This is a genomic window from Enterobacter sp. 18A13, from assembly GCF_007035975.1.
Taxonomy (GTDB): Bacteria; Pseudomonadota; Gammaproteobacteria; order Enterobacterales; family Enterobacteriaceae; genus Enterobacter; species Enterobacter vonholyi.
In genome coordinates this window covers 3,602,612-3,658,433 of the sequence record NZ_AP019634.1, presented here as the reverse complement: position 1 = coordinate 3,658,433, position 55,822 = coordinate 3,602,612, and the positions used below count along the sequence as shown (strand labels likewise).

The window sequence follows — 55,822 nt, the reverse complement described above, 5'->3', positions numbered from 1 at the left end:
AAGCGGAATTCCCGGAAGTGCAGGCGGTGAATGCGATGTATACCCACGGTCTGCTGGCGATTATCTCCACCAAAAAACGCTACGGCGGTTTTGCCCGCGCGGTCGGCTTGCGCGCCATGACCACGCCGCACGGCCTGGGCTACGTGAAGATGGTGATCATGGTGGATGAGGATGTCGACCCGTTCAACCTCCCGCAGGTGATGTGGGCGCTGTCATCGAAGGTCAACCCGGCAGGCGATCTGGTGCAGTTGCCGAACATGTCGGTGCTGGAACTCGATCCTGGATCCAGTCCGGCGGGCATTACCGACAAACTGATTATCGATGCGACCACGCCTGTCGCGCCGGACACCCGTGGCCACTATAGCCAGCCGGTACAGGATCTGCCTGAAACCAAAGCCTGGGCTGAAAAACTGACCGCGATGCTGGCTTCACGTCAATAAGGAGGAAAAGATGATTTGTCCACGTTGTGCCGATGAGCATATTGAAGTGATGGCGACGTCGCCGGTGAAAGGGGTCTGGACCGTTTACCAGTGCCAGCATTGTCTGTATACCTGGCGAGATACCGAACCGTTGCGTCGTACCAGCCGCGAGCATTACCCTGAAGCGTTCCGCATGACGCAGAAGGATATTGACGAGGCGCCGCAGGTGCCAACGATCCCGCCGCTGCTGTAAAGACAGCCCGGTGGCGCTGCGCCACCGGGCAAAGACCGCAGAAAACTAAACCAGACTCTTCAGGCGATAAATCCACTCCAGCGCCTGACGCGGCGTCAGTGAATCCGGATCGAGGTTTTCCAGCGCTTCCACAGCAGGCGATGTCTCTTCCGCCGGTACCAGCAGCGACATCTGCGTACCATCAATCTGCGTCGCCGCCGCATTCGGTGACAGGCTTTCCAGCTCACGCAGTTTCTGACGCGCGCGCTTGATCACCTCTTTCGGTACACCGGCCAGCGCCGCAACGGCCAGACCATAGCTCTTGCTTGCCGCGCCATCCTGCACCGTGTGCATAAAGGCGATGGTGTCGCCGTGCTCCAGCGCATCAAGGTGGACGTTAGCCACGCCTTCCATTTTCTCCGGCAGCTGCGTCAGCTCGAAGTAGTGGGTGGCGAACAGCGTCATGGCCTTGATTTTATTCGCGAGGCTTTCCGCACAGGCCCAGGCCAGCGACAGACCATCGTAGGTTGACGTTCCGCGTCCGACTTCGTCCATCAGCACCAGGCTGTGCTCCGTCGCGTTATGCAGAATGTTTGCCGTTTCAGTCATTTCGACCATGAAGGTTGAGCGACCGCTCGCCAGATCGTCCGCAGCTCCAACACGGGTAAAGATACGGTCGATGGGGCCGATCTCCACGTTTTGCGCCGGAACGTAGCTGCCGATGTAGGCAAGCAGGGCAATCAGCGCCGTCTGACGCATATAAGTACTCTTACCGCCCATGTTCGGACCGGTAATGATCAGCATTCTTCGCTGCGGCGACAGGCTCAGCGGGTTGGCGATGAACGGTTCGTTCAGCACCCGCTCCACCACCGGGTGACGGCCTTCAGTGATGCGAATGCCGGGCTTGTCGGTAAAGGTCGGGCAGGTGTAGTTCAGCGTTTCCGCGCGCTCTGCCAGATTCACCAGCACGTCCAGTTCCGCCAGCGCGCTGGCGCTCAGCTGCAGGTCGGCCAGGTGCGGCATCAGCATATCAAACAGCTCTTCATACAGCTGTTTTTCCAGCGCCAGGGCTTTCCCTTTCGAGGTGAGGACTTTGTCCTCGTACTCTTTCAGCTCGGGAATGATGTAGCGTTCAGCGTTTTTCAACGTCTGGCGGCGCACGTAGTGAATCGGTGCCAGGTGGCTCTGCCCGCGGCTGATTTGAATGTAGTAACCGTGAACCGCGTTATAACCCACCTTCAGGGTGTCCAGCCCAAGACGCTCGCGCTCGCGGATCTCCAGCTTATCGAGGTAGTCCGTCGCGCCGTCGGCCAGCGCGCGCCATTCGTCCAGCTCCTCGTTGTAGCCCGGAGCAATCACGCCGCCATCACGCACCAGAACCGGAGGCGCATCGATAATGGCGCGCTCCAGCAGCTCGCGGAGTTCGGTAAATTCGCCTATGGTTTCGCGGAGTTTCTGTACCGGCGCGCTGTCAACGTCGCTCAGCTGCGCACGAAGTTCCGGCAGCTGCTGGAAAGCATGACGCATCCGCGCAAGATCGCGCGGTCGCGCCGTGCGCAGCGCCAGACGGGCCAGGATACGTTCCAGATCTCCCACCTGGCGCAGGACAGGCTGCAGCTCGGTATAGCGATCCTGCAGCGCGGCAATCGTCTGCTGACGACAAACCAGCGTAGCGGTATCGCGAATCGGCATATGCAGCCAGCGTTTCAGCATACGGCTGCCCATTGGCGTTACCGTATTGTCGAGGACCGACGCCAGCGTATTTTCTACGCCGCCCGCGAGGTTCTGCGTGATCTCCAGGTTACGGCGAGTGGCGGCATCCATGATGATGCTGTCCTGCTGGCGCTCCATGGTGATAGAGCGGATATGCGGCAGGGCGGTGCGCTGGGTATCTTTTACGTACTGCAGGAGGCAACCTGCCGCACACAGCCCGCGCGGGGCATTTTCAACGCCAAAGCCAATCAGATCGCGGGTGCCAAACTGCAGATTCAGCTGCTGGCGCGCGGTACCAATTTCGAATTCCCACAGCGGACGGCGGCGCAACCCGCGACGACCTTCAATCAGCGCCATTTCGGCGAAATCTTCGGCGTAGAGCAATTCTGCCGGGTTGGTGCGCTGCAGTTCGGCAGCCATCGTTTCACGATCGGCCGGTTCACTCAGACGAAAACGTCCGGAACTAATATCCAGCGTCGCGTAGCCAAAGCCTTTACCGTCCTGCCACAGCGCGGCCAGCAGGTTGTCCTGGCGTTCCTGAAGCAGGGCTTCATCACTGATGGTGCCGGGCGTGACGATGCGCACGACCTTGCGTTCCACCGGACCTTTTGAGGTCGCGGGGTCGCCGATCTGTTCGCAGATGGCGACAGACTCACCCTGATTCACCAGTTTCGCCAGGTAGTTTTCTACCGCGTGGTGCGGAATACCGGCCATTGGGATGGGTTCACCAGCCGATGCGCCCCGTTTGGTCAGCGAGATGTCGAGCAGCTGCGATGCGCGCTTAGCATCGTCATAAAACAGCTCGTAAAAATCGCCCATACGGTAAAACAGCAGGATTTCCGGATGCTGTGCCTTCAGCTTCAGATACTGCTGCATCATCGGCGTATGTGCGTCGAAATTGTCGAGTGTGCTCATGGAGTTATGATGTCCATTTCTTTGAATATAAACCGTTTTGAGCGGCTCAGAGGCCGTTTGTTCCTTCTATTGTCGCATGAAAAAAAGGTACGGCGCAGAAAAATGTCGTCGCTTTACGAGGCATCTTCCGACATTAACTCAATGACTATTTTTCCATGCTCTACGCCCACTCGAACCCTGGAGTGGGTGGTAAACCCAGCCTGTTCAAGCCAGTCTCCTTTTAAGCTCAGCGCCGCATGCACGCTGTAACGCTTCGGTATCTTGGTATTGCGGTCTTCATGGCGCTTTCTGAAATATCCCACTGTTAAATGGCGATAGGGTTTGTTGATAGCGAGTTCTTGCATAGGGTCTCCTGACAACACGGATAAAAGTCATCACTAATTACTGTATAAAATACCAGTTATTGCCGGGCGGTGCAGGGATAAAACTGGAATCAGGCTTCAGAAAACCGCATGCAACAACTGAAATCCCGCATTGAAAGGTGTATTATTTTTGCACTTTATTGTTTGGTAAGTCGCTATGTCCGGTAAACGAATATCTCGCGAAAAAGAGACCATCGCGAAAATGATCGCGCTGTATCAGAAGCAGTGTCCTCAGGCCTCTGTGGAAGACGGGCACTACCAGGCGCTGAATGCCTATGCCGATAAGCGCCTGGATAAGTGCGCTTTTGGTGAGGAAAAGCCTGCCTGTAAGCAGTGTCCGGTCCACTGCTATCAGCCTGCAAAACGCGAAGAGATGAAGCAGATTATGCGCTGGGTAGGCCCGCGTATGTTATGGCGTCACCCCATTCTGACCGTCCGCCATCTGGTTGATGACCGTCGTCCCGTGCCGGAGCTGCCGGAAAAGTATCGTCCGAAAAAGTGACCGGTTCAGCTTTTGAGCGGGCGGCAAATAACGTTCAGGGCCAGCGCGCTACAGAGTGGGAAAAGGGCCAGCAGCAGCCAGGGATACATCGCCTGCGTTGAGGGTACCAGCGCGCGATCCAGCAGGCTACCAAACAACAAGTTTCCTGCCAGTACCGCAATGCCGCCAGCGGTGGCGAGTGCGCCATAGTGCGCCCCCAGCGTGGACTCCTCGGCAAACCTCGGGATCAGATCCTTTGCCGAGGGTACCAGCAGCATCTGCCCCAGCGTCAGCAGCGTCACGAAACAGACTGACGGCAGCAGGCGCAGCCAGCCCTCTGGCGGTGCCGTCGACGCAAATATTGCCACGCTCGCAAAGGCGGCGGAGAGCAGCAAAAAGCCCACCGGCAGGATCCTCACCGCACCCACGCGTCGGGCGAAACGCGCCAGCGGCAGCTGTAAGGTGATGATCAGAACGGAGGCCAGCATAAAGAGTGGGCCGAGATCTTTCTCGTTACCGCCAGAGCGCTGGATCTCTACCGGCAGCGCCAGATAGAGCTGGTTATAGCTTAAAAGCCACGAGCTGTAGGCAATAATAAAGGCGACAAAGCGGGGCTGGCGGAACGTCGTCCACCAGGGAACGAGCTTTAGCGTCTGCGCGGCGTGGCGTGACGCGGGCAGGCAAAAGTAGAGAACCACCAGCGCAACGAGAAAGACCCCCGCCCCCGCTAGCGCCACCTGACGAAAACCCAGGCCGGTTAGCAGGGCGCCGGCGACCGGGCCCAGTACGGCACCGAGTTCCCCGCAAACCGCAAAGAGCGCGAACCACTCCGCCCGGCTTCGTTTACCTTTCGCCTCGCTGTGCGTGCCCGCTTTCGCCAGCAATGCTTCAATAGACGGAGAAAACAGCGCGCCGCCCACGCCTGTCAGACACGCGCCCAGAATAATCGGCCACAGCGATTCCCCGAAGGCCAGCAGCAGATAACCTGAAACACGGACAATACAGCCGCTCAGGATAACGATTTTCGCGCCAAACCGGTCCGAGAGGGCACCACCGACGATAAACATCCCCTGTTGCGAGAACGTGCGCAGGCCCAGGATCAGCCCGATCAGCCCGCCGGAGAGCAGCATGTCGTCGCGCAGGAATATCGCCAGGAAGGGAACAACGGCGTAAAAGCCAATGTTAAAAACAAACTGGCTACCCAGTAAGACGGGCGGCCAGAGCGTGGCGGCAGGGCGAAGGGGCATCGTTGGTCACTCGCCCCTAAACGATAAAATGAATGTGCTTTTTGCCATGGAACGGTGAGATCTCGATTTTGGTTTTGACCCGGAAGACGTCCCAGAGCAATGACTCGGATAAGATATCCTGCGGTGTCCCCGTCGCCACAATTTGCCCTTTCTGCATGACTATCAGCGAGTCGCAGAACATCGAGGCGTGGTTGAGATCGTGTATAGCGACAATGCTGGTGACCGGTAATTCGCTGATCAACTGCATCAGCTGCATCTGATGATGAATGTCCAGGTGGTTGGTCGGTTCATCCAGCAGGATTTCCGTCGGGGCCTGGGCCAGCGCGCGGGCAATGTGGACGCGCTGGCGCTCGCCGCCGGAGAGGCTCAGCCAGCCCTGGTCGCTTTTATCCAGCATATCCACGCGCTGCAGAGCGGCGGTGACGGTCTCGTCATCGTGCGTGCTCCAGTTGGAAAAGGCGGAGTGGTGCGGAATCCGCCCGAGTTTCACCACGTCGCGCACGCGCATGTTGGCGTCCGTCATACCGTGCTGCTCGACGAAGGCCACCCGTCGCGCCAGCTGCTTTTTGGCGATGCTGCAGATGTCCTGACCGTCCAGGGTAACGCGGCCAGCATCCGGGCGACGCAGACCCGCGAGGATACGTAAAAGAGACGATTTACCGCAGCCGTTAGGGCCAAGCAGCCCTACCGTTTCGCCCCGTGACACCTTCAGCGAGACGTCATTAACGATGACTTTTTTGCCGACCTTCCAGGTAATATTTTCCGCGCAGATGCTCATCACTTATTCCTTGAACGGTAGATAATCACGGCAAAGAAGGGGACGCCAACCAGCGCGGTGACCACGCCGACGGGCAGGCTTTGCGGCGCAATCAGCATGCGTGAGGCAATGTCTGCCAGCACCATCAGGATCGCGCCTGCCAGCGCGCTGGCAATCAGCAGCGTGCGGTGCAGCGGCCCGAACAGGAAGCGCATGACGTGCGGCACCACCAGCCCGACAAAGCCGATTGACCCCGCCATGCTGACGATGGTCGCGGTGATAAGTGCGGTAGTGGTAAAGAGCGCCAGGCGCACCCAGGGAACAGCAATGCCAAGCGACGCCGCGGCGTCGTCACCGAACGTAAAGGCATCCAGCGCACGGGAATAGTAGAGGCAAATGGCTAATCCAATCAGCACCACGACCAGTGCCAGCTGGAATTCGGGCCAGCGTACGCCGCTGAAGCTGCCCAGCAGCCAGAACATCACGTCGCGCGCCTGCTGGGCGCTGGCGGAGGTGCTGATGGTATAGGCGGTAATGGCATTGAAAAGCTGCGAGGCGGCAACGCCTGCCAGAATAGTACGTTCATTCCCGCCGCGCGCGCCGTTCGTCAGAAATGCGACAAACGCAAACGCGGCGAACGCCCCGGCAAAGGCCCCGGCAGAGAGCGACACCGCACCGGTGCCGATCCCCAATACGACAACAGAAACCGCCCCGGTCGACGCGCCCGCGGACACGCCGAGCACGTAGGGTTCCGCCAGCGCGTTCTTCAGCAGGCTCTGCAATACGGCACCACAGATGGCCAGCCCCGCGCCGCAGCAGGCCGCAACCAGCGCGCGGCTCAGGCGAAAGTCCCAGATCACGCTCTCATAGATACGAGTGAGCGGAATATCGGTGAGCCCCATTTTATTGCTGATAGCGTAAAACACGTTATCCAGCGGGATGGACAGTTCGCCGACGCTGACGCTCAGCGCGATAACCAGAAATAGCAGGACGAAGGCGAGCAAACACGAGGTCGTCAGAACCAGGCTCTGCCGGGCCTGAAGAACGGCGGTGGTCATCAGTTCAGCCCCAGCTTTCTGAGCTGTTCGCCGACCTGCTCAGCCCCGTAAATCGTGCGAATCGTCGGGTTCATGGCCTGACCGTCCATCACCACGATATGACCTTTTTTCACCGCGTCCAGCTGGCTGACGGCCGGATCGCTTTTCAGGAATTTGATTTTCTCTTCCGCGTTATCCAGCGCCCAGCGGTTGCGGTCGAGGCTGGACACCACAATGACATCCGGATTGGCGGCAATAATGCTTTCCCAACCCACGGTTGGCCATTCGGTCTCGGAGGTGATGGCGTTATGCCCGCCCATCAGGCTCGCAATAAACCCGGAGGGGCTATTTTTACCGCCGACGTAGGCGTCCGCAGAGGGGGAGGAGCTGGAGAACCAGAAGACAAACGAGAGGTCTTTTTTGCTCTTGCCGAATTCCTTACGCAGGTCGGCCTCTCGTTTTTTGAAATCGGCAATCACGGCCTGACCGCGGTCTTCAACGTTAAAGATTTTGGCGAAGTCCTCAATCTCCTGATAGAGATACGTCATATCCCACAGCTTCTGGCGGCTGCCGTACATATCGCCGGTGGCTTTTTTGGTCGCGCACATGCCCGGCGACACGTAGCTGTTCACGCCCAGAGTCATCAGATCGTCGCGTTTTGCGACCTTGCTTTCCGGCCCCAGCAGCAGTGGCGTCTGGGCGGGGACAAAGTCGGGATTTTGCGCAAGCACGGATTCAAGGGTAGGGATTTCGACCGTCAGGGTTTTGATTTTTGCGTTCTGTTCAGCGAGCTGCGGCAACACTTTCGTCGGCCAGAAGGCGCTGGCCTTCACCTTATCTTCCAGCCCCAGCAGGAGCAATATTTCGACGGTGTTCTGGCCCAGGGCCACGACGCGTTCCGGCGCTTTGGTGAATGTCTCTTTATAGCCACAGTTTTCAATCGTCAGAGGATATGTGGTTGCCAGAGCAGAACTGACCGACGCAACCGCCAGGCCTAACGCGCAGATGACCTTCTTCATGAAACGCTACCCTTCATTAAAATTATTTTTGATGCAAATGAAACTCATTATTAAGGCGGAATTTTATACAGAGGAAACGATTTTGTGTCAATGAGGGACAATCGCGCAGGGTAACAAAAGGCGGTGTCAGAAAAACACCGCCGGAATAAGGCCTTAAATGAGGCTCTCTTTATCAATACCGAGACGCTTCATGCGCGACAGCAGGGTGGTGCGTTTTAACCCCAGGCGCTGGGCGGCACCTTTCGGCCCGGCGACCACGCCGTTGGTCTCTTTGAGTACGCGCATAATGAGCTGATATTCATCTTCTCCCTCTTTCGCCGTCTCGGCGGCGGGCACGCTCACGTCAGGCAGCGTCACTTCAGGCAGGGAGAGCTGCAGGACATTTCCGCGCGTCAGCAGCACCGCGCGTTCAATGACGTTTTCCAGCTCGCGCACGTTGCCGGGCCATTCCATGGATGAAAGGGTACGCAACGTCTCGGCAGGAATGCTGTCGATGTTTCGCCCCATCCGGCGCGCGATCTTCGCGGTAAAGGCTTTGACCAGCAGGGGGATATCTTCCGGGCGCTCGCGCAGCGGCGGCAGGAAGATCGGGAAGACGTTCAGGCGATAGTAGAGATCGCTGCGGAACTCTCGGTCGGCGACCATTTTTTTCAGGTCGCGGTTAGTCGCGGCAATCAGCCGCACGTCGGTCTGGATAAGCTTGTTGCTGCCCAAGCGCTCAAACTCCTGCTCCTGCAGGACGCGCAGCAGTTTCGGCTGTAGCTCCAGCGGCATATCGCCCACTTCGTCAAGGAACAGCGAGCTTTTGTCTGCCAGCTCAAAACGGCCCAGCCGCTGGCTGCTGGCCCCGGTGAAGGCACCCCGTTCGTGGCCGAACAGATCGCTTTCCAGCAGCCCTGCGGGCATCGCGGCGCAGTTCATCTTCACCATCCGACGGCTGTTGCGGTTGCTCAGGTTGTGGATGGCGCGGGCAATCAGCTCTTTACCCGTACCGGTTTCGCCCAGGATCAGCACCGTGCTGTCGCTCTGCGCCACCATCTCAACCTGCTTGAGCACGCTGTACATGGCGTCGCTGCGCCCGATGATTTCACCAAACTCGCTGTCCACGTTGTTGAGCTGTTCGGTCAGGGCCAGGTTTTCATCCACCAGCCGCTCCTTCAGACGGTGGATCTCCTGATAGGCAAGCGCGTTATCGAGCGCGATGGAGATACGCTCGGCGATCTGACGCAGCAGCTTCAGGTTGGCGGTGGTGAACACGCCTTCCTCGCACTGTGCCAGCTTCAGCACGCCCAGCATGGTGTTGCCGGACATCAGGGGCAGCAGGCACAGGGTCTGGATTTTGTTGCCCCAGGTGTTGAACAGCATCCGCTCGTACGGCGCGACCGGATCCTGCTCGTTGAGGTTGATCAGGAGGATCTCTTTGCTTTTGAAGACCCGTTCAGAAAGAGTGCCCGCTTCATCCACTTCGCTCTGCTCGTGCGCCGGGTTGGCTTCATCAAGATAATGCGTGGAGTAGATGTTCAGCTTGCCCTTGCGATGTCCGCGAAGCGCAATGCTGATGGCATCGATTTTGAAATAGTGGTGGATCTCTTTCGAGACTTCGCTGACCAGCTCATCCATGTCCAGGCGGGAGAGTACGGCGTTGGTGATGGCGACCAGAATGCGGAAGTTGTCGCGTTCGCGGCTGAGCAGGTCGTAATCCACGTTATTCGTCACTCGGCTTTGGATCTGCTCCGCGACGACGGCCACTATCTGGGTAAAGGTGTGCAGGCGCTCGTATTCCGCCTCGCTCCAGGGCTGGTCGGTCGTGCGGATAAACTCGCATCCACCAAAAATCTGGCCCTCTGCAGCCAGCGGCAGCATGCAGTAATGCCCGAACGGCTGATAGAGGTTGCTCTCCGCGAGCCGCGGCCACGCCTGTTGAAATTCCGCAAAGTTGCAGTGCAGCACTTCAGGTCTGGAGAGAATGCGGCGCACCGGGCCATGCGCGAGATACGTTTCGTCTTCGTATTCAAACGTTTTGCCATTATCACGCGTTGAGAAGTAGCTCGCGCGCTGCGTTCCGCTATGCCAGAGCACAATCGCGGCGCTGTCCGCCAGCGCCGATTGCCTGACCAGCCGCGTCAGGGCATCGCTCAGCGCGCCGAGATCGGGTTGCTGTAAAAGTGTGCGCGTAATGTCAAACAGACCCTGCTGTCCAAGATCGCTCATCGGTGTATACGGCATAGTGCTTTCCAGTAGAAACGAGCAAAAAAATCCATGCTGGCCGCTTGTGGCGCGGCCTAGCAAATACGGGGTAAGGGTTCAGCGTGCGGCAGATCCAGCGTGCGCTTCACGCCATAAAGTCCGGTCAGGCGCACCCCTTTGCGCTCAACCACTTCACCAATCATCGCCGCCTCTTTTCCTGACGGATGAGCCTGCAGCTGTTCAAGAACGGCTTGTGCCGCGGCCCGTTCAACGCCAATCACCAGCTTGCCTTCGTTTGCAAAGTTGAGCGGGTCCAGCCCCAGCAGTTCGCAAAGCCCGCGAACGGCGGGCTTAACGGGCAGGCTGCGCTCGGTAAGTTCAATCCCGTACCCGCAGCTTGCCGCAAACTCGTGAACCACGGCATTCACGCCGCCTCGCGTGGCATCCCGCAGGGCCTTCACGCCGGGAATACCGCGCAGCGTCTGAATCAGCGGGGTGAGTACCGCGCAGTCGCTGCGCAGTTCGCCGTCCAGCCCCAGGCCTTCGCGCAGGTTCAGGATGGTCGCCCCGTGGCAGCCCAGCGTGCCGGTAACGATCAGCACGTCGCCCACGCTGAGGCGCTGCGCACCCCAGTGAATATCTGCGGGGATCGCGCCCATTCCGGCGGTGTTGATAAACAGCTTGTCGGCCGCGCCGCGCTGCACCACTTTGGTGTCGCCGGTGACGATAGCTATCCCCGCCTCGCGCGCGGTCTGCGCCATGCTGTTGACCACGGCCGCGAGCGTCTCCATCGGTAATCCCTCTTCAAGGATAAACCCGCAGGAGAGGTAGCGCGGAATGGCGCCGCTGACGGCGACGTCGTTCGCCGTGCCGCAGACGGCGAGCTTGCCGATATCGCCGCCCGGGAAGAACAGCGGATCAATGACGTAGCTGTCGGTGGAGAAGGCCAGCCTGTCGCCCTGGGCGGTGAGGGCGGCGAGGTCAATGCGCGCCTGGTCTTCCTGTTCGGCGAGCCAGGGGTTGTTAAAAGCTTCCATAAACAGCCGGTTAATCAGCTGCTGCATCGCCTGTCCGCCGCTACCGTGCGCCATTTCAACCGTATTCATGCTTCGCTCTCCTGGTTGCGATACTGATACCACGCGGCACATGCCCCTTCGGAGGAGACCATCAGCGCGCCAAACGCCGTTTGCGGGTTACAGGTATTGCCAAATAACGGACACTGATGCGGTTTGCATTTGCCGGTGAGCACCTCGCCGCAGCGGGCACGGGGATCGTCGCAAACCTGCTGCGGCTGCGGGCGGAAATGCGCTTCGGCGTCGAACGCGCGATAGGCTGGCGTCAGGCGCACGCCGGATTCAGCAATCAGCCCCAGGCCGCGCCATTCGCTGTCGCCCTCAACGCTAAACACGTCGGCTATCGCCTGCTGCGCTCGTTCATTTCCCGCATCCGGCACCACGCGGCGGTACTGATTTTCCACGGTACTCAGGGACGCTATTTTCTGCTCAACCAGCATGGTGACACCTTGCAGTAGATCAAGTGGTTCGAAACCAGCGACCACTAACGGACGATTGTACTGTTCAGCGATAAAACCGTAGGCGTCTGTGCCAATCACCATGCTGACGTGGCCCGGTGCCAGAAAGGCGTCAATGCCGTTGCCTGGCTCTTCCAGCAGGCTGCGCAGGGTGGGGATGAGCGTAATGTGTTGGCAGAAGAAGAAAAAGTTATCGACGCCGCGCGCTTTCGCCTGCTGCAGCGTGATGGCGGTGGCGGGCATGGTGGTTTCAAACCCCAGGCCAAAAAACACCACCTTGCGCGCGGGGTTATCCGCTGCCAGCGTCAGGGCATCCATCGGCGAATAGACGATCCGGATGTCTGCGCCGCGCGCTTTCGCCTGCAGCAGCGAACCATTTTTCCCCGGCACGCGCATCGCGTCGCCAAAGGTGCAGAAAATGACGTCGGGCTGGCTGGCAATTTCAATACAGCTGTCGATGCGCCCCATCGGCAGCACGCAGACCGGACAGCCGGGGCCGTGGATAAACTCAATGTTTTCCGGCAACAGCTGGCCGAGGCCAAATTTGAAGATGGCGTGCGTGTGCCCGCCGCACACCTCCATGATCCGCAGCGGCCTTTCTTTCGTGTAGTCCAGCCGCGCTGCGCGCGTTTTCAGGTGGCCGATAAGCTGCAGCACCTGCTCCGGCGCGCGGTATTCATCAACGTAACGCATGATTATCGCTCCTCGCCGTACAGCAGCGCGCCCACGTCAGGCTCCACGTCGAACATATTTTGCAGGGCGTCGAGCGTGTCGCGGGCTTCCGCTTCGTTAATCACGCTCATGGCAAACCCCACGTGGACCAGCACCCACTGGCCGAGACGCGAGGCGCCGCTCTCATCGGTGCTGCCCACCAGCGTCAGGTCGACGTCGCGCAGGATGCCGCAGACCTCGACTTTGGCCTGATTACCGTCGATGGCGTGAATTTGTCCCGGTACGCCTATGCACATCGTTCGCTCTCCAGCCAGTCTAGCCAGCCGTCCATGCCGTCGCCGCGCGTGGCGGAGACCAGCAGGATCTCAATCTCCGGGTTCACCTCGCGGGCATACGCCACGCACTTATCCACGTCGAAATTCAGGTACGGCAGCAGGTCGACTTTGTTCAGCAGCATGATGGACGCGGCGGCAAACATGTGCGGGTACTTCAGCGGCTTGTCTTCGCCTTCGGTCACTGAAAGCACCGCCACCTTGTGTCGTTCGCCGAGGTCGAAGCTCGCCGGGCAGACGAGGTTGCCGACGTTTTCAATAAACAGGATGCCGTTATCCACCAGCGGCAGGCGCGGGGCGGCGTCGGCAATCATCTGCGCATCGAGGTGGCAGCCTTTACCGGTGTTGACCTGAATCGCCGGGGTGCCGGTTTCGCGAATGCGCGCCGCGTCGTTAACGGTTTGCTGGTCGCCTTCGATCACCGCGCAGGAGACAAGCCCGTTCAGGCGCTTGAGCGTTTCGGTCAGTAGCGTGGTTTTGCCGGATCCGGGGCTGGAGACAAGGTTCAGCGCCAGCTGTTTGCGGGTGGCAAAGCGGGCGCGGTTGCGGGTGGCGATCTGGTTATTCTTGTCCAGCACGTTGATTTCCACCTCCAGCATCTGGCGCTGGCTCATGCCCGGCGCGTGGGTGCCCGCTTCGCCGTGGCCGTAATGCAGGTCGCCCGCATCGGAGCGTTGCGGCGCAAAGGTAATGCCGGTCAGGGCTGCCGCAGGGCGCGGTGCGGGGGAAAAGGGCGCGGAGCGAAACGCGGAGTGGGGGCGGTGTTCATCCCCTTCTATATACAGGTTGCCTTCGGCGCAACCGCAGGTACTACACATACTTTACTCCTTCTCGATTTCGAGGCGTTGGATCTGCATGCCGTCATCCGCCACGATGCGCAGACCGGTGCTCTGACACTGCGGGCAGCGCTGTACCTTTGATGACACCAGGGTGACGTACTGCTGGCACTGCTCGCACCAGCACTCCGCCTGCTGTTCTTCAATATGGAGTTCGCAGCCTTCCGCCAGCGTGCCGCGGCAGACCAGCTCAAAACAGAAGGTCAGGGCGCTGGTCTCGACGCAGGAAAATGCTCCGACCTTCAGCCAGACGCCGGTGACGCGTTTCGCGTGGTTTTGCACTGCCTGCTGTTCGATAAGTTCCAGAGCCCGCTGGCAGAGGGTGATTTCGTGCATGACGCCTCCTCAATGAATTGCCCCGGTAATGCAATAACGGTGCCAGCTTGATTTTTGTTAAGGCGTGACGATGTCAACGCTGTCGAAATGACACGTCGACACCGCGGTGTTGACAGCAATTTTTAAGGTAAATGTATTGAAAATCATAAAGATAAAAACTGGCATGGAATTTGCTTAACAGCCGCTATCTCCATTAAACGGATACCTTTTATGACTATTTGGGAAATCAGCGAAAAAGCGGATTACATCGCGCAGCGTCATCAGCAGCTGCAGGACCAGTGGCACCTTTACTGCAACTCTCTGGTCCAGGGCATTACCTTGTCGAAAGCGCGTCTTCACCACGCGATGAGCTGCGCGGCGCAGGGCGACATGCGCTTCGTTCTGTTCGGCCATTTCACCATCAACGTTACCCTGGCGGACAACTTCAACAGCCACACCATTGAGTACTACCTCGAGACAAAAGACGGCGAAAAACAGTGTATTGCGAAGGCGCAGCTGATGGCCGACGGCATGGTGGACGGCCACGTAAGCAACCGCGATCGCCAGCAGGTGCTGGAACACTATCTGGAAAAAATCGCGCCGGTCTATAACGGCCTGTACGCCGCCGTTGAGCACGATCTTCCGGTCAACCTGAAGCAACTGATGGACGGAAATACCTCAGCGAACGTGGCCTGACCCATGCGTGTCGAGAAGTGTCGACAAGACAGCTTTTCGACAAAAATGACTATCACCAGAGGATAACCGGTGAACCGTTTTGTAATTGCTGACTCGACGGTCTGCATTGGCTGTCGAACCTGTGAGGCGGCGTGTTCGGAAACGCATCGCCTGCATGGGCTGCAGTCCATGCCGCGCCTGCACGTCATGCGTAATGAAAAAGAGTCTGCCCCGCAGCTCTGCCATCACTGTGAGGATGCCCCGTGCGCGGGTGTCTGCCCTGTGAATGCCATCACCCGCGTGGATGGCGCTGTCCAGCTGAACGAAAGCCTGTGCGTAAGCTGCAAGCTGTGCGGCATTGCCTGCCCGTTCGGCGCGATTGAATTTTCCGGCAGCCGACCGCTGCATATCCCGGCGAATGCCAACTCGCCAAAAGCCCCGCCCGCGCCGCCGGCGCCTGCGCGCGTAAGCTCGCTTTTGGACTGGGTGCCCGGCATCCGTGCCGTTGCGGTGAAATGCGACCTGTGCAGCTTCGATGATCAGGGCCCGGCCTGCGTGCGGACCTGCCCGACGAAAGCGCTGATTCTGGTTAACATTCGCGACATCGCCCGTACCAGCAAGCGCAAACGCGAGCTGACCATCAACAGTGATTTTGGCGACCTTTCTCTGCTACAGGCGCTTAACGAGGGGGCGAAATGAATGCGGTGATGATGATTACCGGCGCGGTAGCCTGTTTTGCGGCCGCCGCCGTTCTGGCGCCGATCTTCTCATTCCATAAAACCCTGAGCGGCGCGATCGCCGGGCTCGGCGGGGCGGTCGCTAGCCTGATGACGCTGGCGGCAGGCGGCGTTGTTCTGTTCGGCGGCCAGTCGGCAGAGACCGTGATGCCGCTGATTCGCCACACCGTTGAGATCACGCCGCTGAACGCCATCTGGCTGGTGACGTTTGGCCTGTGCGGGGTGTTTATCAGCCTGTTCAATATCGACTGGCACCGCCACCCGCACGCTAAAGCCAACGGCCTGCTGGTTAACCTGTTGATGGCGACGGCGGTCTGCACCGTGACCGCCAGCAACCTCGGCGCGCTGGTGGTGATGGCGGAGATCATGGCGCTGTGCGGCGTGTTCCTGACGGGCTGTAGCGCCTCCGGCAAGCTGTGGTTTGCGCTGGGACGCCTCGGAACGCTGCTGCTGGCGCTGGCCTGCTGGCTGGTGTGGCAGCGCTTCGGCACGCTGGATTTCGCTGTGCTCAACGGGCATCCGCTGGGCAATGACGTCTGGCTGCTGGGCGTGCTCGGCTTTGGCCTGCTCGCCGGCATCATTCCGCTGCACGGCTGGGTGCCGCAGGCGCATGCGAATGCCTCCGCGCCCGCCGCCGCGCTGTTTTCTGTGGTGGTGATGAAGGTCGGTCTGTTCGGGATCCTGGCGATTACGCTGACCGGCGGCCAGCCGCCGCTGTGGTGGGGCGTTGTGCTGCTGGTCGCCGGCATGATTACGGCGTTCGTCGGTGGCCTGTACGCGCTGATGGAGCACAATATCCAGCGTCTTCTGGCGTACCACACGCTGGAGAATATCGGCATCATCCTGCTTGGCATGGGCGCGGGCGTGACCGGGCTGGCGCTCAACCAGCCGGCGCTGATTGCGGCCGGTTTTATCGGCGGTCTTTATCACCTCGTCAACCACAGCCTGTTTAAAAGCACCCTGTTCCTTGGAGCGGGAAGCGTCTGGTTCCGCACCGGCCATCGGGATATCGAAAAGCTCGGTGGGATTGGCAAAAAGATGCCGGTGATTTCACTGGCGATGCTGGTCGGGCTGATGGCGATGGCCGCACTGCCGCCGCTGAACGGCTTTGCCGGGGAGTGGGTGATCTATCAGTCCTTCTTCGCCCTCGGTCAGAGCAATGCGTTTATCGCTCGTCTGCTGGGGCCGCTGCTGGCGGTCGGGCTGGCGATTACCGGGGCGCTGGCGGTGATGTGCATGGCGAAAGTCTACGGCGTGACCTTCCTCGGTGCGCCGCGCACCCGCGAAGCGGAAAACGCCTGCTGCGCACCGTTGTTGATGGGCGTGAGCGTGGTCGCGCTGGCGCTGTGCTGCATTGCGGGCGGCGTCGCTGCGCCGTGGCTGCTACCGCTGCTGGGCAACGCCATTCCGTTGCCGCTGACCGTGGCGAATACCACCGTCTCTCAGCCAATGATTGCGCTGCTGCTGATTGGCGCACCGCTGCTACCGCTCATCCTGATGATGTTCTTCAAACGCGACCGGCTCGCCTCCCGCTCGCGCGGTGCGGCGTGGGCCTGTGGCTACGAACACGAACAGTCGATGGTCATTACCGCCCACGGCTTCGCCATGCCGGTAAAAGAAAACTTTGCCGCCGTGCTGAAGCTGCGCCACTGGCTGAACCCGGTCGGCTGGGTACCCGGCTGGCAGAGCGCTGCCGCACCCGCGCTGTTCCGCCGTCTGGCGGTCATCGAACTGGCGGTGCTGGTGGTCATTGTGATTTCACGAGGAGCCTGACATGAATCTGTTACTGGCAATTCTTCAGGCGCTGGTGTTGTTCGCCGTGGCGCCGCTGCTGTCGGGCATCACGCGCGTGGCGCGCGCCCGGATGCACAACCGTCGCGGCCCTGGTGTGCTCCAGGAGTATCGCGATCTCTTCAAGCTGTTTTCTCGCCAGAGCGTGGTGCCGAATGCCGCAGGCTGGGTCTTCCGTCTGACGCCGTTTGTGATGGTGGGCGTGATGCTGACCATCGCCACCGCGCTGCCGGTGGTGACGGTGGGATCGCCGCTGCCGGCGCTCGGCGATCTGATCACGCTTATCTACCTCTTCGCTATCGCCCGCTTCTTCTTTGCCATTGCGGGCCTGGACACCGGGAGCCCGTTTACCGGCATCGGTGCCAGCCGCGAGGCGATGCTCGGCGTGCTGGTTGAGCCGATCCTGCTGCTGGGGCTGTGGGTTGCCGCGCAGGTTGCGGGCTCCACCCACATCAGCTTTATCACCCACGCCGTCTACCACTGGCCGGTTGCCCGCTCCATTCCGCTGGTGCTGGCGCTGTGCGCCTGCGCGTTCGCCACCTTTATCGAGATGGGCAAACTGCCGTTCGATCTGGCTGAAGCCGAGCAGGAACTTCAGGAAGGGCCGCTCACCGAGTACAGCGGCTACGGTTTTGCGGTGCTGAAGTGGGGCATTAGCCTCAAACAGCTGGTGGTGCTGCAGATGTTTGTCGGCGTCTTCTTCCCGTGGGGGCAGATGACACACTTCTCCGCGGGCGGTCTGCTGCTGGCCGTCGTGGTTGCCGCCCTCAAGCTGCTGGTCGGCGTGCTGGTGATTGCCCTGTTCGAAAACAGCATGGCGCGCCTGCGTTTTGTGGAAACGTCCCGCATCACCTGGGCCGGGTTTGGTTTTGCATTTTTAGCGTTCGTCTCCTTGCTGGTGGCGTGATTAAAGAGAGTATTTATGTCTGAAGAAAAGAAAGGTCAGCAGTATCTCGCCGCATTGCATCAGGCTTTCCCCGGCGTGGTGCTGGAGGAGTCCTGGCAAACCAAAGACCAGATAACCGTCACCATTAAGGTGAACTATCTGCCGGAAGTGGTGGAGTTTCTCTACTACCAGCAGGGCGGCTGGCTGTCGGTGCTGTTCGGTAACGACGAGCGCCAGCTGTGCGGCAACTACGCGGTGTACTACGTGATGTCTATGGAGCAGGGCGAGAAGTGCTGGATCACCGTGCGCGTCGAGGTCGACCCGAATAAGCCAGAATACCCGTCCGTCACGCCGCACGTGCCCGCGGCCGTCTGGGGCGAGCGCGAAGTGCGCGACATGTACGGTCTGGTGCCGGTCGGCCTGCCGGACGAGCGCCGCCTGGTGCTGCCTGACGACTGGCCGGACGAACTCTATCCGCTGCGTAAAGACAGCATGGACTACCGCCAGCGTCCGGCCCCAACCACCGACAGCGAAACTTACGAGTTCATCAACGAGCTGGGCAGCAAGAAGAACAACGTGGTGCCGATCGGCCCGCTGCACGTCACCTCCGACGAACCGGGGCACTTCCGCCTGTTCGTCGACGGCGAAAACATTATCGACGCCGACTACCGTCTGTTCTACGTCCACCGCGGGATGGAAAAGCTGGCGGAAACCCGCATGGGCTACAATGAAGTCACGTTTCTTTCCGACCGCGTTTGCGGCATCTGCGGCTTCGCCCACAGCACCGCCTACACCACCTCGGTGGAGAACGGCATGGGGATCGTGGTGCCGGAGCGCGCGCAGATGATCCGCGCCATTCTGCTGGAGGTGGAGCGTCTGCACTCGCACCTGCTGAACCTCGGACTGGCCTGCCACTTCGTTGGCTTTGACTCCGGGTTTATGCAGTTCTTCCGCGTGCGCGAAGCGTCGATGAAGATGGCGGAGATCCTCACCGGGGCGCGCAAAACTTACGGTCTGAACCTGATCGGCGGGATCCGTCGCGACCTGCTGAAAAACGATATGATCCAGACCCGCCAGCTGGCGCAGCAGATGCGCCGCGACGTGCAGGAGCTGGTGGATATGCTGCTCAGCACGCCAAACATCGAGCAGCGCACCGTCGGCATCGGCCGTCTTGACCCGGAAATTGCCCGCGACTTCAGCAACGTCGGCCCGATGGTGCGCGCCAGCGGCCACGCCCGCGACACCCGTACCGATCACCCGTTCGTTGGCTACGGCCTGCTGCCGATGACCGTGCACAGCGAGCAGGGCTGCGACGTCATCTCTCGCCTCAAGGTGCGCATCAACGAGGTGTTCACGGCGCTGAACATGATCGACTACGGCCTTGATAACCTGCCTGGCGGCCCGCTGATGGTGGAGGGCTTCACCTACGTTCCGAACCGCTTTGCCCTCGGCTTTGCCGAAGCGCCGCGCGGGGACGACATTCACTGGAGCATGACCGGCGACAACCAGAAGCTTTACCGCTGGCGCTGCCGCGCGGCCACCTACGCCAACTGGCCAACCCTGCGCTACATGCTGCGCGGCAACACGGTTTCCGATGCGCCGCTGATCATCGGCAGCCTCGACCCATGCTACTCCTGCACCGACCGCATGACCGTCGTCGACGTGCGCAAGAAGAAAAGCCAGGTGGTGCCGTACAAAGAGCTTGAGCGCTACAGCATCGAGCGTAAGAACTCGCCGCTGAAATAAGGATTAGTCATGTTTACCTTTATCAAAAAAGCGATCAAAACCGGCACGCAAACCAGCAGCTATCCGCTGGAGCCGATGCCGGTGGATAAAAACTTTCGCGGCAAGCCGGAGCACAATCCGCAGCAGTGCATCGGCTGCGCGGCCTGCGTCAACTCCTGTCCGTCGAATGCCCTGACGGTGGAAACGGATCTCAAAACCGGCGAGCTGGCCTGGCAGTTTAACCTCGGGCGCTGTATCTTCTGCGGCCGCTGCGAGGAGGTCTGCCCGACGGTCGCCATTCGCCTGTCGCAGGAGTACGAGCTGGCGGTGTGGAAGAAAGAGGATTTTCTGCAGCAGTCGCGCTTTGAGCTGTGCAACTGCCGCGTCTGCAGGCGTCCGTTCGCCGTGCAGAAAGAGATCGACTACGCCATCGCGCTGCTGCAGCACAATGGCGACGCCCGCGCGGAGCATCACCGCGAAAGCTTTGAAACCTGCCCGGCGTGCAAGCGTCAGAAGTGCCTGCTGCCGTCCGACCGCATTGATATCACCCGCCACATGAGAGAGGCCAGCTGATGGAAAACCTACTGGGCCCGCGCGACGCTAACGGCATTCCGGTGCCGATGACGGTGGACGAATCCATCGCCAGCATGAAGGCGTCGCTGCTGAAAAAAATCAAACGCTCGGCCTACGTCTACCGCGTGGACTGCGGCGGCTGCAACGGCTGCGAGATCGAGATCTTCGCTACGCTGTCGCCGCTGTTTGACGCCGAGCGCTTCGGCATCAAGGTGGTACCGTCCCCGCGTCATGCGGACATCCTGCTGTTCACCGGGGCCGTCACCCGCGCCATGCGCTCGCCCGCGCTGCGCGCCTGGCAGTCCGCGCCGGACCCGAAAATCTGCATCTCGTACGGCGCCTGCGGCAACAGCGGCGGCATCTTCCACGACCTCTACTGTGTCTGGGGCGGCACCGACAAAATCGTGCCGGTGGACGTCTACATTCCGGGCTGTCCACCGACGCCCGCCGCTACGCTTTACGGCTTTGCCATGGCGCTCGGCCTGCTGGAGCAGAAAATCCACGCCCGCGAGCCGGGCGAGCTGGACAACCAGCCTGCCGCCATTCTGCACCCGGACATGGTGCAACCGCTGCGGGTGAAGGTCGACCGCACGGCGCGCAGGCTGGCGGGCTATCGCTACGGGCGTCAGATTGCCGATGACTATCTGCGCCTGCTGAGCCAGGGCGACCATCAGGTGGCGCGCTGGCTGGAGGCGGAAAACGATCCGCGCCTCAATGAGATCGTGGCGAACCTGAACAGCATCGTCGATGAGGCGCGAATCCGATGAGTGAAACGGTGGTGTTCAGTCAGCTGAGCCGTAAGTTTATTGATGAGAACGATGCCACGCCGGATGCGGCGCAGCAGGTGGTCTATTACAGCCTGGCGATTGGGCATCACCTCGGGGTGATTGACTGCCTGGAGGCCGCGCTGAGCTGCCCGTGGCCGGAATATCTGGCGTGGATCGCCACGCTGGAGGAGGGCAGCACGGCGCGGCGCAAGATGGAAGGCGTGCCGAAGTACGGCGAGATCGTGATCGATGTGAACCACATTGCCATGCTCGCCAACGCCTTTGACGCGGCGCTCGGCAGGCAAACCCCCGAGCAGCAGGCGTGGAGCAAAACGCTGCTCGGCATGCTGCATGATATTCATCAGGAGAGCGCCATCTACCTGATGGTGAGGAGATTACGTGACTGACGTTTTACTGTGTGTCGGCAACAGCATGATGGGCGACGACGGCGCGGGTCCGCTGCTGGCGGAGATGTGCGCCGCCAACCCGCAGGGCAGTTGGGTGGTCATTGACGGCGGCAGCGCGCCGGAAAACGACGTGGTCGCCATTCGCGAACTGCGTCCGGACAGGCTGTTAATCGTCGATGCCACCGATATGGGGCTCAACCCCGGCGAGATCCGCCTGATTGACCCGGACGACATCGCCGAGATGTTTATGATGACCACCCACAATATGCCGCTGAACTACCTTGTGGATCAGATCAAAGGTGACGTGGGCGAGGTGCTGTTTTTAGGGATCCAGCCGGACATTGTCGGGTTTTATTACCCGATGACGCCGCCAGTGAAGGCGGCGGTGGAGGAGGTGTATTCGCGGCTGGCGGGGTGGGTTGGGGATGGAGGGTTTTCTCCGCTCTGAGCAGTGCCGGGTGGCGGCTACGCCTTACCCGGCCTACAAAACCGTAGGCCCGGTAAGCGCAGCGCTACCGGGCAACTGGCTACGCCAGATCCGCCCCGTTACTCGCAATCACCTTCTTATACCATCCGAACGATTTCTTACGTTTCCGCTCCAGCGTGCCGTTCCCGGCGTCGTCGCGGTCGACGTACACAAACCCGTAGCGCTTGCTCATCTCGCCTGTTGAGGCCGAAACCAGGTCAATGCAGCCCCAGGTGGTGTAGCCCATCAGCGGCACGCCGTCCTCAATCGCATCGCCCATCGCGCGAATATGCTCGCGCAGATAGCTGATGCGGTAGTCGTCGTTAATCTCGCCGTTTTCATCAACGACATCTTTCGCCCCGAGGCCGTTTTCTACCAGGAACAGCGGCTTCTGGTAGCGGTCGTACATCATGTTCATGGTGATGCGCAGACCGAGCGGGTCGATGCCCCAGCCCCATTCGCTCACCTGAATGTGCGGGTTGCGCAGGGATTTGACGATGTTCGCCGCATTGGTATTGTTCGCGTTCATGTCCGCCGACGCGCAGCGCGAGGCGTAATAGCTGAACGAGACAAAGTCGACGGTGTTTTTAAGCAGTTCGTCGTCGCCGGGATCTTTCACAATCACCACGCCTTTCTCGCGGAACACGCGGGCGGAGTAAGCCGGATAGCTGCCGCGCGCCTGTACGTCGATAAAGAACAGATTCTCGCGGTCTTTCTCCAGCGCCATCCACACGTCTTCCGGCTTGCAGGAGTACGGATAGAAATTCCCGCCCGCCAGCATGCAGCCGACCTGGTTTTCCGGGTTCACCTCGTGGGCAATTTTGGTCGCCAGCGCGCTCGCCACCAGCTCGTGGTGCGCGGCCTGGTATTTCACCTGGTCTTCGTTTTCGCCTTCCTCAAACACCAGTCCCGCCCCGGAGAACGGGCTGTGCAGCATGATGTTGATTTCGTTGAAGGTCAGCCAGTATTTCACCAGCCCGTTAAATTCCTCAAAGCAGGTGCGGGCGTAGCGGGCGAAGAAATCCACCATCTTGCGGTTGCGCCAGGAGCCGTACTCCGTCACCAGGTGCATCGGCACGTCGAAGTGGCAGAGCGTCACCAGCGGCTCGATGTTGTATTTTTTGCACTCTTCGAATACCGCGCGGTAAAAGGCAATACCCTCTTTATTCGGCAGCGGTTCGTCGCCGTTCGGATAGAGGCGGCTCCAGGCGATCGAGGTGCGGAACACCGTAAAGCCCATCTCCGCCATCAGGGCGATGTCCTCTTTATAGCGATGGTAAAAATCAATCGCCTCGTGGCTCGGGTAGAATTCGTCGTCACGCAGCGAAAAACGCTTTTCCTTACCGAGCTTCACCGCCAGGCGGTTCGCGCCGTGGGGGATCATATCGACCGTCGTCAGCCCTTTGCCGCCCTCACGGTAAGCGCCTTCACTCTGGTTGGCGGCAAGCGCGCCGCCCCATAAAAATCCTTGTGGAAAAACAGACATTCTTACCTCGCTTTCAATTTATGCTTTTGCTGCGTTGTTCTGTACCGGTGCGGTCTGCAGGGCGCGCGCTTTTTCGGCGTCGTCTTCGACAGGAATATCCTCAAAGCCCAGTATCAGGGTCAGAACAAACGACAGCGCCACTGCCAGACCCATCACGCCAAACACCCAGACGATGGTCATCGGGTTGGCCGGATCGAAGAACTGCACGCTGGTAAACAGCCCCGGAGCCGCCATCGAGTGGCTGGCAAGACCCGCGATACCGGCCACCGCGCCGCAGATAAAGCCGCTGATCAGGCTCGCAATCAGCGGACGTTTCAGACGCACCGCCACGCCGTACAGCGCCGGTTCAGAAATCCCCGCCATAATGGCGGAGGCTGCCGCCGCCAGCGCCGTCTGGCGCAGCTCCGGGTTTTTGGTTTTCCACGCCACTGCCAGCGAAGAGCCGCCGAGCGACAGGTTGGCGCCAATTTCCGACGGCATCACCATCCCTTCTTTGCCCGTCTCGGCAATGGTCTGAATGATGGTCGGCGTAAACACGCGGTGCATGCCGGTCATGACCAGCAGCGGCCACAGCGCGCCCATGATGGCGACGGAGAGCCAGCCCAGGTAGCCGTGAATGGTGTAGACCAGCGCGGAGATGGCGCTACCGATCCAGATCCCCAGCGGGCCAATCAGCACGATGGCGAGCGGGGCGGCAATCAGCACGATCAGCATCGGCTTGAGGAAGTTTTTCGTCACCGCCGGGGTAATACGATCCACCCAGCGTTCGATGTATGACAGGCACCAGGTCATCACCAGCGCCGGGATGACGGTGTAGGTGTATTTCACCGCCGTCACCGGGATAAAGGCGAACTCAACGTGCTCACCCTGCGCGGCTTTTGCCATCAGCTCGATAAAGCTCGGGTGCACCAGCACGCCCGCAATGGCGATGGCCAGCGACATGTTGGTTTTGAATTTCACCGCCGCCGAGGCTGCCACCATCAGCGGCAGGAAGAAGAATGCGCCGTCGCCGATGACGGTCAGAATAGTCAGCGTCGGCGCGCCTTTTGGCAGCACGCCGGTCATCTCAAGGATCATCGCCAGCAGCTTGACCATCGAGCCGCCGATGATCGCCGGGATCAGCGGGGACATGGTGCCGATCAGCGCGTCGAGGATCCCGGCGCCAATGCGGCGCAGCGTCAGCTTCTGCGGTCCTTCCGGCACCGCGGGCTGCAGTTCCGTGGGCAGCAGGCTTACCACTTCGCGGTACGCCTGTGACACCGTGTTGCCAATAATCACCTGGCACTGGTTGTCGTTGCGCACTACGCCAAGGACGCCGCTGATGCTTTTCAGGCGTGCGGCATCGGTGAGGGTTTCATCTTTCAGAACGAAACGCAGTCGCGTCATGCAGTGGGTGACGGCGACGATGTTCTCTTTACCGCCCAGCGTGCTGATGACGTCGTTCGCCAGCGCAGCGTAATTTTTGGCCATCGGATGTGATCCTGTTATTGTTGTGAGAAATGTAGGAAACCGGTTCCACATAATCATCATGAGTTTCTATGAATGAAACAAGATCGCTTTTTGACCATTTTTTCGTTTCGTGATGCAGATCGCAATGGGGTATCAAAAGCGTGATTTCACCGCTGCGACAATTTTTTTGCAGTGCAGTACACTGCGCTCCATCAGATTCAGACGGAATAACAACATGACCACGATGCTGGAAGTGGCGAAGCGGGCAGGCGTTTCGAAAGCCACGGTATCCCGGGTGCTGTCGGGCAATGGCTACGTTAGCCAGGAAACCAAAGATCGGGTGTTTCAGGCCATTGAAGAGAGCGGCTATCGCCCGAATTTGCTGGCGCGAAACCTGGCTACCAAACGTACCCAGACGCTGGGCCTGGTGGTGACGAACACCCTTTATCACGGCGTCTACTTTAGCGAACTGCTGTTTCACGCCGCGCGCATGACGGAAGAAAAGGGGCGGCAGCTGATCCTCGCAGACGGCAAGCACAGCGCGGATGAAGAGCGCGAGGCGATCCAGTACCTGCTCGATATGCGCTGCGACGCGGTGATCATCTATCCGCGTTTTCTGAGCGTGGATGAAATGGATGAGATCGTCGAGAAGTGCGAGCAGCCCATAATGGTGCTCAACCGTCGCCTGCGGAAAAACAGCAGCCACAGCGTCTGGTCAGATCATAAAGCCTCCAGCCAGGACGCGGTGTCGCAGCTGATTGCGAAAGGGCACCGGGAAATCGCGTTTATCACCGGCTCGCTGGATTCTCCCACCGGGGTTGAGCGTCTCTCCGGCTACAAGGACGCGCTGGCGCAGCACGGTATTCCGCTGCGCGAGGGTCTGATTGCGCAGGGGAAGTGGAACCCCGCCAGCGGCGCGGCGGCGGTTGCCGAACTGCTTGCTCGCGGTGAACGCTTTACGGCGCTGGTGGCGAGTAATGACGACATGGCGATCGGCGCCATGAAGCAGCTGCACGACAGCGGCGTGACCGCACCGGACGCGGTGTCGGTGATCGGTTTCGACGACGTGGCCATCGCGCCCTACATCGTGCCGTCGCTTTCCAGCGTGCGTATTCCGGTGACGGAGATGATTAAAGAAACCATCAGCCGCCTGATCTTCATGCTCGACGGCGGCGAGTTTAAGTATCAACAAACCTTCTCCGGCGAGCTTGTCCTGCGTGACTCTGTAATTGACGGCCCACACCGCTGATGTCGACAGCCGTCATCGTCATAAGTGACGATGACGGCACCGCTTTAATTTTTAAAATCAAATAAAATCAATAAGTTAATTATTGGCACGGTTTATGAATATCTCCGCGCATAACTGTAATGCTGGAGAAGCAGATGAACCGTTTTATTATGGCCGATGCCAGTAAGTGTATTGGTTGCCGTACCTGTGAAGTGGCGTGCGTGGTTTCCCATCAGGCGGAGCAGGACTGCGCGTCGCTTACCCCTGACACCTTCCTGCCGCGCATCCACGTCATCAAAGGCGTGAATATTTCCACCGCCGCCATCTGTCGCCAGTGCGAAGACGCACCGTGCGCGAACGTCTGCCCGAACGGGGCGATTAAACGCGAGAAAGGCTTTGTGCACGTGATGCAGGAGCGCTGCATTGGCTGCAAAACCTGCGTGGTCGCCTGCCCGTATGGCGCGATGGAGGTGGTGGTCCGTCCGGTGGTGCGCAACAGCGGTATGGGGCTGAGCGTGCGGGCGGAGAAAGCCGAAGCCAACAAGTGCGACCTGTGCTACCACCGCGACGCCGGTCCGGCCTGCATGGAAGCCTGCCCGACGCACGCGCTGGTCTGCGTGGATCGCGACAAGCTTGAGCAGATGAGCGCCGAAAAGCGCCGTCGCGCGGCGTTCGACACCTCGTCATCACTGCTGTTCTGAACCGTATGAGCAGCAACGGCGTTCAGCTGCGCGTGCGCGGCAAAGTGCAGGGCGTAGGGTTTCGTCCCTTCGTCTGGCAGCTGGCGCAGGCGCTTCAGTTGACCGGTGACGTCTGCAATGACGGAGAGGGCGTGCTGGTGCGCCTCGCGGGTAATGGGGGGGCCTTTACCGCGAGGCTGCATCAGGACTGCCCGCCGCTGGCACGCATTGACCACGTGGAAATGCAGCCGTTTACCTGGGCGCACGTGCCGGAGGACTTTACCATCCGCCACAGCGCGGGCGGGGCGATGGACACCCAGATAGTGCCGGATGCCGCGACCTGTCCGGCATGTCTTGCTGAAATGCGCAACCCCGGCGAGCGCCGCTATCGCTACCCGTTTATCAACTGCACCCACTGCGGGCCGCGGTTCACCATTATTCGCGCCATGCCCTACGACCGCCCGGCCACGGCAATGGCGCCATTCCCGCTCTGTGTGCCGTGTGAAGCAGAGTACCGCAATCCTGCCGACCGCCGTTTTCACGCTCAGCCGGTAGCCTGCCCGGACTGCGGGCCCGCGCTTATGTGGCGTGCGGGCGACATAACTGCTGACCGTGAAGCTGCGCTGCGCGCGGCGGTGGCGATGCTGAAAAGCGGCGGTATTGTCGCGGTTAAAGGGCTGGGTGGTTTTCATCTCGTCTGCGATGCGCGTAATCCGCAGGCGGTCGCGACGCTTCGGGCACGCAAACAGCGACCGTCTAAGCCGCTGGCGGTGATGATCCCGCATGCGGATGACCTGCCGGAGACGGTTCAGGCGCTGCTACGATCACCCGCTGCACCCATTGTGCTCACGCCAAAAGCCTGGCTGCCCGCGTTACCGGAAGGTATCGCGCCCGGTCTGGATTCCGTGGGCATCATGCTTCCTGCGAACCCGCTGCAGCATCTTTTGATGATGGACTGCCAGCGCCCGCTGGTGATGACTTCAGGTAACCTCAGCGGCAGACCGCCAGCCATCACCAACCGGCAGGCGCTGGATGAGCTCGGCGACGTCGCGGACGGCTTCCTGCTGCACAACCGCGATATCCTGCAGCGGATGGATGATTCGGTGATGGATCGCGACGGCACGATGCTTCGCCGCGCGCGCGGTTTTGTGCCCGATGCCGTTACGCTGCCTGCGGGTTTCGAGAATATCCCCGCCATGCTATGCACCGGCGCGGAGATGAAAAACACCTTCTGCCTGGCGCGTGGGAACCAGGCGGTGCTGAGCCAGCATTTTGGCGATCTCAGTGACGAGGGTGTCGAAGCGCAGTGGCGCAGCGCGCTCTCGACGATGCAGGAAATTTACGGCTTTCAGCCGGAGCGCATTGTATGCGATGCCCATCCGGGGTACCGCGCGCGTCAGTGGGCGCAGGTGCAGGGGCTGCCCGTTGAAACTGTCCTGCATCATCACGCCCACGCGGCGGCGTGCCTGGCGGAGAACGGCTGGCCTCTCGACAGCGAAGACGCAATTGCCCTGACGCTGGACGGGATCGGCATGGGCGAGAACGGCGCGCTGTGGGGCGGGGAGTGCCTGCGGGTGAACTATCTCGCGTGCGAGCGTCTGGGCGGGCTGCCTGCCGTTGCGCTTCCGGGGGGCGATCTGGCGGCGCGGCAGCCGTGGCGCAATCTGCTCGCCCACTGCCTGGCGTTTGTGCCTGACTGGCAGCAGTACCCTGAAACGCGCGCGGTTCAGCGTCAAAACTGGCCGCTGCTGGCGACGGCGATCCGGCGTGGCATCAACGCACCGCAGGCCTCGTCCTGTGGTCGCCTGTTTGACGCGGTTGCCTGTGCGCTCGGCATCGACACGCAGCGTTACGAAGGGGAAGCGGCCTGCCGGCTGGAAGCCCTGGCATCGCAGTGCACGGGTGTTGACCATCCGGTGACGCTGGAAGTGGATAACCTCGCGCAATTCTGGCTGCAGTGGCTGAGCTGGCAGGCGGAGCCCTGCGAGCGCGCGTGGGCATTTCACGACGCGCTGGCAAAAGGGCTGGCGCATCTTGCCGCGTTCCATGCCAGACGCCTGTCGCTGTCGACAATCTGTCTCAGCGGCGGCGTGCTGCACAACCGTCTGCTGCGCGCGCGCCTGCGTCATTATCTTTCTGACTTTACGCTTCTTTTTCCTTCGCACCTGCCCGCAGGTGACGGAGCGATCTCCTTCGGGCAGGCGGCGATCGCCACTGCCCGGTCATGTTTACAAAGGACTAAAAATGTTACGACTGTTACGCAATGAACCTCGCGCCGCGCTTCTGCTGCTGGCTCTGGTAATGGCAAACCTGCTGGCATGGGGATGGGCATGGCAGACCTTTAGCGGCAGCACGGCGCTGATGGCCGCTAGCCTGCTGGCGTGGTGCTACGGGCTGCGTCACGCGGTGGACGCCGACCACATTGCCGCCATTGATACCGTGACGCGTAAGATGATGCAGCAGGGCAAACGCCCGTCCGGCGTAGGGGCGTGGTTCTCGCTGGGACACTCCACCATCGTGGTGCTGGCCTCCATTGCTATTGCCGCCACCGCCACGGCGTTTCAGAAAAACATGGAATGGTTCCACGAAACCGGCAGCCTGATTGGCACCGCCGTTTCCGCCTCCTTCCTGCTGGCGATGGCGCTGGTGAACATGGTGATCCTGCGCGGAGTCTGGCGCAGTTTTCAGGCGCTGAAAAAAGGCCAGCCGGTGCAGGGCGACATCACGCTGCCTGCCCAGGGCGGCGTCATGAACTGGCTGTTTGGCAAAACCTTCCGCCTCGTCAATAAAAGCTGGCAGATGTATCTGGTGGGTTTCCTGTTCGGTCTCGGCTTTGACACGGCCACCGAGATTGGCGTGCTGGGGATCTCTGCCGCCAGCGCCTCCAGCGGGATGTCGGTGTGGTCAATCATGATCTTTCCTGCACTCTTCGCCAGCGGTATGGCGCTGGTGGATACCCTCGATAACCTGCTGATGGTCGGCGCCTACGGCTGGGCGTTTAACAAGCCGCAGCGCAAGCTCTACTACAACATGACCATCACCGGCACCTCCGTGCTGGTGGCGCTGTTTATCGGCGGGCTGGAAGCGCTGGGTCTGCTGATGGATAAATTTGCCCTCAGCGGCGGCGTGTGGGATCTGATTGGCACGGTAAACGACAACCTGGGCAACGCCGGGTTTGTGGTGGTCGGGCTGTTCGTTGCCTGCTGGCTGATCTCCATGGTCAACTACCGCTGGCGCGGCTACGACGCGCTGGTGGTGCGTTCCTGATCCGGCTCCTGCACAGCGTAACCTCCGCGACTTCCTCAATGGCTGGCGCATAGCGGCATACCGATAAAAAATGCTGAAAATATAGGACTTTTGCGGAATAAAATATATTCCGCATTCTTCGCTTGTGTGAAATAGCGAGAAAGATAATTGAGTTATTTATAAAAATTCGCCATGATTTGCCTCCGGCCGATCATGTCTTTTTAGACTGAGTTGGCTGCGAATAATAAAACAGAATGATGTTTTTAATCTGTTTCAGATTAGAGTATTTACGAAAATAATAAATAAGGGATTGATAGCGATGATATATCTGCTTTGCATTTATTTTATGAATAGGATTCGTAAAAAAAAGCTCCGGGATATCGGGGCGGTGAATAATAATATCCAAAGGTTAAGTAAGCATGACCCTTTTGCAGGCCGGGTAGGCGAAGCGCCACCCGGCAAAAACAGGGTTAAGCAGGTAGCAATTTCAGCAGAGCGAAAGCCTCCTTCATCCGATCTTCACTGACCACAAAAGCGCGTAGTTGACCCTCGTTGTCTACGCCATGCGCGACCATTCCCTGCTGTTCGAGGGTTATTTTCCAGCTCAGATCCTGACGCTGCGTTTCACCTGCGAGATGCAGCGGTAATTCCGGCGTTTTTACTTTAATTAGCATGGCGGGTAATTTCAGCGGCGCGCTGCCGCCGAGCAGGTTTTTAGCAAGATACATCGCGCTTAATTGGATTGGCTGTAAAAAGGGAAGTACCTGACCATTAATTTCAGCGCAGTCTCCTAACGCGTAAATATCAGGTTGCGTGGTTTGCAGATAGCTATTTACCTTCACGCCACGCTGTATTTCGGCGCCTGCGCGATGCGCCAGCGCGGTTTCCGGGCGCAGGCCCGTCGCCGCGATAACCGCATCCACCTCAACGCTGCGGTTGCGGTCGAGCATGGCACGAATGCCGCCTTCGGTTTTACTCAGGCTTTGCAGCTGCGATTTCAACAGCAGATGTACCCCCATGTCGGTCAGGCGATGCTGTAAGCGACTGCTTACTTCTGCGGGCATCAGCGACGACAGAATGCTCGCCGCATGGTCGACCAGAGTCACGGATTTTCCCGCCCGGCAGAAATCCATCGCCAGCTCGGTGCCTATCAGCCCGCCGCCGACAATCATCACGCGCTGCGCGTCGCGAAGCCCCGTTTCGCTGGCCTGATACTCCTGCTGGCTGTTGAGGGTGATTATCAGCTCGCGGCCCTCAATCGGCGGCACAAACGCAGAGGCACCCGTGGCAAGCACCAGCCTGTCGTACTGCCAGGTTTTCTCTGTCGCTTTCACAACGTGAGCGGCGGCGTCGATGTCGGTGACCCAGGTGTACGGGAACAGGCGCAGGTTAAACAGCTCGGCGAACTCCCCCGCCGTCTGGCGGGTGAGATCTTCGGCGCGCTGATTCTGACTAATCACGTGGCTTAAGTCAGGCTTGTTGTACTCGTCCATGCTGTCGGCGGCAATCACCGTCAGCGGCACGCTGGCGTCCTGTTTGCGGATGTTTTTCACCAGCTGACGGGCGGCAAAGCCCGAGCCGATGATGACGATGCCGTGGCTCATTTTGCCTCCGTTGCCAGTTCATCAAAAACGTCTTTCCCGAGGGAACATTCCGGGCAGAGGAAGTTGTCCGGCACGTCACTCCACGGCGTACCCGGCGCAACGTCCTGCAGCGGCTCGCCCAGCTCAGGGTCGTAGATCCACTGGCAGACGCTGCACTGCATGCGCGGGCCGAGGTCGGCGGCAGCCGCAGCGGCGCAGGCACAGGTGCCCTGCTGTTCGACCGGTTTCGCTGCTTGCGGAAGCGGTGCAAGCGCCCACTGCCGCGCAATGTCGCGGCCGTGCTGGCGGCAGATCTCCAGGGCGTCGATATCCGGTCGCCATTTGGCTTTAAGGCTGAGGGACATCTCAAAACCGGCATCCTGTAAACGGGTGGAAAGGCGGTCTACCGCGCCGCCGCTCCAGCCGTGGGAGCCAAAGGCGCTGGCGCGCTTGTTACGGAAGCGCAGGCCGGTCATCTCTTCCACCAGACCGGCAACTTTCGGCATCATTACGTTGTTCATGGTGGAGGTGCCCACCAGCACGCCCTTAGAGCGGAACACGTTGGTCAATACCTCGTTCTTATCGCTGCGCGCCACGTTGAAGATTTTCACCGCCACGTTCGGGTCCACTTCGTTGATGCCCTGGGCAATGGCGTCCGCCATCATGCGGGTGTTGTTGGACATGGTGTCGTAGAAAATCGTAATGCGGTCTTCCTGATAGTCCGCCGCCCATTTCAGGTACAGCTCCACAATCTGGGTGGGATTTTCACGCCACACCACGCCGTGAGAGGTAGCAATCATCTCCACCGGCAGATTAAAGCCGAGGATCTCGGTGATTTTAGGCGTCACCAGGCGGCTGAACGGGGTAAGGATGTTGGCGTAGTACCGCTGGCACTGTTCGAACAGTTCGGTCTGATCCACTTCGTCATTAAACAGGCGTTCGTCGCAGTAGTGCTGGCCGAAGGCATCGTTGCTGAACAGCACCGCGTCGCCGGTCATGTAGGTCATCATGCTGTCCGGCCAGTGCAGCATCGGCGTTTCCACGAAGATCAGCTGCTTGCCGTTGCCGATATCCAGCGCGTCGCCGGTTTTCACGGTGTGGAAATTCCACTCCGGATGGTGGTGGTGGCCGTTGATCGAGTCGATGGCGTTGGTGGTGCAGTAGATCGGCGTGTTCGGGATGTAAGACATCAGCTCGGTCAGCGCGCCGGCGTGATCTTCTTCCGCGTGGTTGATGATGATGTAGTCGATGGCGTCCAGGTCGATTTCGCTGCGCAGGTTCTGCACGAACTCGCGGCTGAACTTGTGATCGACGGTATCGATCAGCACGTTTTTTTCTTCGCGGATGAGATAGCTATTGTAGCTGCTGCCGCGCAGCGTTTTGTATTCCGTCCCGTGGAAATCGCGCACTTCCCAGTCACGTTGACCCACCCAATGAATGTTATTTTTAACCAGAATAGACATAGCAACCTCTACGTAATACAGCATTTTCAAATAAGATGATTTGCTTATATCAAGTTGCGTGCCAGTTTTTAATTATTTGATTTTAATGAATTAATGTTGCCGTGCCTCGTAGTGGGTAGTCATTATGACTATCAAAAGAGGTGTCAATATGACAACATGCATTGTCAAAATGACAGCGAGGTCACTATGAGCTTTTCCGTAGACGTGCTGGCGAAGATCGCCATTGAGCTGCAGACCGGTATCGGCCATCAGGACCGCTTTCAGCGGCTGATCTCCACGCTGCGCCACGTGCTTGAGTGCGATGCGTCCGCACTGCTGCGCTACGAGGGGCGGCAGTTTATTCCGCTGGCTATCGACGGGCTGGCGAAGGACGTGCTCGGACGGCGTTTTACCCTTGAGGGCCATCCGCGTCTGGAAACTATCGCCCGCGCGGGTGACGTGGTGCGCTTTCCGGCGGACAGCGATCTGCCCGACCCGTACGATGGGCTTATTCCCGGCCAGGAGAGCCTGAAGGTGCACGCCTGTATCGGCCTGCCTTTATTTGCCGGACAAAATCTGATTGGCGCGTTGACCCTCGACGGCCTTTCGCCGGACCAGTTCGATGCCTTTAGCGACGAAGAGCTGCGCCTGATTGCCGCCCTGGCCGCCGGGGCGCTTAACAACGCGCTGCTGATTGAACAGCTTGAGATCCAGAATATCCTTCCCGGCAGCCCGGCGGCGTTTGAGCAGGTCACGCATACGGAGATGATTGGCCTCTCTCCGGGCATGGCGCAGCTCAAAAAAGAGATTGAGATCGTTGCCGCTTCCGATTTGAACGTGCTGATCTTCGGGGAGACCGGCACTGGCAAGGAGCTGGTGGCGAAGTCCATTCACGAAGCGTCGCCGCGTGCGGTGAACCCGCTGGTGTACCTCAACTGCGCCGCGCTGCCGGAAAGCGTGGCGGAAAGCGAGCTGTTTGGTCACGTTAAAGGGGCGTTTACCGGGGCCATCAGCAACCGCAGCGGCAAGTTCGAAATGGCCGATAACGGCACGCTGTTTCTGGACGAAATCGGCGAGCTCTCCCTGTCGCTGCAGGCCAAGCTGCTGCGCGTGCTGCAGTACGGCGACATCCAGCGCGTGGGGGATGACCGCAGCCACAGAGTGGACGTTCGCGTGCTGGCGGCCACCAACCGTGACCTGCGTGAAGCGGTGCTGGCAGGGCAGTTCCGCGCCGACCTGTTCCATCGCCTGAGCGTGTTCCCGCTTACCGTGCCGCCGCTGCGCGAGCGCGGGGACGACGTGGTGCTGCTGGCGGGCTTTTTCTGCGAGCAGTGCCGTCTCAGGATGGGGCTTTCCCGCGTGGTGCTGAGCCCGGGTGCGAGGTCGCATCTGCTAAGCTACGGCTGGCCGGGCAACGTGCGCGAGCTGGAGCATGCGATCCACCGCGCGGTGGTGCTGGCGCGGGCGACGCGTTCGGGAGATGAGGTGGTAATTCATGCGCGGCATTTTGCACTGCATGAGGAAACTGCCCCGACCGTGAAGGCTGCTGCGCCTGAGAGCGCAAACGAGAATCTGCGCGAGGCGACGGAAGAATTCCAGCGTCGGATGATTACCCGCGCGCTGGAGCAGAATAACCGCAGCTGGGCGGCGTGCGCGCGGGCGCTGGAGATGGACGTCGCCAACCTGCACCGGCTGGCGAAGCGTCTGGGAATGAAGGGTTAGATAATGCCGGCCTGATAGAAATCCTGAAGGTTGATGGCGCCGCACAGCCTGCCGGTGTCATCCACCACCGGTGCGGCGGTGATTTTGCGCTTCATCAGCACCTCTTTGGCTTCAATGGCGCGGCTCTCGGCGTTCAGCGTCAGCCCCCCTTTGGTCATGGCGTCCGACACTTGGGTTTCCAGCCTGCCGCCGCCCACCAGCCAGCGGCGCAGGTCGCCGTCGGTGAATACGCCTTTGACGTACCCGTCGTCATCGCACACCGCCACCAGCCCCAGACCGGTGCGGCTGAGCTCCAGCATCGCGTCCATGACGCTGGTATTGAGTTTGACCTGCGGAATAGCATCGTCGGTGCGCATCAGGTGGTGAACCTTGTTGAGCAGGCGTGCCCCGAGCGCCCCCGCCGGATGCGAGCGGGCGAAATCTTCTTCGTTAAACCCGCGCGCCTGCATCACCGCCATCGCCAGCGCGTCGCCCATCATCAGGGTATTCACGGTGCTGGAGGTCGGGGCGAGGTGCATCGGACAGGCTTCACGCTCAACGGAAATATCCAGCGTCGCTTTGGCGGCCAGCGCCAGCGGCGAGCGGGATTTCCCGGTCATCGCCAGCAGGGCAACCGATTTTTCCTGCAGGCGCGGAATAATGAGATCCAGCTCTTTGGCCGAACCGGAGTAGGAGATAAACAGCATCACGTCGCGGCTTTCTATCATCCCCAGATCGCCGTGCAGCGCCTCTGCCGGATGCACGAAGAAGGCCGGGGTGCCGGTGCTGGCGAGCGTCGCAGCAATCTTTTTGCCGATATGGCCGGATTTACCGATGCCCGCCACGATCACTTTGCCTTCGCAGTGGATAATGGTGTTGGCAGCGCGGACAAAATCCTCGCCCAGACGTTCCGGCAGGCGGCTGGCTTCCTGCAGCTCCAGCATCAGCGTCTGGCGGCCCGTTTCTAACAGAAAATCACTCATCTCTCTCTCCGGTTACGATCACGTCGATTCCTTTCTCTTCCAGCGCTTTTTTGAACGCCGGGTCGATACTCGCGTCGGTAATCAGCTTATCGACGCTTTCAAGGCTACAGACAATGTTGGGGCTTTTGCGGCCAAACTTCGACGAGTCGGCCATCAAAATCACTTCCCGTGCAGCGTTACACATGGCTTTACTGACGCTGAACACCTCGTTGAACGTCGTAACGCCGGCGTTCAGGTCGATGCCGTCGGTGCCCATAAACAGCTTATCAAAGCTGAAGTGGTCGAAGGCATTTTCCGCCAGCTGACCGTGAAACGACGCCGATTTTTTGCGGAAGGTGCCGCCGGGCATCAGGATGGTCTGCTCGCTGTCGAACTCCGACAGGGCGTTGACGATGTGCAGGCTGTTGGTCATCACCGTGATGTTATTAAAGCGGCTGAGCAGCGGGATCATCTGCAGAACGGTACTGCCTGCATCCAGAATGATGGAGTCGCCATCGTGGATAAATTTTACGGCGGCTTCGGCTATCAGCGCTTTCTGGTGGGTATTGATCAGCGTTTTGTGGTCGATAGGCGGGTCGGCTTCGTCCTTATTGAGCACCACGCCGCCGTAGGTTCGAATGACGGCGCCAGAGTTTTCAAGCAATACGAGGTCCTTGCGTATCGTCGTGCCGGTGGTGTCAAAGTAGTGGGCCAGATCCTCTACCGAACATTTTCCCTGCTTTTGCAGATGCTCGAGAATGGCCGCCTGCCGCTGACGAGGTTTCATAGGCGCTTCGTTCCTTAGGTTGCGAAATGATAATTTCGCAAGTCTATATCTTTCACAACGAAATTATCCATGTTTCAGATTAAGCGCTAATGATAGTGCATTCTGACAGAGCGGATCATGGGGAAAGATCACATCAGGCTGCAATTCCTGCAGCGAAATGCCGTTGATTGCCTGGATTTTCACCGGACGGGCAAAGACGGTCATGCCGCGCATGATGAGGGAATCGCAGACGTTATTGTTTTCGTCCAGCGCAATAGCCACGACGACTCGCGGTTTAAAGCGTCCCCCGGAACGCCCGACGCCCACGCGGCCTTTCTGGCACAGGGCATCAAACGCGCGGTTAAACTGGTGAATTTGCCAGCCGCCGAACGCCATCTGGCAGAGCCAGGCGAGGGCGGCGACGGTGATGAGTGCGGTGACCATATCGGCTCCTTATTGTGTTCCCTCTCCCGGTGGAGAGGGGTAGGGTGAAGGCATCAGGCCGCTCGATCAGAACATTACCTGCCCGCCGGTGACGTTAATCGACTGCCCGGTGCAGTACGAGGCTTTCGGGCTGGCGTAAAACAGCAGCATGTTCAGCACGTCCTGATAATCGCACCCGCGCTTCAGCGGCACTTTATCGATGTAGTACTGCTCCACTTCCTCAGCCTTGATGCCGAGCTTGGTGGCATACTGCGGCAGCAGGGACTGGAACATCGGCGATTTAAGCAGGTTGCCCAGCATCAGCGAGTGCACGGTAATGCCGTACTCGGCCAGATCCAGCGCCAGAGACTGCGTTAGCCCCACGCCGCCAAACTTCGCCGCGCTGTAGCCGGAGTTATGCTTGCTGCCCACTTTCCCTGATTTGGAGTTGATCTGAATGATGCGCCCCTGAATGCCGTCGCGGATCATCAGACGGGAAAACTCACGGGCACAGAGGAAATAGCCCACCAGATTGACCTGCAGCGAGCGGTCAAAATCCCCCAGTTCGAAATCGCTGATAAAGGCCGCTTTCGCAATTCCCGCACTGTAGACCAGCAGATCGGTACGTCCAAAAATCTCGTCCACGCCGCGGGCCAGCGCCATCACGCTCTGCTCGCTGGTGGCGTCGGCGCCAAACCCGTACGCCATTCCTTCGCCAAACTCGGTGTTAATGGTGTCCGCCACGCGGGCGGCTTTTTCACTCTGAATATCCACTACCGCCACGCGGTAGCCCTCTGCGGCAAGCCCACGGCAGAGGAACTCGCCTAAGGTTTGTCCTCCACCAATGACAACGGCAACCTGACTCATGTCTATCTCCTTAATTACGCAACAAATTTTAACGTGCAGCCTGGGGTGACAGCCTGCGGAACCGGGCCCGCCACGTGAACCGTACCGGGATACTCGGCCTGCGGCTGGCCGTCGAAACGCAGGGTGATGTGGCCCAGCTCGCGCAGGTTTTGTTCGGCCACGTCGCCGACGGCGGTCACGGCATAGCGCGCCTCGCCCAGCTCAAGCTGGCTACCGGCCTTCAGCTCACCGTTCAGCTCGCCGTGGCAGTGGATAAAACAAAACTCTTCGATATCCGCAGGCGCCCCTTCGCGGAAGGTGATCAGCATCTGGTCGCTCAGCGCGTCGGCGGCGCTCTGGCCAATGCGGGTAATGGTGGTCTGGTAAATCACGGTCATTGCAGGAACCTCTTATTGATAAATAAAGCCGGAGACAAACCAGGCAATCAGCACCGTGGGCGCGCCCGTCAGGAAGCGGCTGACCAGCACGGACGGCACGCCCACGCGCACGGTGTCCTGGCGCGCTTCGGCCAGCGACAGCCCAACGGGGATGAAATCGCACGCCGCCTGGGCGTTAATGGCAAACAGGGCGGGCAGGGCGAGGTGCGGGGGAATGTTCCCCAGACCAATCTGCACGCCAATCAGCACGCCGATGACCTGAGCGATCACCGCGCCCGGGCCGAGGAACGGCGACAGCAGCGGGAAGGAACAGATCAGCGCCAGCGTCACCAGCCCGAGCGGGTGGCTGGCGAGCGGGGCGAGGCCGTGGGCAATCCAGTCGCCCAGGCCGGAGGCCATGATGATGCCGATCAGCGCCGAGACGAACGCCATAAACGGCAGAATGGTTTTCAGCACCGTGTCGATGGTGTCGCGCCCGGACTGGAAAAGCACCGCCACGGCGGAACCCATGCCCATCCCGACCTTCGCCAGCAGGCCGTCGCTCTGCTCGGTGATCTTCTGGCTGGTGTCGTACTCGCGCGGGGCCGCTTTTTGTGGCGCGGCAGTGCCATTCACCAGAGTAATGTTGTCCTCCTTTACGCCCGAGACATAAATGTCTTCAAGGATGTACTGCGCCAGCGGGCCGGATTTACCGGTGGAGTGAATATTTACCGTCGGAATACGGCGCTTCGGATAGATACCGCAGCGCAGCGTGCCGCCGCAGTCGATCACCGCCACGCCGATTTCCGCTTCCGGCGGCTCGCCTTCCTTGAAGCCGTCGACCGCTTCCCAGCCCGTCAGCTCGCGCAGCCTGTCGACGATCGCCGGGCGCGTGCCCGCGGTGATGTACACAATCTTTTTGCCTTCGGTGGCGTTGAACTCCAGCGGGCCGCCCCAGCCGCCCGTGCCTTTCTCAATGCGGATCCGGTTCATGCTGTGGCTCCTGAAAGATGGACCTTCTGTTCAAGCTGGATGCCCATTTTTTTCTCAAAAATGGCGGTGGTGAGATCTGTCACCCAGCCGCGGAAGAAGTTGGTGACCAGACCGACCAGCAGGTAGCTCACCGCCAGCGGGCCGAGCGGCAGGCCAAGCGTGGTAAGGCCGCTGGCGATCCCGAGATAGACAAACAGTTCGCCGGGGTTGATGTGCGGGAACAGGCCGTTCATGGAATGGCAGCTGTAGGAGGCGGCGGCGTAGTAGCTCGGCTTGTACTTTTCCGGCATGAAGCGGCCGAGGCTTAAGGTCATCGGGTTGCAGAACACGAAGGTGCCGATAAAGGGCAGTATCAGGTAGCGGGACAGCGGGTTTCCGGCGCAGCGCTGGGCGAAGCGTTCAATGCGCTGCTGGCCGATAAAGTTGATCAGCGCGTTCATGATTACCAGCAGGCTGATCAGCAGGGGCAGGATCCCGGTCACCATGCCGGTGAACACTTCTCCGCCTTTTTGAAATAGCCCGATGAACCACTCGGCGCCGTGGGTGATAGTTTCTATCATTCTTCTCTCCTGTGAGGCTTTTTTGTTTTTGTCTGGCTGGGCTAATAATAATCACTTTGAAAGATTTTAAAGTGTTAATTGGATCTCACAATGAAAGAAAAAAGGATTATTTTGAAAGTTTATTGGTGGGGATAATGATTTTCGATGGAAAAAAGCGCGGATTTGCGTAGGGAAGGTGCGTACCGCTTCCTTGAGGTGTTGCGCATGCTTTACCATACTGGGTTCTTATCGAACCCGTTAAATGGATGTCTCATGTTCAAGCGTCGTTATGCAGCGCTGTTGCCTGCGCTTATTCTGCTGTCTGCCTGTAGTAGCAAACCTAAGACCGAAGCCGTTCAGCAAACGGCGGGCGAGCCTTCCGGAGGATTCCTGCTGGAGCCGCAGCACAATATGATGCAGATGGGGGGCGACTTCGCGAATAACCCGGCGGCCGAGCAGTTCATCGATAAAATGGTGAGCAAACACGGCTTTGACAGACAGCAGCTGCACGAAATTTTGTCTCAGGCGAAGCGTCTGGACTATGTGCTGCGCCTGATGGACAGACAGGCGCCGACGGCCCAGGTGCCGAGCGGGCCGAACGGCGCGTGGCTGCGCTATCGCAAGCAGTTTATTACCCCGGACAACGTGCAAAACGGCGTGGCGTTCTGGAATCAGTATGAAGAGGCGCTCAACCGCGCGTGGCAGGTGTACGGCGTACCGCCTGAAATCATCGTCGGGATTATCGGCGTGGAAACCCGCTGGGGCCGCGTGATGGGGAAAACCCGCATCCTGGATGCGCTGGCGACGCTCTCCTTTAACTATCCGCGCCGCGCGGAGTATTTCTCTTCCGAGCTGGAAACCTTCCTGCTGATGGCGCGCAACGAACAGGACGATCCGCTCGATCTGAAAGGGTCGTTTGCCGGCGCGATGGGCTACGGCCAGTTTATGCCGTCGTCCTATAAACAGTATGCCGTCGACTTTAACGGAGATGGCCATATCAACCTGTGGGATCCGGTGGATGCCATCGGCAGCGTGGCGAACTACTTCAAGGCGCACGGCTGGGTGCCGGGCGGCCAGGTGGCGGTGCAGGCCAACGGCCAGGCGCTGGGGCTGGAAAACGGGTTCAAAACCAACTACAGCATTTCGCAGCTGGCAGCGGCAGGCCTAACGCCAACGCAGCCGCTGGGCAACGCGCAACAGGCGAGCCTGCTGCGTCTGGATGTCGGGACGGGCTATCAGTACTGGTACGGTCTGCCGAATTTCTACACCATTACCCGCTATAACCACAGCACCCACTATGCGATGGCCGTATGGCAGCTGGGGCTGGCGGTATCGCAGGCCCGCGTGCCGGCGGCGTCACCGTTTAGTCAGTAAGTCACCTTATTCCCCCTCTCCCTTTGGGAGAGGGCTAGGGTGAGGGCACCCGCGCGCACCTATTTCCCGCAGAAACATTTCGCCACACTCCCTCTGCAAACCCGCCATTTACATCTTAACCACCTTTCAGTATTGTTATGTTATAACATTTAATATGGTGTCGAGATGTCAACATCCCTTTTTTCTCTGTCTGCTCTGGTGCGGCTTTTGCTGGGGCTGGTGCTGGTTGTTTTTATCGGGCTGGCCGTGCGCTGGGCGGTGGCATTGCCATGATTGTGTTGAATGAACTGGTCGCGGGATATGAACGCCAGCCCATTACGCGGCCACTTTCGGGCACGATTGAGCGCGGAAGCATGACCGCCATTATCGGCGCTAACGGCTGCGGGAAATCCACGCTGCTGAAAACGCTGGCGGGGTTTATTCCTCCCGTCAGCGGTGGCTTTCGCTGGCAGGGGAAGCGTCCGGTAATCGGATGGCTGGCACAGCGTCACGCGCTGGAGGCGCAGTTTCCGCTGACCGTGCGCGATGTCGTCAGCATGGGCTGCTGGCCGGGCATTTCGCTGCTTTCCGGGTTTCGTCGCGAAACGCGGTTGCGTATTGCCAGCGCGCTTGAGCGCGTCGGACTGGAAACCATGGCCTTATCCACCATCGATGAGCTCTCCGGCGGGCAGTTCCAGCGCATGCTGTTTGCCCGCGTTCTGGTACAGCAGGCGCCGCTGGTGATGCTGGATGAGCCCTTTACCGGCGTCGATGAAGCCACCTGCAACGTGCTGATGGACGTGATGCTGGAGATGTATATGCAGGGGCAAACGCTGCTCGCGGTACTGCACGACAGCGAGCGCGTGTCGCGCCATTTCCCGCAAACGCTGCGGCTGGATGCTGACGTGCCCCAGTGGAAAACCGAGCGGGTGAGGGTGGCATGATCTGGCATCTCTTTTTTCAGCCGTTTATTGAGTACGGCTTTATGCGTCGCGCGCTGGTGGTTTGCCTTGCGCTCTCGGTCAGCACTACCGCGCTCGGCGTGTTTCTTCAGCTGCGTCGGATGAGCCTGATGGGCGACGCTCTTTCTCACGCCATTTTGCCGGGCGTTGCCGTGGGGTATTTACTCAGCGGCATGTCGCTGCTGGCGATGAGTATTGGCGGTTTTATCGCGGGCATTACCGTGGCGCTGCTGGCCGGTCTGGTCAGCCGACGCACGCCGCTTAAGGAAGATGCCAGCTTCGCGGGGTTTTACCTTGGCTCACTGGCGCTGGGCGTCACGCTGGTGTCGCTGCGCGGGTCGAATGTCGATCTGCTGCATCTGCTGTTTGGCTCCATCCTCGCCGTGGACAACGACGCCGCGCTGTTTGTTACGGGCGTGTGTATGTTCACCCTTATCACGCTGGCGCTGTTCTATCGCGGGCTGGTCACAGAAGCGTTTGATACCGCCTGGCTACAGGTGAACGCCCGCTGGCTGCCCGGCCTGCTGCACGGACTGTTTCTGGCGCTGCTGGTTCTTAACCTGGTGGCTGGTTTTCAGGTGCTCGGCACGCTGATGGCCGTCGGGCTGATGATGCTGCCAGCCGTGGCGGCCCGCTGCTGGGTGCGCACGCTGCCTGCGTTACTCCTGATGGCGGGCATCAGCGGTATTTTCTGCGCATGGCTGGGGCTGAGCCTCTCCTGGGCAATGAGTTTGCCTGCCGGGCCATCCATCGTGCTCACTGCCAGCGCGCTGTTCTTTATTTCCATTTTACTGGGCACGCGAAGCAGGCTCGCTGGCAGCCTGCGCGCGCTTTTTTAACGCAAGGGGAAACGATGAAACGAACAGGATTAGTAGTGGCGCTCGCGCTGGGGATGATGTCGCACGGCGTGATGGCGAAAACGCTGAATGTGGTCACCAGCTTTTCGATACTGGGGGATATCACGCAGGAGGTGGGCGGTGACCATGTGAACGTGACGACGCTGGTGGGGCCGGACGGCGATCCGCATACGTTTGAACCGTCGCCGAAAGACAGCGCGGCGCTGAGCAAGGCCGATGTGGTGGTGGTGAACGGCCTGGGGCTGGAGGGCTGGCTCGATCGGCTGGTGAAGGCCTCCGGGTTCAAAGGACAGCTGGTCGTCGCCTCAGTCGGGGTGAAAACTCACACGCTTGAGGAAGATGGAAAGACCGTGACCGATCCGCACGCGTGGAACAGCGCGGCGAACGGGGCGCTGTATGCACAAAATATTCTGAACGGGCTGGTGAAAGCCGATCCGCAGGACAAAGCCGCGCTGGAAGCCTCCGGTAAACCGTATATCGCGCAGCTTAACCAGCTGGATAGCTGGGCCAAAACGCGCTTTAGCCAGATCCCGCAGGCGAAGCGTAACGTGTTGACCAGCCATGACGCGTTTGGCTATTTCAGCCGCGCCTACGGCGTGACGTTTATGGCGCCGCAGGGACTGTCGTCCGAGAGCGAGGCCAGCGCGTCGCAGGTTGCTGAGATTATCAATCAGATCAAAGCCGACGGCGTCAAAACCTGGTTTATGGAAAATCAGCTCGATCCGCGTCTGGTGAAGCAGATAGCGTCGGCGACGGGCGCACAGCCGGGGGGCGAACTGTATCCGGAAGCTCTGTCGGCAAAAGGCGGGGTGGCAGACACCTACGTTAAGGCATTTCGCCACAATGTGAACACCCTCGCCGACAGCATGAAATAACATTTCCACGGCCGGTGCGCCCGCATCGGCTTTTTTCTGAAGCTCCCTCGTAAAACCTGAAGTGCATCCCCACATCTGACGAGAAAGTGCTATCTTGTGCAGCACGTTTTTCTGATGCCTGGAGCGAGAATGACTGACCATGAATTGATGCAGCTTAGCGAGATTGTTGGCCTTGCGCTGAAGCAGCGTGGCGCGACAATCACCACCGCGGAATCCTGCACCGGCGGCTGGGTGGCGAAAGCGATTACCGATATTGCCGGCAGTTCCGCCTGGTTTGAACGCGGATTTGTGACCTACAGTAACGAAGCTAAAGCACAGATGATTGGCGTGCGCGAATCCACGCTTGAACAGCATGGCGCGGTCAGCGAACCGGTGGTGATCGAGATGGCCATTGGTGCGCTCAAAGAGGCGCGCGCAGATTACGCAATTTCCATTAGCGGCATTGCGGGCCCGGACGGCGGCAGCGACGTGAAGCCTGTCGGCACAGTCTGGTTTGGGTTTGCTACTTCTAAAGGCGAAGGCATCACCCGCCGGGAGTGCTTCAGCGGCGATCGCGAAAGCGTGCGTCGTCAGGCAACGGAATATGCGTTAAAAACGCTCTGGCAACAATTTCTACAAAACACTTGATACTGTATGACCATACAGTATAATTGCACCAACAGAACAGAAATCCACGGTGAAGCACAGTCGCTTCTCCCGGCATGACAGGAGTAATAATGGCTATCGACGAAAACAAACAGAAAGCGTTGGCGGCAGCACTGGGCCAGATCGAAAAGCAATTCGGTAAAGGCTCCATCATGCGCCTGGGTGAAGACCGTTCCATGGATGTGGAAACCATCTCCACCGGTTCGCTTTCTCTGGATATCGCGCTGGGCGCTGGCGGCCTGCCTATGGGCCGTATCGTAGAAATCTACGGGCCAGAGTCCTCCGGTAAAACCACCCTGACGCTGCAGGTCATTGCCGCGGCACAGCGCGAAGGTAAAACCTGTGCGTTTATCGATGCCGAGCACGCGCTGGACCCTGTGTATGCCCGTAAGCTGGGTGTCGATATCGACAACCTGCTGTGTTCTCAGCCGGACACCGGTGAGCAGGCACTGGAAATTTGTGACGCGCTGGCGCGTTCTGGTGCTGTTGACGTTATCGTGGTCGACTCCGTTGCCGCACTGACGCCAAAAGCCGAAATCGAAGGCGAAATCGGCGACTCTCATATGGGCCTTGCGGCTCGTATGATGAGCCAGGCGATGCGTAAGCTGGCGGGTAACCTGAAGCAGTCCAACACGCTGCTGATCTTCATCAACCAGATCCGTATGAAAATCGGCGTGATGTTCGGTAACCCGGAAACCACGACCGGGGGGAACGCCCTGAAATTCTACGCCTCTGTCCGTCTGGATATCCGCCGTATCGGCGCGGTGAAAGAGGGTGAGAACGTCGTCGGTAGCGAAACCCGCGTCAAGGTTGTGAAGAACAAAATCGCTGCGCCGTTCAAGCAGGCTGAGTTCCAGATCCTCTACGGCGAAGGTATTAACTTCTTCGGTGAGCTGGTTGACCTGGGCGTGAAAGAGAAGCTGATTGAAAAAGCGGGCGCCTGGTACAGCTACAACGGTGACAAGATTGGTCAGGGTAAAGCGAATGCCATCTCCTGGCTGAAAGAGAACCCGGCTGCGGCGAAAGAGATCGAGAAGAAAGTGCGTGAGCTTCTGCTGAACAACCAGGACTCCACGCCTGATTTCGCGGTTGATAGCGCGGATGCTGAAGAAACTAACGAAGACTTTTAATTCTCTCGTTTAACAATGAAGGGCTGCTGATGCGGCCCTTTTTGCATTTCTGAATCAGCAGGTTTTTTTATGAGTGAACCGACAACACGTCGACCCGCGTATGCACGCTTACTTGATCGCGCGGTGCGCATCCTGGCCGTCCGTGACCACAGTGAACAGGAGCTGCGGCGAAAACTGTCGGCGCCGGTGATGAGTAAAAACGGCCCGGAAGAGATTGATGCCGCCGCGGAAGATTATGACCGCGTCATCGCCTGGTGCTATGAGCATCGCTATCTTGATGACGAGCGTTTTGCCTCGCGGTTTCTCGCCAGCCGTGGCCGTAAAGGATACGGGCCCGCGCGCATCCGGCAGGAGCTAAACCAGAAAGGGGTAGCCAGGGAGTCCATCGAAAAATCGATGCGCGAATGCGATATTGACTGGTGCGAACTGGCAAGAGAACAAGCGATTCGCAAGTACGGCGAGCCGCTGCCGCGTGAATTTTCAGAAAAAGTCAAAATCCAGCGCTTTTTGCTCTACCGCGGCTTTCTGATGGAAGATATTCAGGATATCTGGCGTAATTTTGCCGATTGAACGCATGCGGGATTTTACTTCCCACTAAAGAAAACTTATCTTATTCCCACTTTTTCCAGTAGCTGGTCTGTCCAACGGTTTACCGATACAGGCTGGCTACGACATTTCGTTAGCTTGATTTCAGGATAATTATGAGCAAGAGCACCGCTGAGATCCGTCAGGCGTTTCTCGATTTTTTCCATAGTAAGGGACACCAGGTTGTTGCCAGCAGCTCCCTGGTACCGAACAACGATCCGACTCTGCTGTTTACCAACGCCGGGATGAACCAGTTCAAGGATGTGTTCCTTGGTCTCGACAAGCGTAATTATTCCCGCGCCACAACCTCACAGCGTTGCGTGCGTGCGGGCGGTAAACACAACGACCTGGAAAACGTCGGTTACACCGCGCGTCACCACACCTTCTTCGAAATGCTGGGTAACTTCAGCTTCGGCGACTACTTCAAACACGATGCCATTCAGTATGCGTGGGAACTGCTGACCGGTGAAAACTGGTTCAACCTGCCGAAAGAGCGTCTGTGGGTTACCGTCTATGAAACCGATGACGAAGCCTACGAAATCTGGGAAAAAGAAGTCGGGATCCCGCGCGAGCGTATTATTCGCATCGGCGATAACAAAGGCGCGCCTTACGCGTCCGACAACTTCTGGCAGATGGGTGACACCGGTCCTTGCGGTCCGTGCACCGAGATCTTCTACGATCACGGCGACCACATCTGGGGTGGCCCTCCAGGAAGCCCGGAAGAAGACGGCGATCGCTACATTGAGATCTGGAACATCGTCTTCATGCAGTTCAACCGTCAGGCCGACGGTACGATGGAGCCGCTGCCGAAGCCTTCCGTTGATACCGGTATGGGCCTGGAGCGTATTGCCGCGGTTCTGCAGCACGTTAACTCCAACTATGAGATTGACCTGTTCAGCACCCTGATCAAAGCCGTTGCCGAAGTCACCGGCGCGACCGATCTGAACAACAAATCGCTGCGCGTTATCGCGGACCACATTCGTTCCTGCGCGTTCCTGATTGCAGACGGCGTTATCCCGTCGAATGAAAACCGTGGCTACGTGCTGCGTCGTATCATTCGTCGTGCTATTCGTCACGGCAACATGCTGGGCGCGAAGGACACCTTCTTCTACAAACTCGTTGGGCCACTGATCGGCGTGATGGGTTCAGCCGGTGACGAGCTGAAACGACAACAGACGCAGGTTGAGCAGGTTCTGAAAACCGAAGAAGAGCAGTTTGCCCGTACTCTGGAGCGCGGTCTGGCGCTGCTGGACGAAGAGCTGGCGAAACTCAAGGGCGATACGCTGGATGGCGAAACCGCTTTCCGCCTGTACGACACCTATGGCTTCCCGGTTGACCTGACGGCGGACGTTTGCCGCGAGCGCAACATCAAAGTTGACGAAGCGGGCTTCGAAGCCGCGATGGAAGAGCAGCGCCGTCGTGCGCGTGAGTCCAGCGGTTTCGGTGCAGACTACAACGCGATGATCCGCGTTGATAGCGCGTCTGAATTCAAAGGTTATGAGGCGCTGGAACTGACCGGCAAAGTGACCGCCCTGTTTGTTGACGGCAAAGCCGTGGACAGCATCAGCGCGGGCCAGGATGCGGTTGTCATTCTGGACAAAACGCCATTCTACGCCGAATCCGGCGGTCAGGTTGGCGATAAGGGCGAACTGAAAGGCAACGGTTTCAGCTTCAGCGTCAGCGACACCCAGAAATACGGTCAGGCGATTGGTCACCAGGGCAAGCTGGTTTCCGGTTCTCTGAAAGTGGGCGAGGGCGTCCAGGCTAACGTTGATGAAGCTCGCCGCGCGCGCATTCGTCTGAACCACTCGGCAACCCACCTGATGCACGCGGCCCTGCGCGATGTGCTCGGTACCCACGTTGCACAGAAAGGTTCTCTGGTTAACGACAAAGTGCTGCGCTTCGACTTCTCGCATTTTGAAGCGATGAAACCATCTGAAATCCGTGCGGTGGAAGATCTGGTAAACGCGCAGATCCGTCGTAACCTGCCAATCGAGACTCACATCATGGATCTTGAGGACGCGAAGAAAAAAGGTGCGATGGCGCTGTTTGGTGAGAAATATGACGATCGTGTTCGCGTGTTGAGCATGGGCGACTTCTCTACCGAGCTGTGCGGTGGTACACACGCCTCGCGCACCGGTGACATCGGCCTGTTCCGTATTGTTTCCGAGTCGGGTACGGCGGCAGGCGTGCGTCGTATTGAAGCGGTGACCGGTGAAGGTGCGATTGCCAGCCTGCATGCGCAGAGCGATCAGCTGCACGATATCGCGCAACTGCTGAAAGGCGATAGCCAGAACCTGGGCGAGAAAGTGCGCGTTGCGCTGGATCGCACGCGTCAGCTGGAAAAAGAGCTGCAGCAGCTGAAAGAGCAGGCTGCGGCGCAGGAGAGTGCAAACCTCTCCAGCAAGGCTGTAGACATTAAGGGCGTCAAACTGCTGGTCAGCGATCTGGCGGGCGTTGAGCCTAAGATGCTGCGTACTATGGTCGACGATCTCAAGAACCAGCTTGGTTCTACCGTCATCGTGCTGGCGACAGTGGCAGAAGGTAAGGTTTCTCTGATTGCGGGCGTATCTAAGGATGTGACCGACCGCGTAAAAGCAGGGGAACTGATTGGTATGGTCGCTCAGCAGGTGGGCGGCAAGGGGGGCGGTCGTCCGGACATGGCGCAAGCCGGTGGTACGGATGCGGCGGCACTCCCTGCAGCATTGGCCAGCGTTGAAAGCTGGGTAAGCGCGAAACTGTAATAACTACAAAGCACAAGCAGACGCCATAGCGGTAACGTTATGGCGTCTTGTTCACTGTGCTATCGATAACGATAAAGTCAGGTTGAGTTTGTGTATATCGGCTAAACTTACGTTTAACAGAATGTGATGCCGTGACTGCTTACACTTTACGTGTTTGTCATCGCTTACTTTTTGGCGTTATATGATGGATAATGCCGGGATACAAGAGACCCGACTCTTTTAATCTTTCAAGGAGCAAAGAATGCTGATTCTGACTCGTCGAGTTGGTGAGACCCTCATGATTGGGGATGAGGTCACCGTGACAGTTTTAGGGGTAAAGGGTAACCAGGTACGTATTGGTGTTAACGCTCCTAAAGAAGTATCTGTCCACCGTGAAGAGATCTACCAGCGTATCCAGGCTGAAAAATCCCAGCAGTCCAGTTACTGATATTGTCGCGTCTCGCTGTCGGGCGAGACGCAACCCTCCTGTCATTTTTCCTGCTCAAAGTTACCGTTTAATTTCAATCGCTCTCTTTTTAACCGCTCCATAACCCTTAACTCGTCCTATCGCCGCCTTTTCTGCATAGGTTTTCTGTGAAGAATCCTGCAAAATCCGCTTATAAAACACCCTCTTTGCGGCTTTTACATGCGAATTGCGTGTGATTTGTGCAAACGATAAAAGCTTTTGGAAAATTGTTTGACTTATAAGTCCCAGAAAGTAATATATGCGCCACGCAGCGACGAGAAGCTCTTAACGAGTTGCTCGAAGCACTCGAAAGAGGCGTTGAGTGGTGAGGTGGCCGAGAGGCTGAAGGCGCTCCCCTGCTAAGGGAGTATGCGGTCAAAAGCTGCATCCGGGGTTCGAATCCCCGCCTCACCGCCATTTTGCATCCGTAGCTCAGCTGGATAGAGTACTCGGCTACGAACCGAGCGGTCGGAGGTTCGAATCCTCCCGGATGCACCATCTATTACTTCATATTGCTTTAGAAGTGATATGAATATCGAGCAGTACAGTAGTAAATCCCGATGCATCCGTAGCTCAGCTGGATAGAGTACTCGGCTACGAACCGAGCGGTCGGAGGTTCGAATCCTCCCGGATGCACCATTTACTATTTCTGAAAGCAGTACCCTGATGCATCCGTAGCTCAGCTGGATAGAGTACTCGGCTACGAACCGAGCGGTCGGAGGTTCGAATCCTCCCGGATGCACCATATTCTCCGAGATAATAGCCACGCTGTTGTTTCAAGGTCTGCGGGTTAATCGCAAGCACTAGGGAGGATAACGTTGCTTTAGCAACGGCCCGAAGGGCGAGGCGCAGCCGAGTAATCCTCCCGGATGCACCATTTACTGTTTCTGAAAGCATTTCCCGATGCATCCGTAGCTCAGCTGGATAGAGTACTCGGCTACGAACCGAGCGGTCGGAGGTTCGAATCCTCCCGGATGCACCATCTTCTCCTTCTTTGTTTATTCCTTCGACGTTCCGTCAGCAATCACACTCTCAGTCAGCGACAAAAACCACCATTTACGATAAAGTAATGCTTTGTTAATCGTTTAGCGAGAGCACGATGTACGCACAGTATGACGGTTTGATCTTCGATATGGATGGCACTCTCCTGGATACCGAACCCACGCATCGTCAAGCCTGGACAGACGTCCTGGGCCGCTACGGTATGCGTTTCGATCTTCAGGCGATGATTGCCCTCAACGGATCTCCCACCTGGCGTATTGCACAGGCCGTGATTGAACTGAATCAGGCCGATCTCGACCCGCACCTGCTCGCGCGCGAAAAAACCGATGCAGTAAAAGCCATGCTTTTAGATACCGTACGCCCTCTGCCGCTGATTGATGTGGTAAAAGAGTGGCACGGGCGTCGCCCGATGTCGGTAGGAACAGGCAGCGAAAGTGCGATTGCAGAAGCTTTGCTCAATCATCTTGGCCTGCGCCACTATTTTTCTGCCGTGGTCGCCGCCGATCATGTTAAACATCACAAGCCCGCACCGGACACCTTCCTGCTTTGCGCAGAATTAATGGGCGTCCCGGCCGCAAAATGCGTCGTGTTTGAAGATGCCGATTTCGGCATCCAGGCCGCGCGTGATGCCGGAATGGATGCGGTGGATGTACGCTTACTGTGAGTGACGCGCTGTCACTTGCCTCATTATTCGCCAGCAGTTTTTTAAGCGCCACGCTGTTACCGGGAAATTCGGAAGTGGTGCTGGTGGCGATGCTGTTGTCCGGCGTGAGTCAGCCCTGGCTGCTTGTATTAATAGCAACAATGGGTAATAGCCTTGGAGGGCTGACTAACGTTATTCTTGGGCGTTTCTTTCCGCTGCGTGAAAAATCGCGCTGGCAGGAAAAGGCAGTCGGCTGGCTAAAACGCTATGGCGCTGCCACGCTGTTATTAAGCTGGATGCCTGTAATAGGCGATTTACTGTGTCTGCTGGCGGGATGGATGCGCATCTCCTGGGGACCGGTGCTCTTTTTTTTGTGCCTTGGCAAGGCGTTGCGCTATGTTCTCGTGGCGTGGGCAACACTACAGGGTATGACGTGGTGGCACTAATTGGTGGAATGAATACGCGACCTTCAATCGTCAACCATTACAATTATGCTGAGTAACATTACTTTGACAGGCGGGAGGTCAATTTGATCCCGGACGTATCTCAGGCGCTGGCCTGGCTGGAAAACCACCCTCAGGCATTGAAGGGTATTCAGCGTGGTCTTGAGCGTGAAACGCTGCGCGTTAACGCAGACGGCAGTTTAGCGACGACGGGTCACCCGAAGGCGTTAGGCTCGGCGCTGACACATAAATGGATCACAACCGATTTCGCTGAAGCGCTGCTGGAGTTCATCACCCCAGTAGAGGGTGATATTGATCATATGCTGACGATCATGCGCGATATCCATCGTTATACCGCGCGCAACCTGGGCGACGAACGTATGTGGCCCCTCAGCATGCCGTGCTATATCGAGCAGGGCCAGGAGATTGAGCTGGCGCAGTACGGCACGTCAAATATCGGCCGGCTGAAAACGCTCTATCGTGAAGGGCTGAAAAACCGCTACGGCGCGTTGATGCAGACGATCTCGGGTGTGCATTACAACTTCTCGCTGCCAATGGCATTCTGGCAGGCGAAATGCGGTGAAACGGATAAAGACGCGATCTCGGAGGGCTATTTCCGCCTCATCCGCAACTATTACCGTTTCGGCTGGGTGATCCCGTATCTGTTTGGTGCCTCCCCGGCGATCTGTTCTTCGTTCCTGCAGGGGAAACCGACCACGCTGCCGTTCGAGAAGACCGATTGCGGAATGTACTATCTCCCGTATGCCACCTCTCTGCGCCTGAGCGATCTCGGTTATACCAATAAATCGCAAAGCAATCTCGGTATTACGTTTAACGAATTGCACGAATATGTGGCAGGATTGAAGCGGGCGATCAAAACCCCGTCGGAAGAGTACGAGAAAATCGGCCTCGAAAAAGACGGTAAGCGCCTGCAAATCAACAGCAATGTGCTGCAGATTGAGAACGAACTGTATGCGCCTATTCGTCCTAAGCGCGTGACGCGCAGCGGCGAAACCCCGTCGGATGCGCTGCAGCGCGGCGGGATCGAATACATTGAAGTGCGCTCGCTGGATATCAACCCGTTCTCACCGATTGGCGTTGATGAGCAGCAGGTTCGCTTCCTGGATCTGTTTATGGTCTGGTGCGTGCTGGCGGATGCGCCGGAAATGAGTTCAGACGAACTGCTCTGTACCCGAACAAACTGGAACCGCGTTATTCTGGAAGGACGTAAACCGGGTCTGACGCTGGGTATCGGCTGCGAAACGGCACAGTTCCCGCTGACGAAAGTCGGTAAAGATCTGTTCCGCGATCTGAAGCGAGTTGCCCGGACGATGGACAGCATCGACGGTGGCGACGCATATCAACAGATTTGCGACCAGCTGGTAGCGTGCTTTGATAACCCGGAACTGACATTCTCAGCGCGTATTCTGCGTTCTATGATCGATCAGGGCATTGGTGGTACGGGTCGCTCACTTTCGGCGGAGTACCGTGAAATGCTGATGCAGGAGCCGTTAGAAATCCTGAGTGAAGCAGATTTTGTCGCGGAACGCGATGCGTCCGTGGTGCGTCAGAAAGAGGTTGAAGCGGCGGATACCGAGTCGTTTGAGGCGTTTCTGGCTAAGCAGGCTTAAGCAGAAAAGAAAAAGGCCACATCGCTGTGGCCAAAATATACATCTCTGAATTCAGGGATGATGATAACAAATGCGCGTCTTTCATATACTCAGACGCGCATTCTGTAGAAGAGTTCAGTTTATTTTAAAAAAAATCACTGTCGGAGGTGACGTATGCCGTTATTAGATAGCTTTACTGTCGACCATACCCGTATGGAAGCACCTGCAGTCCGCGTGGCGAAGACCATGCACACCCCGCACGGCGACACGATCACCGTTTTCGATCTGCGTTTCTGCGTGCCAAACAAAGAAGTGATGCCGGAGAAAGGCATTCATACGCTGGAACACCTGTTCGCTGGCTTCATGCGTGACCACCTGAACGGCAACGGCGTTGAGATCATCGATATCTCTCCGATGGGCTGCCGTACCGGTTTCTACATGAGCCTGATTGGTCAGCCTGAAGAGAAACGTGTGGCAGATGCCTGGAAAGCGGCCATGCAGGACGTGCTGAAGGTGAAAGAGCAGAACCAGATCCCAGAGCTGAACGTTTACCAGTGCGGTACTTACCAGATGCACTCTCTGGAAGAAGCGCAGGAAATCGCGCGCCACATCATCGAGCGTGATGTTCGCGTGAACAGCAACGAAGAGCTGGCCCTGCCGAAAGAAAAACTGCAGGAACTGCACATCTAGTGCACCTTTTCCCTCTCCCTCAGGGAGAGGGTAGGGTGAGGGTTGTTTAACCCATGACCACAACCTCGACTTTTTCCTTTAACCACCGTCCCCTCGTTCCGTTTGCCCATGATTACATTCATGGTGACAGCGAACCCTGGCACAAGCACGACTGCGCGCAGCTGCTGCACACCCTGAGCGGCGTGGTACGGGTGGATACCGCATCAGGCTGTTGGGTTGTACCTCCCGGTCGCGGCGTCTGGCTGCCTGCGGGGACTCGCCACTCGCTTCGCATCACCGGCAACGTGGCGGCGCGAACGCTATTTATCGATCCGCTGGCGCGGGCCGATCTCCCGGCCACCTGCCAGATCGTGCAGATAACGCCGCTGCTGCGCGAGCTGATCCTCGTCTGCCTTGCTTTACCTGAATCGTACTCACCCGGAAGCCGGGATGAGCGCGTCTATGAGCTCATTCTCGATGAAATCCGCACTATGCCGGTGCTGCCGTTTCATCTGCCGGAGCCGGAAAGTGAGGCGCTACGTCGCCTGTGTCTGCAAATCCGGCAACACCCGGGTGAAAGCTGGTGCAGCGCGCAGGCCGCGAGCATGATGAACGTGAGTGAGCGCACCCTGAACCGCCATTTTCAGCAGCAGACGGGATTAAGCTACGGCGAGTGGCTGAGAAGGGCGCGCCTGCTGGAAGCCTTAGTGCGGCTGGCGCAGGGCCAGCCGGTATTACGCGTGGCGCTGGATCTGGGGTACGGCAGTCACAGCGCCTTTACGGCCATGTTCCGTCGGGTGATGGGCGTCTCTCCCAGCGATTACTTTAAGAACGACTGACGGCGTTAAACAGCGCCTGAAGCGACGCGCGCGCCACGTCGCTGTCAATGCCTACGCCCCAGCGGCTGCTGCCGTCCTGGAACAGGCAGCGGATGTAGGCCACCGAGCGGCTGTCGCTGCGTTCGCCTAACGTATGCTCGTGGTAATCCTTTATCACGAACGGGGCGTTGACCCAGCGGCTTAAGCCGTGAGCGGCGGCGGAGAGCAGACCGTTACCCTGACCCTCCAGCTGGCGCGTTCCTCCCTGTGTGGCGACGCTGGCCGTCAGACGCAGCTGGCCGTCCTGCTGGCTGTCGCTGCGGTAGGATTGCAGCGCAAAGTGCGGCGTTGCCACCAGGCCGTAGCGGGCGCGGAAGAGCTGCCACAGCGCATTATGCGTCATCTCTTTTCCGTGGCGATCGGTTTCCTGCTGCACGTGCAGGCTGAAATCCTGCTGAAGGGCGCGAGGTAATTTCAGGCCATGATTCTGTTCGATGAGCCATGCGCTGCCGCTTTTTCCTGACTGGCTGTTTACGCGGATCACCGCTTCGTAGGTGCAGCCGATGTCCTGGGGATCGACGGGAAGGTAAGGCATCTCCCAGCGATCGCCTGGCCTGCGGGCATCAAAGCCTTTTTTGATCGCGTCCTGATGCGAGCCGGAGAAGGCGGTATAGGCCAGCCGTCCTGCCCACGGATGGCGCGGGTGCACCGGCAGCTGGTTGCAGGTTTCCACCACTTCCACCACCCGATTCATATCGCTAAAGTCCAGATTCGGGCTAACCCCCTGGCTGTAGAGGTTCATCGCCAGCGTTACCAGGCAGACGTTGCCCGTACGTTCCCCGTTACCAAACAGACAGCCCTCCACGCGGTCAGCCCCCGCCATTACGGCCAGCTCCGCGCAGGCGACGCCGGTACCGCGGTCGTTATGCGGATGCACGCTGATGCAGACGTCGCGGCGGCGGCTAAAGTGGCGACAGAAGTACTCGATCTGGTCGGCATAGACGTTCGGCGTGCTCACTTCGACGGTGGCGGGTAAGTTGATCACCATAGGCCGTTCGTCGCACGGCTGCCAGATCTCCGCCACCGCTTCACAAATCTCCAGCGCAAACTCCGGCTCGGTAAAGCAGAAGGTTTCCGGAGAGTATTCATACTGCCAGCGGGTGTCGGGATTTTCCTCACACAGCTGGCGAATAAGCCGCGTCGCGCGCGTCGCCAGCTCAACGATTTGCGCTTTCTCC

The 55,822-nt window shown here is 58.8% G+C and carries 55 protein-coding genes and 5 tRNA genes (2 of these 60 cut by a window edge); 36 read left to right on the top strand and 24 right to left on the bottom strand.

Going from position 1 to position 55,822, the window contains the following annotated elements:
• Nucleotides 1-440, top strand: partial view of a non-oxidative hydroxyarylic acid decarboxylases subunit C gene (locus FOY93_RS17605; RefSeq protein WP_111965466.1) — the 3' portion only. Its footprint begins 988 nt before the window's first position; 440 of the gene's 1,428 nt are visible here — the last part of the coding sequence; its start codon lies off the left edge, out of view; the stop codon is at nt 438-440.
• Nucleotides 441-450: 10 nt separating this feature from the next.
• Complete coding sequence (locus tag FOY93_RS17600) at nt 451-672, top strand: non-oxidative hydroxyarylic acid decarboxylases subunit D (RefSeq protein ID WP_003862116.1); 222 nt, start codon at nt 451-453, stop codon at nt 670-672.
• Nucleotides 673-717: 45 nt separating this feature from the next.
• Here the strand turns inward: FOY93_RS17600 and mutS are convergent, their stop codons facing one another.
• Nucleotides 718-3,279 (bottom strand): DNA mismatch repair protein MutS, encoded by a 2,562-nt coding sequence (gene mutS / locus FOY93_RS17595; protein ID WP_143345453.1) that lies wholly within the window; start codon nt 3,277-3,279, stop codon nt 718-720.
• 113 nt (nt 3,280-3,392) lie between these two features.
• Nucleotides 3,393-3,623 (bottom strand): SymE family type I addiction module toxin, encoded by a 231-nt coding sequence (locus tag FOY93_RS17590; protein ID WP_045908493.1) that lies wholly within the window; start codon nt 3,621-3,623, stop codon nt 3,393-3,395.
• 175 nt (nt 3,624-3,798) lie between these two features.
• Between FOY93_RS17590 and FOY93_RS17585 the strand changes: the two genes are divergently transcribed.
• A complete protein-coding gene (locus FOY93_RS17585) occupies nt 3,799-4,143 on the top strand; it encodes a nitrous oxide-stimulated promoter family protein (protein ID WP_143345452.1) in 345 nt (114 codons plus the stop codon).
• A gap of 5 nt (nt 4,144-4,148) precedes the next feature.
• Here FOY93_RS17585 and FOY93_RS17580 read toward each other — a convergent pair whose 3' ends face one another.
• The 10 genes from FOY93_RS17580 to hypA form a co-directional block, all read right to left on the bottom strand.
• The gene (locus FOY93_RS17580; protein ID WP_143345451.1) at nt 4,149-5,369 is read right to left on the bottom strand and encodes an MDR family MFS transporter; all 1,221 of its coding nucleotides are present in this window, start codon (nt 5,367-5,369) and stop codon (nt 4,149-4,151) included.
• Nucleotides 5,370-5,385: 16 nt separating this feature from the next.
• Nucleotides 5,386-6,147: a siderophore ABC transporter ATP-binding protein EitC gene (gene eitC / locus FOY93_RS17575; protein WP_143345450.1), complete on the bottom strand. Its 762-nt coding sequence runs from the start codon at nt 6,145-6,147 to the stop codon at nt 5,386-5,388.
• A complete protein-coding gene (locus FOY93_RS17570; protein WP_111965470.1) occupies nt 6,147-7,184 on the bottom strand; it encodes a FecCD family ABC transporter permease in 1,038 nt (345 codons plus the stop codon). The genes eitC and FOY93_RS17570 overlap by 1 nt, the downstream gene beginning before the upstream one ends.
• Nucleotides 7,184-8,182, bottom strand: coding sequence for a siderophore ABC transporter substrate-binding protein EitA (gene eitA, locus FOY93_RS17565; RefSeq protein WP_115876159.1), 999 nt, complete (start codon nt 8,180-8,182; stop codon nt 7,184-7,186). Before eitA ends, FOY93_RS17570 begins: the two co-directional genes overlap by 1 nt.
• Nucleotides 8,183-8,335: 153 nt before the next feature.
• A complete protein-coding gene (gene flhA / locus FOY93_RS17560; protein WP_115876158.1) occupies nt 8,336-10,408 on the bottom strand; it encodes a formate hydrogenlyase transcriptional activator FlhA in 2,073 nt (690 codons plus the stop codon).
• Between the two features lie 56 nt (nt 10,409-10,464).
• Nucleotides 10,465-11,475, bottom strand: a complete 1,011-nt coding sequence (gene hypE, locus FOY93_RS17555) for a hydrogenase expression/formation protein HypE (RefSeq protein ID WP_143345449.1) — start codon at nt 11,473-11,475, stop codon at nt 10,465-10,467.
• Nucleotides 11,472-12,593 (bottom strand): hydrogenase formation protein HypD, encoded by a 1,122-nt coding sequence (gene hypD, locus FOY93_RS17550; protein ID WP_133295047.1) that lies wholly within the window; start codon nt 12,591-12,593, stop codon nt 11,472-11,474. Before hypD ends, hypE begins: the two co-directional genes overlap by 4 nt.
• Before the next feature lie 2 nt (nt 12,594-12,595).
• On the bottom strand, nt 12,596-12,868 hold the full coding sequence (locus FOY93_RS17545) for a HypC/HybG/HupF family hydrogenase formation chaperone (protein ID WP_047650282.1): 273 nt from the start codon (nt 12,866-12,868) through the stop codon (nt 12,596-12,598).
• Nucleotides 12,859-13,722 carry a hydrogenase nickel incorporation protein HypB gene (gene hypB / locus FOY93_RS17540; protein WP_136195138.1) on the bottom strand — a complete coding sequence of 288 codons (864 nt, stop codon included), beginning with the start codon at nt 13,720-13,722 and terminating at the stop codon, nt 12,859-12,861. Before hypB ends, FOY93_RS17545 begins: the two co-directional genes overlap by 10 nt.
• Nucleotides 13,723-13,725: 3 nt before the next feature.
• Nucleotides 13,726-14,076, bottom strand: a complete 351-nt coding sequence (gene hypA, locus FOY93_RS17535) for a hydrogenase maturation nickel metallochaperone HypA (RefSeq protein WP_047173498.1) — start codon at nt 14,074-14,076, stop codon at nt 13,726-13,728.
• A gap of 210 nt (nt 14,077-14,286) precedes the next feature.
• Between hypA and hycA the strand changes: the two genes are divergently transcribed.
• The 9 genes from hycA to hycI all read left to right on the top strand — a co-directional run bounded on the left by hycA (nt 14,287) and on the right by hycI (nt 22,064).
• A complete protein-coding gene (hycA, locus tag FOY93_RS17530; RefSeq protein ID WP_047173497.1) occupies nt 14,287-14,751 on the top strand; it encodes a formate hydrogenlyase regulator HycA in 465 nt (154 codons plus the stop codon).
• Between the two features lie 69 nt (nt 14,752-14,820).
• Nucleotides 14,821-15,429, top strand: coding sequence for a 4Fe-4S dicluster domain-containing protein (locus FOY93_RS17525; protein ID WP_115876154.1), 609 nt, complete (start codon nt 14,821-14,823; stop codon nt 15,427-15,429).
• Nucleotides 15,426-17,240: a formate hydrogenlyase subunit 3 gene (hycC, locus tag FOY93_RS17520; protein WP_136195140.1), complete on the top strand. Its 1,815-nt coding sequence runs from the start codon at nt 15,426-15,428 to the stop codon at nt 17,238-17,240. Before FOY93_RS17525 ends, hycC begins: the two co-directional genes overlap by 4 nt.
• 1 nt (nt 17,241) lies before the next feature.
• Nucleotides 17,242-18,165 (top strand): respiratory chain complex I subunit 1 family protein, encoded by a 924-nt coding sequence (locus FOY93_RS17515; RefSeq protein ID WP_143345448.1) that lies wholly within the window; start codon nt 17,242-17,244, stop codon nt 18,163-18,165.
• A gap of 15 nt (nt 18,166-18,180) precedes the next feature.
• Nucleotides 18,181-19,890 (top strand): hydrogenase large subunit, encoded by a 1,710-nt coding sequence (locus FOY93_RS17510; RefSeq protein ID WP_143345447.1) that lies wholly within the window; start codon nt 18,181-18,183, stop codon nt 19,888-19,890.
• A gap of 9 nt (nt 19,891-19,899) precedes the next feature.
• Complete coding sequence (locus tag FOY93_RS17505; protein ID WP_133295042.1) at nt 19,900-20,442, top strand: formate hydrogenlyase complex iron-sulfur subunit; 543 nt, start codon at nt 19,900-19,902, stop codon at nt 20,440-20,442.
• Entirely contained in the window at nt 20,442-21,209 is a 768-nt protein-coding gene (locus tag FOY93_RS17500; RefSeq protein ID WP_021241938.1) for an NADH-quinone oxidoreductase subunit B family protein, read from the top strand. The genes FOY93_RS17505 and FOY93_RS17500 overlap by 1 nt, the downstream gene beginning before the upstream one ends.
• On the top strand, nt 21,206-21,616 hold the full coding sequence (locus FOY93_RS17495; RefSeq protein ID WP_008499571.1) for a formate hydrogenlyase maturation HycH family protein: 411 nt from the start codon (nt 21,206-21,208) through the stop codon (nt 21,614-21,616). Before FOY93_RS17500 ends, FOY93_RS17495 begins: the two co-directional genes overlap by 4 nt.
• Entirely contained in the window at nt 21,609-22,064 is a 456-nt protein-coding gene (gene hycI / locus FOY93_RS17490) for a hydrogenase maturation peptidase HycI (RefSeq protein WP_136195141.1), read from the top strand. Before FOY93_RS17495 ends, hycI begins: the two co-directional genes overlap by 8 nt.
• A 79-nt stretch (nt 22,065-22,143) precedes the next feature.
• Here the strand turns inward: hycI and FOY93_RS17485 are convergent, their stop codons facing one another.
• Nucleotides 22,144-23,568 carry a 6-phospho-beta-glucosidase gene (locus tag FOY93_RS17485; RefSeq protein WP_028014207.1) on the bottom strand — a complete coding sequence of 475 codons (1,425 nt, stop codon included), beginning with the start codon at nt 23,566-23,568 and terminating at the stop codon, nt 22,144-22,146.
• Between the two features lie 18 nt (nt 23,569-23,586).
• Nucleotides 23,587-25,038 (bottom strand): PTS cellobiose/arbutin/salicin transporter subunit IIBC, encoded by a 1,452-nt coding sequence (gene ascF / locus FOY93_RS17480; RefSeq protein WP_133295038.1) that lies wholly within the window; start codon nt 25,036-25,038, stop codon nt 23,587-23,589.
• A gap of 214 nt (nt 25,039-25,252) precedes the next feature.
• On the opposite strand from ascF, the gene FOY93_RS17475 reads away from it, so the two are divergent.
• The 4 genes from FOY93_RS17475 (at nt 25,253) to FOY93_RS17460 (ending at nt 30,192) form a co-directional block, all read left to right on the top strand.
• Nucleotides 25,253-26,266, top strand: coding sequence for a LacI family DNA-binding transcriptional regulator (locus FOY93_RS17475; protein ID WP_133295037.1), 1,014 nt, complete (start codon nt 25,253-25,255; stop codon nt 26,264-26,266).
• Between the two features lie 134 nt (nt 26,267-26,400).
• Nucleotides 26,401-26,946 (top strand): electron transport protein HydN, encoded by a 546-nt coding sequence (hydN, locus tag FOY93_RS17470; RefSeq protein ID WP_023308960.1) that lies wholly within the window; start codon nt 26,401-26,403, stop codon nt 26,944-26,946.
• Nucleotides 26,947-26,951: 5 nt separating this feature from the next.
• The gene (gene hypF / locus FOY93_RS17465) at nt 26,952-29,192 is read left to right on the top strand and encodes a carbamoyltransferase HypF (protein WP_143345446.1); all 2,241 of its coding nucleotides are present in this window, start codon (nt 26,952-26,954) and stop codon (nt 29,190-29,192) included.
• A complete protein-coding gene (locus tag FOY93_RS17460) occupies nt 29,170-30,192 on the top strand; it encodes a HoxN/HupN/NixA family nickel/cobalt transporter (RefSeq protein WP_143345445.1) in 1,023 nt (340 codons plus the stop codon). Before hypF ends, FOY93_RS17460 begins: the two co-directional genes overlap by 23 nt.
• A gap of 449 nt (nt 30,193-30,641) precedes the next feature.
• Here the strand turns inward: FOY93_RS17460 and norW are convergent, their stop codons facing one another.
• Together norW and norV are read right to left on the bottom strand one after the other, a co-directional pair.
• A complete protein-coding gene (gene norW, locus FOY93_RS17455) occupies nt 30,642-31,775 on the bottom strand; it encodes an NADH:flavorubredoxin reductase NorW (RefSeq protein WP_143345444.1) in 1,134 nt (377 codons plus the stop codon).
• Nucleotides 31,772-33,217, bottom strand: coding sequence for an anaerobic nitric oxide reductase flavorubredoxin (gene norV / locus FOY93_RS17450; RefSeq protein ID WP_133295033.1), 1,446 nt, complete (start codon nt 33,215-33,217; stop codon nt 31,772-31,774). Before norV ends, norW begins: the two co-directional genes overlap by 4 nt.
• A gap of 186 nt (nt 33,218-33,403) precedes the next feature.
• Here norV and norR point away from each other — a divergent pair, with 186 nt between their 5' ends.
• Nucleotides 33,404-34,918 (top strand): nitric oxide reductase transcriptional regulator NorR, encoded by a 1,515-nt coding sequence (norR, locus tag FOY93_RS17445; RefSeq protein ID WP_143345443.1) that lies wholly within the window; start codon nt 33,404-33,406, stop codon nt 34,916-34,918.
• Here the strand turns inward: norR and gutQ are convergent.
• The 7 genes from gutQ to srlA all read right to left on the bottom strand — a co-directional run bounded on the left by gutQ (nt 34,915) and on the right by srlA (nt 39,824).
• A complete protein-coding gene (gene gutQ / locus FOY93_RS17440) occupies nt 34,915-35,880 on the bottom strand; it encodes an arabinose-5-phosphate isomerase GutQ (protein ID WP_111965491.1) in 966 nt (321 codons plus the stop codon). The two genes, norR and gutQ, sit on opposite strands and share 4 nt — an antisense overlap.
• Complete coding sequence (gene srlR, locus FOY93_RS17435) at nt 35,873-36,646, bottom strand: glucitol operon DNA-binding transcriptional repressor SrlR (RefSeq protein ID WP_143345442.1); 774 nt, start codon at nt 36,644-36,646, stop codon at nt 35,873-35,875. The genes gutQ and srlR overlap by 8 nt, the downstream gene beginning before the upstream one ends.
• Before the next feature lie 63 nt (nt 36,647-36,709).
• Entirely contained in the window at nt 36,710-37,069 is a 360-nt protein-coding gene (gutM, locus tag FOY93_RS17430; RefSeq protein WP_045908515.1) for a transcriptional regulator GutM, read from the bottom strand.
• 66 nt (nt 37,070-37,135) lie between these two features.
• The gene (srlD, locus tag FOY93_RS17425; protein WP_023294411.1) at nt 37,136-37,915 is read right to left on the bottom strand and encodes a sorbitol-6-phosphate dehydrogenase; all 780 of its coding nucleotides are present in this window, start codon (nt 37,913-37,915) and stop codon (nt 37,136-37,138) included.
• Nucleotides 37,916-37,929: 14 nt separating this feature from the next.
• Nucleotides 37,930-38,292: a PTS glucitol/sorbitol transporter subunit IIA gene (gene srlB, locus FOY93_RS17420; protein ID WP_008499554.1), complete on the bottom strand. Its 363-nt coding sequence runs from the start codon at nt 38,290-38,292 to the stop codon at nt 37,930-37,932.
• Nucleotides 38,293-38,304: 12 nt separating this feature from the next.
• Entirely contained in the window at nt 38,305-39,264 is a 960-nt protein-coding gene (gene srlE, locus FOY93_RS17415; protein WP_143345441.1) for a PTS glucitol/sorbitol transporter subunit IIB, read from the bottom strand.
• Nucleotides 39,261-39,824, bottom strand: coding sequence for a PTS glucitol/sorbitol transporter subunit IIC (gene srlA, locus FOY93_RS17410; protein WP_003862164.1), 564 nt, complete (start codon nt 39,822-39,824; stop codon nt 39,261-39,263). Before srlA ends, srlE begins: the two co-directional genes overlap by 4 nt.
• A gap of 252 nt (nt 39,825-40,076) precedes the next feature.
• On the opposite strand from srlA, the gene mltB reads away from it, so the two are divergent.
• The 19 genes from mltB (at nt 40,077) to FOY93_RS17315 (ending at nt 54,605) form a co-directional block, all read left to right on the top strand.
• Nucleotides 40,077-41,177, top strand: a complete 1,101-nt coding sequence (mltB, locus tag FOY93_RS17405; RefSeq protein ID WP_168708011.1) for a lytic murein transglycosylase B — start codon at nt 40,077-40,079, stop codon at nt 41,175-41,177.
• Nucleotides 41,178-41,446: 269 nt separating this feature from the next.
• The gene (locus FOY93_RS17400; RefSeq protein WP_143345440.1) at nt 41,447-42,100 is read left to right on the top strand and encodes a metal ABC transporter ATP-binding protein; all 654 of its coding nucleotides are present in this window, start codon (nt 41,447-41,449) and stop codon (nt 42,098-42,100) included.
• Entirely contained in the window at nt 42,097-42,957 is an 861-nt protein-coding gene (locus tag FOY93_RS17395) for a metal ABC transporter permease (protein WP_032660373.1), read from the top strand. Before FOY93_RS17400 ends, FOY93_RS17395 begins: the two co-directional genes overlap by 4 nt.
• 14 nt (nt 42,958-42,971) lie before the next feature.
• Nucleotides 42,972-43,850, top strand: a complete 879-nt coding sequence (locus FOY93_RS17390; protein WP_143345439.1) for a metal ABC transporter substrate-binding protein — start codon at nt 42,972-42,974, stop codon at nt 43,848-43,850.
• 129 nt (nt 43,851-43,979) lie between these two features.
• Nucleotides 43,980-44,477 carry a nicotinamide-nucleotide amidase gene (gene pncC / locus FOY93_RS17385; RefSeq protein ID WP_032643004.1) on the top strand — a complete coding sequence of 166 codons (498 nt, stop codon included), beginning with the start codon at nt 43,980-43,982 and terminating at the stop codon, nt 44,475-44,477.
• Between the two features lie 89 nt (nt 44,478-44,566).
• The gene (gene recA / locus FOY93_RS17380) at nt 44,567-45,625 is read left to right on the top strand and encodes a recombinase RecA (RefSeq protein WP_024907698.1); all 1,059 of its coding nucleotides are present in this window, start codon (nt 44,567-44,569) and stop codon (nt 45,623-45,625) included.
• 69 nt (nt 45,626-45,694) lie between these two features.
• On the top strand, nt 45,695-46,195 hold the full coding sequence (gene recX, locus FOY93_RS17375) for a recombination regulator RecX (RefSeq protein WP_143345438.1): 501 nt from the start codon (nt 45,695-45,697) through the stop codon (nt 46,193-46,195).
• 131 nt (nt 46,196-46,326) lie between these two features.
• Nucleotides 46,327-48,954: an alanine--tRNA ligase gene (gene alaS / locus FOY93_RS17370; RefSeq protein ID WP_143345437.1), complete on the top strand. Its 2,628-nt coding sequence runs from the start codon at nt 46,327-46,329 to the stop codon at nt 48,952-48,954.
• Between the two features lie 241 nt (nt 48,955-49,195).
• Complete coding sequence (csrA, locus tag FOY93_RS17365) at nt 49,196-49,381, top strand: carbon storage regulator CsrA (protein ID WP_000906486.1); 186 nt, start codon at nt 49,196-49,198, stop codon at nt 49,379-49,381.
• Nucleotides 49,382-49,723: 342 nt separating this feature from the next.
• Nucleotides 49,724-49,816: transfer RNA gene (locus FOY93_RS17360), tRNA-Ser, on the top strand.
• Between the two features lie 4 nt (nt 49,817-49,820).
• Nucleotides 49,821-49,897 (top strand) — tRNA-Arg (locus FOY93_RS17355).
• Nucleotides 49,898-49,961: 64 nt separating this feature from the next.
• Nucleotides 49,962-50,038 (top strand) — tRNA-Arg (locus FOY93_RS17350).
• Nucleotides 50,039-50,067: 29 nt separating this feature from the next.
• Nucleotides 50,068-50,144, top strand: a tRNA-Arg gene (locus FOY93_RS17345).
• 160 nt (nt 50,145-50,304) lie between these two features.
• Nucleotides 50,305-50,381 (top strand) — tRNA-Arg (locus FOY93_RS17340).
• A 117-nt stretch (nt 50,382-50,498) separates the two neighbouring features.
• On the top strand, nt 50,499-51,065 hold the full coding sequence (gene yqaB, locus FOY93_RS17335) for a fructose-1-phosphate/6-phosphogluconate phosphatase (RefSeq protein ID WP_032648006.1): 567 nt from the start codon (nt 50,499-50,501) through the stop codon (nt 51,063-51,065).
• On the top strand, nt 51,062-51,490 hold the full coding sequence (locus FOY93_RS17330) for a YqaA family protein (RefSeq protein ID WP_008499541.1): 429 nt from the start codon (nt 51,062-51,064) through the stop codon (nt 51,488-51,490). Before yqaB ends, FOY93_RS17330 begins: the two co-directional genes overlap by 4 nt.
• 83 nt (nt 51,491-51,573) lie before the next feature.
• Nucleotides 51,574-53,118, top strand: coding sequence for a glutamate--cysteine ligase (gshA, locus tag FOY93_RS17325; RefSeq protein WP_143345436.1), 1,545 nt, complete (start codon nt 51,574-51,576; stop codon nt 53,116-53,118).
• 153 nt (nt 53,119-53,271) lie between these two features.
• The gene (gene luxS, locus FOY93_RS17320) at nt 53,272-53,787 is read left to right on the top strand and encodes an S-ribosylhomocysteine lyase (protein WP_014833019.1); all 516 of its coding nucleotides are present in this window, start codon (nt 53,272-53,274) and stop codon (nt 53,785-53,787) included.
• Nucleotides 53,788-53,840: 53 nt separating this feature from the next.
• On the top strand, nt 53,841-54,605 hold the full coding sequence (locus tag FOY93_RS17315) for an AraC family transcriptional regulator (RefSeq protein ID WP_143345435.1): 765 nt from the start codon (nt 53,841-53,843) through the stop codon (nt 54,603-54,605).
• Here FOY93_RS17315 and leuA read toward each other — a convergent pair.
• Nucleotides 54,592-55,822 carry the 3' portion of a 2-isopropylmalate synthase gene (gene leuA / locus FOY93_RS17310; protein ID WP_143345434.1) on the bottom strand. The gene runs 425 nt beyond the window's last position, so the window shows 1,231 of its 1,656 coding nt (coding positions 426-1,656); the start codon falls outside the window, past its right edge; its stop codon occupies nt 54,592-54,594. The two genes, FOY93_RS17315 and leuA, sit on opposite strands and share 14 nt — an antisense overlap.

Excerpts from the sequence above, each read along its gene's own strand:
- FOY93_RS17600 (WP_003862116.1), top strand. The coding sequence starts at position 451 with ATGATTTGTCCACGTTGTGCCGATGAGCATATTGAAGTGATGGCGACG.
- mutS (WP_143345453.1), bottom strand. The coding sequence starts at position 3,279 with ATGAGCACACTCGACAATTTCGACGCACATACGCCGATGATGCAGCAG.
- FOY93_RS17590 (WP_045908493.1), bottom strand. The coding sequence starts at position 3,623 with ATGCAAGAACTCGCTATCAACAAACCCTATCGCCATTTAACAGTGGGA.
- FOY93_RS17585 (WP_143345452.1), top strand. The coding sequence starts at position 3,799 with ATGTCCGGTAAACGAATATCTCGCGAAAAAGAGACCATCGCGAAAATG.
- FOY93_RS17580 (WP_143345451.1), bottom strand. The coding sequence starts at position 5,369 with ATGCCCCTTCGCCCTGCCGCCACGCTCTGGCCGCCCGTCTTACTGGGT.
- eitC (WP_143345450.1), bottom strand. The coding sequence starts at position 6,147 with ATGAGCATCTGCGCGGAAAATATTACCTGGAAGGTCGGCAAAAAAGTC.
- FOY93_RS17570 (WP_111965470.1), bottom strand. The coding sequence starts at position 7,184 with ATGACCACCGCCGTTCTTCAGGCCCGGCAGAGCCTGGTTCTGACGACC.
- eitA (WP_115876159.1), bottom strand. The coding sequence starts at position 8,182 with ATGAAGAAGGTCATCTGCGCGTTAGGCCTGGCGGTTGCGTCGGTCAGT.
- flhA (WP_115876158.1), bottom strand. The coding sequence starts at position 10,408 with ATGCCGTATACACCGATGAGCGATCTTGGACAGCAGGGTCTGTTTGAC.
- hypE (WP_143345449.1), bottom strand. The coding sequence starts at position 11,475 with ATGAATACGGTTGAAATGGCGCACGGTAGCGGCGGACAGGCGATGCAG.
- hypD (WP_133295047.1), bottom strand. The coding sequence starts at position 12,593 with ATGCGTTACGTTGATGAATACCGCGCGCCGGAGCAGGTGCTGCAGCTT.
- FOY93_RS17545 (WP_047650282.1), bottom strand. The coding sequence starts at position 12,868 with ATGTGCATAGGCGTACCGGGACAAATTCACGCCATCGACGGTAATCAG.
- hypB (WP_136195138.1), bottom strand. The coding sequence starts at position 13,722 with ATGTGTAGTACCTGCGGTTGCGCCGAAGGCAACCTGTATATAGAAGGG.
- hypA (WP_047173498.1), bottom strand. The coding sequence starts at position 14,076 with ATGCACGAAATCACCCTCTGCCAGCGGGCTCTGGAACTTATCGAACAG.
- hycA (WP_047173497.1), top strand. The coding sequence starts at position 14,287 with ATGACTATTTGGGAAATCAGCGAAAAAGCGGATTACATCGCGCAGCGT.
- hycC (WP_136195140.1), top strand. The coding sequence starts at position 15,426 with ATGAATGCGGTGATGATGATTACCGGCGCGGTAGCCTGTTTTGCGGCC.
- FOY93_RS17515 (WP_143345448.1), top strand. The coding sequence starts at position 17,242 with ATGAATCTGTTACTGGCAATTCTTCAGGCGCTGGTGTTGTTCGCCGTG.
- FOY93_RS17510 (WP_143345447.1), top strand. The coding sequence starts at position 18,181 with ATGTCTGAAGAAAAGAAAGGTCAGCAGTATCTCGCCGCATTGCATCAG.
- FOY93_RS17505 (WP_133295042.1), top strand. The coding sequence starts at position 19,900 with ATGTTTACCTTTATCAAAAAAGCGATCAAAACCGGCACGCAAACCAGC.
- FOY93_RS17500 (WP_021241938.1), top strand. The coding sequence starts at position 20,442 with ATGGAAAACCTACTGGGCCCGCGCGACGCTAACGGCATTCCGGTGCCG.
- FOY93_RS17495 (WP_008499571.1), top strand. The coding sequence starts at position 21,206 with ATGAGTGAAACGGTGGTGTTCAGTCAGCTGAGCCGTAAGTTTATTGAT.
- FOY93_RS17485 (WP_028014207.1), bottom strand. The coding sequence starts at position 23,568 with ATGTCTGTTTTTCCACAAGGATTTTTATGGGGCGGCGCGCTTGCCGCC.
- ascF (WP_133295038.1), bottom strand. The coding sequence starts at position 25,038 with ATGGCCAAAAATTACGCTGCGCTGGCGAACGACGTCATCAGCACGCTG.
- FOY93_RS17475 (WP_133295037.1), top strand. The coding sequence starts at position 25,253 with ATGACCACGATGCTGGAAGTGGCGAAGCGGGCAGGCGTTTCGAAAGCC.
- hydN (WP_023308960.1), top strand. The coding sequence starts at position 26,401 with ATGAACCGTTTTATTATGGCCGATGCCAGTAAGTGTATTGGTTGCCGT.
- hypF (WP_143345446.1), top strand. The coding sequence starts at position 26,952 with ATGAGCAGCAACGGCGTTCAGCTGCGCGTGCGCGGCAAAGTGCAGGGC.
- FOY93_RS17460 (WP_143345445.1), top strand. The coding sequence starts at position 29,170 with ATGTTACGACTGTTACGCAATGAACCTCGCGCCGCGCTTCTGCTGCTG.
- norW (WP_143345444.1), bottom strand. The coding sequence starts at position 31,775 with ATGAGCCACGGCATCGTCATCATCGGCTCGGGCTTTGCCGCCCGTCAG.
- norV (WP_133295033.1), bottom strand. The coding sequence starts at position 33,217 with ATGTCTATTCTGGTTAAAAATAACATTCATTGGGTGGGTCAACGTGAC.
- norR (WP_143345443.1), top strand. The coding sequence starts at position 33,404 with ATGAGCTTTTCCGTAGACGTGCTGGCGAAGATCGCCATTGAGCTGCAG.
- gutQ (WP_111965491.1), bottom strand. The coding sequence starts at position 35,880 with ATGAGTGATTTTCTGTTAGAAACGGGCCGCCAGACGCTGATGCTGGAG.
- srlR (WP_143345442.1), bottom strand. The coding sequence starts at position 36,646 with ATGAAACCTCGTCAGCGGCAGGCGGCCATTCTCGAGCATCTGCAAAAG.
- gutM (WP_045908515.1), bottom strand. The coding sequence starts at position 37,069 with ATGGTCACCGCACTCATCACCGTCGCCGCCCTCGCCTGGCTCTGCCAG.
- srlD (WP_023294411.1), bottom strand. The coding sequence starts at position 37,915 with ATGAGTCAGGTTGCCGTTGTCATTGGTGGAGGACAAACCTTAGGCGAG.
- srlB (WP_008499554.1), bottom strand. The coding sequence starts at position 38,292 with ATGACCGTGATTTACCAGACCACCATTACCCGCATTGGCCAGAGCGCC.
- srlE (WP_143345441.1), bottom strand. The coding sequence starts at position 39,264 with ATGAACCGGATCCGCATTGAGAAAGGCACGGGCGGCTGGGGCGGCCCG.
- srlA (WP_003862164.1), bottom strand. The coding sequence starts at position 39,824 with ATGATAGAAACTATCACCCACGGCGCCGAGTGGTTCATCGGGCTATTT.
- mltB (WP_168708011.1), top strand. The coding sequence starts at position 40,077 with ATGTTCAAGCGTCGTTATGCAGCGCTGTTGCCTGCGCTTATTCTGCTG.
- FOY93_RS17400 (WP_143345440.1), top strand. The coding sequence starts at position 41,447 with ATGATTGTGTTGAATGAACTGGTCGCGGGATATGAACGCCAGCCCATT.
- FOY93_RS17395 (WP_032660373.1), top strand. The coding sequence starts at position 42,097 with ATGATCTGGCATCTCTTTTTTCAGCCGTTTATTGAGTACGGCTTTATG.
- FOY93_RS17390 (WP_143345439.1), top strand. The coding sequence starts at position 42,972 with ATGAAACGAACAGGATTAGTAGTGGCGCTCGCGCTGGGGATGATGTCG.
- pncC (WP_032643004.1), top strand. The coding sequence starts at position 43,980 with ATGACTGACCATGAATTGATGCAGCTTAGCGAGATTGTTGGCCTTGCG.
- recA (WP_024907698.1), top strand. The coding sequence starts at position 44,567 with ATGGCTATCGACGAAAACAAACAGAAAGCGTTGGCGGCAGCACTGGGC.
- recX (WP_143345438.1), top strand. The coding sequence starts at position 45,695 with ATGAGTGAACCGACAACACGTCGACCCGCGTATGCACGCTTACTTGAT.
- alaS (WP_143345437.1), top strand. The coding sequence starts at position 46,327 with ATGAGCAAGAGCACCGCTGAGATCCGTCAGGCGTTTCTCGATTTTTTC.
- csrA (WP_000906486.1), top strand. The coding sequence starts at position 49,196 with ATGCTGATTCTGACTCGTCGAGTTGGTGAGACCCTCATGATTGGGGAT.
- yqaB (WP_032648006.1), top strand. The coding sequence starts at position 50,499 with ATGTACGCACAGTATGACGGTTTGATCTTCGATATGGATGGCACTCTC.
- luxS (WP_014833019.1), top strand. The coding sequence starts at position 53,272 with ATGCCGTTATTAGATAGCTTTACTGTCGACCATACCCGTATGGAAGCA.
- FOY93_RS17315 (WP_143345435.1), top strand. The coding sequence starts at position 53,841 with ATGACCACAACCTCGACTTTTTCCTTTAACCACCGTCCCCTCGTTCCG.